This window comes from Isoptericola haloaureus (assembly GCF_036689775.1).
Taxonomy (GTDB): domain Bacteria; phylum Actinomycetota; class Actinomycetes; order Actinomycetales; family Cellulomonadaceae; genus Isoptericola; species Isoptericola haloaureus.
This window is the reverse complement of sequence record NZ_JBAGLP010000110.1, coordinates 284,580-342,250: the sequence shown is the minus strand read 5'-3', so window position 1 is coordinate 342,250 and position 57,671 is coordinate 284,580. Positions and strand designations below refer to the sequence as shown.

The following is a 57,671-nucleotide window of genomic DNA, read 5'->3' as shown; positions in this document are numbered from 1 at the left end:
GGTGCTCGCGCATGAGCTTGTGGGCGGCCTTGGGACCCGAGTCCGGGCCCACCACGGCCACCGGGCGCTCCATGACGGCACCGGCGGTCAGCACGCGGGAGCGGTCGACGTCGGCCACGAACTGGGCGACGTAGTCGTTGGCCGGCTCGTTGAGGATCTCCTCGGAGGTGCCGACCTGCACCACGCGACCGTCGCGCATCATGGCGATGCGGTCACCGAGACGCATCGCCTCGTTGAGGTCGTGGGTGATGAACAGGATGGTCTTGCCGAGCTCGGACTGCAGCTCCAGGAGCTGGTCCTGCATCTCCTTGCGGATCAGCGGGTCGAGAGCGCTGAACGCCTCGTCCATCAGCATGACGTCGGTGCCGGCGGCGAGCGCTCGGGCCAGCCCGACGCGCTGGCGCATACCGCCCGAGAGCTGGTCCGGCATGTAGCCGCCCCAGCCGCCCAGGCCCACCATGCCGAGGGCTTCCTCGGCGCGAGCCTCGCGCTCGGCCTTGTTCACGCCGCGCAGCTGCATGGGGTAGGCGGCGTTCTCCCCGACGGTGCGGTGCGGCAGCAGCGCGAAGTGCTGGAACACCATGGACACCTTGGTCCGGCGCACCTCGCGCAGGGCGTTCGCGGACAGGTGGGTGACGTCCTGCCCGTCGATGGTGATGACGCCGTCGGTCGGCTCGAGCAGACCGTTGACCATGCGGATCAACGTCGACTTACCGGATCCGGACAGACCCATGACGACGAAGATCTCGCCGGGCTGGACGTCGAAGGTGGCATCGATGACCGCAGCCGTCAGCCCCTCCTTGCGGAGCTCGGCGCGGTCGGCGCCGTCCTGCAGCATGCGGACGCCGCGTTGCGGGCGGCGCCCGAAGATCTTTGTCAGGCCACTTGCCTCGATGGCTGGCACAATTCTCCCTGGTCAGGGGGCAGAAACTGGTCGTCGGACTCGGCTCAGGCCTGGCCCGTGCGGGCTGCGACCACCCGCCTCGACAGCCTGTCGGCCGCGAGTCGACACTCACGCACTACTTCTCACCATAGGCGATAGGCACATGTGGTCCACCGACCATCCCCGCGCCGACCGATGATCTTTATCACGATGTGTACCTTTTTGTTATCGACATGTGATCTGGCGGGGCGCAGCGAAGACAATTCGGAAACATGAGTGGTCTTTGACCCGTGAGGATGCTCACGAGAACGAAACATGACGCGTCTCCGCAGGCAGCCGGCCGGGCCTAGGGTGGCGCTGTGCCCCGCGACCGTCTCCACCTCGGCCTCATGCTCGCCCTGACCTTCTCCACCGGGGCCGCCGACGCCGTCGGCTTCCTCGGCCTCGACCGGGTCTTCACCGGCAACATGACCGGCAACGTCGTCATCCTCGGCATGGGACTCGCCGGCGCCGACGACCTGCCGGTGGTCGGCCCGCTGCTGGCGTTCGTCACCTTCCTCGCCGGTGCCGCCGTCGGCGGGCTCGTGCTCCGCGCCGACGACGTCGGGTGGACCGGACGGACCACAGCGTGCTTCGGTGCGGTCGGTCTCGTCCTCGTCGCCCTCACCGTGCTGCTGGGCGTCCACGACACCGACATGCCCCCCGGGGTCCAGCTCACCGTCACCGGCCTGCTGGCCGGCGCGATGGGCCTCCAGGCGGCCGCCGCCCGTCACCTGGCGGTCAAGGAGATCACCACGGTGGTGGTCACCAGCGCGATCACCGGACTGGCCATGGACTCGCGGCTGGTCGGCGGTCACGGTCGGCACGTCGGCCGCCGCGTCGCGGCGATCCTCCTGCTCGGGGCCGGGGCCGGCGTCGGCGCGGCACTGCTGCAGATCCACCTGGCCTGGGGCGTCGCCCTCAGCGCGGCCGTCGCGCTGACCGTGACCGCCGTCGGCCACCTCCGCGGACGGGAGACCGCATGACCTTCACCCCAGCGCCCGCACCGACCACCCGCCCCGACCTGCAGGGCTCGTTCGGCATGGCCGCCTCCACCCACTGGTCGGCCACCGGCAGTGCGCAGTCGGTGCTGGAGCGCGGCGGCAACGCGTTCGACGCCGCCTGCGCCGCGGCGTTCGTGCTGCACGTCGTCGAGCCGCACCTCAACGGCCCGGGCGGCGACCTGGTCGGCCTGTTCGCGACCGCCGACGCACCGGGCCGGCCCCAGGTGCTCAGGGGCCAGGGACCGGCGCCGGCCGCGGCCACGATCGCGCACTACCGCGACACCGAGTGCCTCGACCTGGTGCCCGGTTCCGGTGCCCTGGCCGCCGCCGTGCCGGCCGCCGTCGACGCATGGCTCGTCCTGCTGCGCGACCACGGGACCTGGACCGTGCGCGACGTGCTGACCTACGCCGTCGGGTACGCCCGCGACGGGCACCCGGTGCTGCCGGCCGTCGCCGCGACGATCGGACGCGTGGCCGACCTCTTCACCGAGCACTGGCCGACGTCCGCCGCGCGGTGGATGCCGCACGGCCGGCCGCCACGGCCCGGCGAGACGGTGACCAACCCCGCCTACGCCGCCGTGCTGGACCGGCTCGGCGACGCCGCCGACGCCGCACCCTCGCGCGCCGCCGGGGTGGAGGCCGCTCGCGCCGCCTGGCGAGAGATCGTCGGGCCCGCCGTGGAGGAGTTCGTCGCCACGCCGCACCGGCACTCGGACGGCCGCGACCACGCGGGCGTGCTGACCGCCGCCGACCTGGCCGGCACGGGCGCGGGCTTCGAGGAGCCGGCGACGGTGTCGTTCCGGGGCCGCACGGTCGTCAAGCCCGGTGCGTGGACCCAGGGCCCCGTGCTGCTGCAGTCCCTGCGCCTCCTCGACGGGTTCGAGGACGACCGGCTGGACGTGGCCACCGAGCTCGGCGCCCACACCGTGCTCGAGACGCTCAAGCTCGCGCTCGCCGACCGGGACGTCTGGTACGGCGACACCGACGTGCCGCTCGACCACCTCCTGTCCACGGAGTACGCCGCGCAGCGCCGGGACCTGATCGGGGACAGGGCCTCGCACGAGCTGCGGCCCGGCAGCGTGCCCGGGCGCACCACTCCCCCGCTGCCCCCGCTGCGCACGACCGGGGCCGCGTCGTCGGGCACCGGGGAGCCCACCGTCCAGGTGAACGGCACGACGCGGGGCGACACGTGCCACGTGGACGTCGTCGACCGGTGGGGCAACATGGTCAGCGTGACGCCGTCCGGCGGGTGGCTGCAGTCCTCGCCGGAGATCCCCGCACTGGGGTTCTGCCTCGGCACGCGTCTGCAGATGACCTGGTTGGACGAGACCTCCCCGTCCCGGCTGGCGCCCGGGGTCCGTCCCCGGACCACGCTCTCCCCCACGCTCGTGCTCGACGGCGGCCGGCCCGTCATGGCCTGCGGCACGCCCGGCGGCGACCAGCAGGACCAGTGGCAGCTGCCCTTCCTGCTGCGCACGCTGGTCGGCGGGTACACCCCGCAGCAGGCGATCGACGCGCCGACCCTGCACACGACGTCGATGGTCGACTCCTTCTGGCCGCGCACGTGGACACCCGGCGGCGCCGTCGTGGAGTCGCGGCTCGGCACCGAGGTGATCGACGCCCTGGCCCGGCGCGGCCACGTGCTGACCGAGGCCGGGCCCTGGTCGCTCGGACGCCTGTCGGCGGTGACCCGGGACCCGGCGACCGGTCGGCTCGGGGCCGCGGCCAACCCGCGCGGGGCGCAGGGGTACGCGGCCGGGCGGTAGCCGCGTGCGGCGGACGTGGCCTGCCAAGAGCGCGTAGGATGTCGGGGTTTCGGAGCGTGGACGCAACAGCTGTCCGCGCAGGTCGCACACGGATCGGCACCACGTGAAGTACTCGGCACGACAGGGGCGCGTCACCGCGTCCCACCACATCTCGGAGCTGCACGGCCTGCGCGGCCTCGCCCTGGTCCTCGTGGTCGTCTTTCACCTCTTCGGCAACGGCCGTGTCTCCGGCGGCGTCGACGTGTTCCTGCTGGTCTCCGGTTTTCTGTTGACGCGATCGCTCGTCCGGCGAGCCGACGGTCCGGGGATCTCTCTAGCCGCCCACTACGCGCGCACCGCCTGGCGCCTGGTCCCGCCGGCGGCGCTCGTGCTCGCGGTCACGGCGCTGCTGACCGTCGCCCTGCTGCCCGTCTCGCGGTGGGTCGAGGTCGGTCGGGAGACCGTTGCGTCCGCACTATACGTCGAGAACTGGGCCCTGATCGCCTATCAGCTCGAGTACGGTGCAGCGGGCCCCACGGCCAGTCCGCTGCAGCACTTCTGGTCCCTGTCCGTCCAGGGCCAGTTCTTCGCCCTCTGGCCGGTCGTCGTCGTAGTGCTGGCCTGGCTGGCCCGCCGTGCGGGGCGGACGGTGACGACCGTGGTGCTGCCCGTGCTCGCCGTGGCCACCGCTGCGTCGTTCGCCTACGCCGTCCACCTCACCGCGACCGCCCAGCCGATCGCCTACTTCAGCTCCCTCACCCGCTTCTGGGAGCTCGGCCTCGGTGCGCTCCTCGCCCTCGTCCTGCCCCTCCTCCGGCTGCCGGACGGACTGCGTGCCACGGCCGCGTGGCTCGGCGTCGGACTGGTCGTCAGCACAGGGTTCCTCCTGGACGGCGCACGCCTGTTCCCCGGACCGTGGACCCTGTGGCCGGTCGTGGGCGGACTCCTGGTCCTCGTGGGCGCGGGGACGGCCTCCACGTGGGGTCCGCGACGTGCGCTCGAGGCCCGCCCGCTGCGCTTCGCCGCGGACATCTCCTACCCCCTGTACCTGTGGCACTGGCCGCTGCTGGTGTTCTACCTGCAGGTCCGCGGGGAGGAACGGCTCACGTGGTCGGGCGCGACGCTCGTCCTCGCGGTGTCCGTGGTGCTCGCCTGGGTCACCCGTCTGGTGCTGAACCGTCCGGCGGTCGACCTGTCCGCACGGCGCAGCGCTCGACCGGCGCTCCTGACCGCCGCCACACTCACCGTGCTCGTCGCCGTCGCGAGCGGTGCGGGGGTGGCGACCGTCCAGAGGCACCAGGACGCCGAGCTCCGACTGCTCGCCCAGAGCTCGCCCGACCATCCCGGCGCCGCCGCGCTCGCGGGCACCGCCGGCCGGGGCCAGGGTCCCACCGACGCGGAGTTCCGCCCCACCACCGACGTCGCGGCCCAGGACCTTCCACCGAGCCTCGCGGACGGCGACTGCATCCAACAGTTCGGCGACGGCCCCGGCTACGACGAGCTGCTCGTGTGCGACTCGGTCACGCCGCCACGTCCCGGCCGCCACGTGGTGATCGCGGGCGCCTCTCACTCCTACCAGTGGGAGCCGGCGCTCCAGCTGCTCGCCGAGCAGCACGGTTGGCGTCTGTCGGTGCTCGGCAAGAGCGGGTGCCGCCTCGTCGTCCTCGACGAGGACTCCGACTGCGCCCGCTGGGCCCAGGAGGCGCTGCAATGGATCGAGGACGAGCAGCCGGACGCGGTCGTCGTCGTCGGCACGTTCACGCCCGACGAGGTCGGCGAGACGGAGCAGGTCCTCGACCCCCAGATCTCGGCATGGCAGCGGCTGGCGGCCGCCGAGGTCCCGGTCGTGGCGATCCGGGACAATCCCCGCTTCGACGGCCGGGTCCCCGACTGCGTCCAGGACGAGGGCCAGTTGGCCTGCACGGTGGCGCGGTCGGAGGTTCTCGCGCGACGGTCACCGCTGGAGACCCACGCCGACGTGCCGCCCAACGTCCACCCGGTCGACCTGAGCGGCGTCGTCTGCACGGATGACGAGTGCCCACCGGTGGTCGGAAACGTCCTCGTCTACCGGGACGATGACCACTTCACCGCCACCTACGTCCGCACCCTGACCCCGTACCTTGGTGAGGCGCTCCGCGGAGCGGTCCCGCGGCTGTTCTGAGGCGCAGTCCCGGGCGGACTGCCATCATGAGGTGTGATTCTGACCGTGAGCACCGTCAAGGCCCCCGTACGGGCGCTCGAGGACTTCGTCGAGCGCAACCTCGCGTCCGGCGCGGACCATCTCGTGATCTTCCTCGACGCGCCCGACGCCGACGCCGAGACCTTCCTGGCAGCCCACCCCCACGTGACCCACGTCGTCACGGACGCCAGCTACTGGCGTGGCAGCCGTCCGGGCAACCTCAACGCACGCCAGACGATCAACGCCAACCTCCTGCGCACCGCTCTCGTCCCGCTGCCGTGGGCCGCATGGTTGTTCCACATCGACGCCGACGAGTGCCTCGAGATCGACCGGGACCACCTCGAGCGCCTCGAGGACTCCGTGCAGGCCGTCCGCCTGGACACTTCCGAGGAGGTGAGCAGCGACGACGTGCGCCGGCGCGGGTGGTTCAAACGCCGGCCCACGTCCGACGAACTCGACCTGCTCACCGCGCTGGGCATCATCGCGCGGCCCGCCCTCAGCCAGTACTTCAACGGTCATGTCGAGGGCAAGGTCGGGGTTCGTCCGAGTCTCGACTGCTGGATCGGGATCCACCACGCCAAGCACGACGTCGGTGAGCAGGTGCCCACCGCCGCGGGGACGGACTTCCGGGTGCTGCACCACGAGGGCGTCTCGCGGGAGGAGTTCGTGACCGGTCACCTCGAGACCCGGCCGTCGAGCCCGGCGAAGATCCAGGGTCGACGCAGCACGGTCCTCGGCGCGGTCCGCGCTCTTCGCGCGACGGACCTCGACACCGACCGCCGTCGGGAGCTGCTGGCCGAGATCTACGACCGCTCTGTAGCCGATCCCGTCGATGCCCTGGACGAGCTCGGGCTCCTGGTGCGGCCGGACCCCGCCAGGCATGCGTACGCACCCCGGACGATCGACCGCACGCAGCGGCGTGGACTCACCGAGATGATCGACGCCCTGCGTGAGCAGCCGCTCGGGTCCTTCCACCCGAACTCAGGACTCGCAGCCCCGATCGACGCACTCGACGGTGCCTACGCCTTCCTGCGTTCCGCCGGGGCCGAGACCACCGAGGCGGTCGGAGCCGTCCTCGACCGATCCCGCCGGAGGTCGAATCGGCGGGATCAGTAGTGCCAGGACTCCGGGATCTCGTCACCGAACCGCTGCCGTGTGAACTCGTACACCGGTCGGAGCCGGTCGCGGACCTTCGCGGAGTCCGGCATGTCGAGCTGGCGGCCGACGTGCGACGTGTGGCCGAGGTCCCAGGGCCACTCCTCGGCTGCTCCGATGTGGCGGGCCACCCGGCGCAGGTTGTCCGCCGTGAACAAGGTCTCGTAGAACAGGTAGAGCACGTCGTCGCCGAACGTCTCGTCCAGCAGCTGGACGGTCGTCGCGTAGTCCGACCTCACGAAGGACTTGTTCGTGTCGATGTCGCGATCGAAGCGGTCCGCGATGTCGAGCCGCCGGCGGCGGTACGGCGTCCGACGGTGACTCATCCGGACGGCGGACCAGTAGCGTTCCAGAGGATCACGCATGATGAAGATGACCTTGGGCTGCAACGTCTTGCGCACGACCTCGTACGTCTCGCGCGTGAGGCCCGCGTAGGCGGGCGTGATCTCGCCGACGACGTCGGCACCCAGGCTGTCGAGGTAGGCCCGATAGCGCTCGGGGCCCTGGAACGCGAGCTCGATGATGTCGAGCAGGCCAGGAACGTCTTCCAGCTGCTTCTGCTGGTCGATCTTGCGCCGGAGCTCTCGCACGTAGTCCACGCCGAAAGAACGGTCGAAACGCGTGGGGAACGCTGAATCGAAGTAGTGCAGCTCCTTGCGCGGGGGGAGGCCGACACCTGGGTGGAGCCCCAGCTGGTCGTGCAACCAGGTGGTGCCGGCCTTCTGGGCACCGACGCAGAGGAAGTACTGACGATCCATGGCGTGCATGCTATCAATGGGTGAGGGGCGGCCTACCCACCCTTCGAACAGAGCGACGCCGCCCCCGGCGGTGCAGCCGGGAGCGGCGTCGTGCTGTACGTCAGGAGGTGTGCGGCAGGCCGCCGATCATGCCGGCCGCTACCGTCCGGTTGGTCGACTCGTCCACGAGGATGAACGACCCGGTCTGCGGGTTCTGCTGGTACGGGTCGACGAACAGCGGCTGCGTCACCCGGAGCTGGATGCGGCCGATCTCGTTGAGCTTGATCTCTGTCGCCTCCTCGTCGCGGTGCAGCGTGTTGACGTCCACGCGGTAGTTGATGTCCTTCACCATCGCGCGCGCCCAGCGGGTGGTGTGCTTGATGGCGTACTTCTTGCCCTTGACGAGCGAGGACTCGGAGTCCATCCAGCAGATCTGCGCGTCGATGTTCTGCAGCGCGGCCGGGGTGTTGTTCGGCCGCGCGATCATGTCGCCGCGCGAGATGTCGATCTCGTCCGCGAGCCGCACCGTGACGGCCATCGGGGGGTAGGCCTCCCCGACGGGACCGTCGGCCGTGTCGATGGCCTCGATCGTCGTCTCGAGACCGGCCGGCAGCGCCACGACCTTGTCGCCCGGCTTCATGACGCCGGAGGCGACCGTGCCCGCGTAGCCGCGGTAGTCCCGGGAGTCGTGCGACTGCGGGCGGATCACGTACTGGACCGGGAACCGGACGTCCATGAGGTTGCGGTCCGAGGCCACGTGCAGGCGCTCCAGGTGGCTGAGCAGCGCGGGGCCGTCGTACCACGGGGTGTTCTCCGACCGGTTGACGACGTTGTCGCCCTCCAGCGCGGAGATCGGGATGAACGTCAGGTCCGGGACACGCAGGCGTGAGGCGAACTCCGTGAAGTCGGAGCGGATCTGCTCGAAGACCTCCTCGGAGTAGTCCACGAGGTCCATCTTGTTCACGCAGACCACGATGTGCGGCACACCGAGCAGCGTCGCCAGGAAGGTGTGGCGGCGGGACTGCTCGATGACACCCTTGCGCGCGTCGACGAGGATCAGCGCGACGTCCGCGGTCGAGGCGCCGGTGACCATGTTCCGGGTGTACTGGATGTGCCCCGGGGTGTCGGCGATGATGAACTTGCGCTTCGGCGTCGCGAAGTAGCGGTAGGCGACGTCGATCGTGATGCCCTGCTCGCGCTCGGCGCGCAGGCCGTCGGTCAGCAGCGAGAGATCGGTGTAGTCGTTGCCGCGGTCCTTGGAGACGCTCTCCACCGAGTCGAGCTGGTCCTCGAAGATCGTCTTCGAGTCGAACAGCAGCCGGCCGATGAGGGTCGACTTGCCGTCGTCGACGGAGCCGGCCGTCGCGAAGCGCAGCAGGTCGATGGAGCCGTCGGTCAGAGCCTCGGCGGTGGTGTGCTCGGTCGTGGTCATGGCTTAGAAGTAGCCCTCTCGCTTGCGGTCCTCCATCGCTGCCTCGCTCACCTTGTCGTCGCCGCGGGTGGCGCCGCGCTCGGTGACGCGCACGGCCGCGACCTCCTCGACGATGGCCTCGAGCGTGGTCGCCTTGGACTCGACGGCGGCCGTCAGGTTCGCGTCGCCGACCGTGCGGTAGCGCACGGACCGGATCTCGGAGGTCTCCCCCTCCTTGAGGGGGGTGAACTCGTTGACGGCGAACAGCATGCCGTCGCGATCCACGACCTCGCGCTCCTGGGCCAGGTACAGGTCCGGGATGTCGATCTGCTCGGCCGCGATGTAGGACCAGATGTCCAGCTCGGTCCAGTTGGACAGCGGGAACACCCGGATCGACTCGCCCTGGTGGACCCGGCCGTTGTACAGGCTCCAGATCTCCGGGCGCTGGTTCTTGGGGTCCCACTGGCCGAAGTCGTCGCGGAAGGAGAACACGCGCTCCTTGGCGCGGGCCTTCTCCTCGTCGCGCCGGCCACCACCGAATGCCGCGTCGAAGCCGTGCTTCTCGACGGCCTCCAGCAGCACCGGGGTCTGGATGCGGTTGCGCGAGCCGTTCGGCTCCTCCTGCACGAGGCCGCGGTCGATGGCGTCCTGCACCGAGGCGACGACGAGCTGGATGCCGAGGTTCTCGACCCAGCGGTCACGGCAGTCGAGCACGGTCTGGAAGTTCAGGCCGGTGTCGACGTGCATGATCGGGAACGGGATGCGCGCCGGGGCGAAGGCCTTCGCCGCCATGTGCAGCATCACGATGGAGTCCTTGCCGCCGGAGAAGAGCAGCACGGGACGCTGCATCTCCGCCGCCACCTCCCGGATGACGTGGATGCTCTCCGCTTCGAGGCTGCGGAGCTGGCTCAGGACGTGAGACGTCACGACTGGGCACCTTCCTTGATCGCCACACCGACCTCCTGCAGCGCCGCACGCAGGTGCGCGGCCAGGGCCGGGTGGCAGACGAACAGATCGGGGAGCCAGGGATCCTGGCGGTTGTACTCGAGGGGCGTCGCGTCCAGCCGCGTGCAGACGTGGCCGGCTGCGATCGCGACACCGACGGGTGCCGCCGAGTCCCACTCGTATTGTCCACCACCGTGGACGTAGGCATCGACCGTTCCGTCGACCGTGGAGACCACCTTGACGCCGGCCGACCCCATCGGGACCAGCTCGACGTCGTCGCGGCGGGAGAGCTCGGCGACGAACTCCGGCGGACGCGAGCGGCTGGCGGCGATCCGGAGCGGCCGCTCCCCCGCGAGAACGGCTCGGACGGCGTCGTCGAGATCGGCGGCCGAGGACGGCTCCTCGGTCGTGTGCACGACCCCGCGAGCGGGGAGGGCGACGGCGGCGGCCGCGAGACCGCCGGCGCCGACGGTGGCGTCGCTGTGCCCGCGGACCCACAACGCCACGTGCACGGCGAAGTCGTCACGCCAGCCGGTGGTGCCGTCGACCCGTTCGGCGAACTCGCGTGTCCCGTCGAGCGGGTCGATGATCCAGACGCGGTCGGCGTCCAGTCTGGCGGCACCGTCCTTCGCCTCCTCCGACAGCACGGCGTCGTCCGGTCGGGCGTGCGTCAGCGCCGCCGCCAACCAGGCCTGGGCGGCCGCGTCGCCCGATCTCTTCAGCTCGCGGGGGTCGAACTCCCCCCCGGCGGCGTCGACGTCGGCACGCAGCGCGAGCAGCACCTGCCCGGCACCGTCGGCGAGTGCGGCGGCGAGCTCGCCGTCGGCGAGGGAAGGTGCAGGGTGCGCCGGTGATGGCGTGGTCATCGAGCTCCTCGTGTCTCGGGGCTTGGCACGCGACGAGCCAAGGACTCGGCAGAGGCTACCATTGCGGCCATGCCTGGTACCGCCCCGCTCCGGCGAACGGGACGCGCATGGCCGAGGCCTCCGGCAGCGGACCACGACGTCATGACCTGCACCCGGCGCGCACGCCGTCTCGGTGTGCCGACCCCGTGACGAACGTCGGTCCTCGCGCTCGTCACGGCATTGTCGATCGGGTCGGGCTCAATCGCCCGGCGCCGCACCGCGCCGGTCCGCCGCGCCGCCGATCGGAGCGGCCACCGGGCTGCTGGCCGGAGCGCGGTTCGAGCCCCGGCGCGTGGGAGGCTCGCCCAGCGGGTGCCACGCACCCATCGACGCCCCAGCACCTGGCGCCGACCGCGACGACGAAGGACGACACCGAAGCACCATGAACATCCCGGACACGACCCACGTGCTGAGCCCCGACGAGCTCGACCTGCTTGAGCTGCACCTCGGAGGTGGCACCGACACCTTCGGCATCTCGGGCGGCGCTCCCGAGGGGTCCGTGACGCTGACGGACGCCGAGAACACCCCGCTCGCCGTCCTCGAGGGGGGTCGGGCGACGGCCGTCAAGCCGTTCGCCCGCGCGGCCGGGCCGCACTGGGACCCCGCGCTACGACGTCCCGCCGACACCGTGGCCCACGAGATCCGACGGGAGGTCGGCCCCGAGGCCGACGTCCTCGCCGTCGTGGTGGACGAGCCCGCGACCCACGACGAGCTGACTGCCCTCGAGACCCTCGTCGCCGACCACGCCGCCGTGATCGTGCTGGTGCCGGCCTCCCGTCGCGCTCCGACACCCGGCGATCTCGGTGCTCCCGGCCTCACCCGCGTCGGCGCCGTGGTGCGCGACGCCGTCGCGGAACGCACGTCGGTACCGGTCCTCTGCGTGGTCGTGCCCTGGGCGCACGACGCCGGTCTGCGATGGGACGACGTCGCCGTCCGGCACGGCGCCGACCACGTCGTGCGGCTGGCCGACCACCGGCGGGCGACGACCTCCGAGCGCCTGGCCCGGCTGGGTTCGTTGTGGTCGGACGAGGTCGCCGCGCTGTACCCGCCCCCGGTCGCGCGCGACGTCGTCGACGCCACGCGCGGCGCCCGCCGGCAGGGCACCGTCGTGTTCTTCACCGGGCTGTCCGGATCCGGGAAGTCCACGGTCGCGCAGGCGCTGGCGGCCGAGCTGGACGACGAGGGCCGGCACACCACACTCCTCGACGGCGACGCCGTGCGGCAGCACCTGTCCAAGGGCCTCGGTTTCGACAAGGCGTCCCGCGAGCTCAACGTCGAGCGCATCGGCTACGTCGCGTCTCTCGTCGCCTACCACGGCGGCGTCGCCGTGGCGGCGCCGATCGCACCGTTCGCGTCCGGACGCGCCCGCGTCCGGGAGCTGGCCGAGGCGGCGGGACGGTTCGTCCTCGTCCACGTCTCCACCCCGCTCGAGGTGTGCGAGGCCCGGGACCGCAAGGGTCTCTACGCCAAGGCGCGAGCGGGCGAGATCCCCGACTTCACGGGCATCTCCTCCCCGTACGAGGTGCCGACGGACGCCGACCTCGTGATCGACACCTCTGTGACGTCGGTCGAGGACGCCGTCGCCCGGGTTCGCGTCGAGCTCGACCGGGAGTGACGGCAACAGGGCCGTCACCGGCGACCGGGTCGCCGGACCGCCCGCGCGGGGCCGGGCGCACGGCACGGCGACGGCGCGCCAGGCCGCCGTCGTCAGGGCTGGTTCTTCCGGCGGCCGCGGCCACCGCCACGGCGGCCCCTGCCGTTGCCCCGCCCCTTGCCCTTGTTGACCTGGCGCTGCGCCCGCACGTAGTCGCGGTAGGCCGTGGTGACCTCTTCGGTCGGGCCGTCCATGACCAGCTGCCCCTTGTGCAGCCAGAGCACCCGGGTGCACATCGCCTCGATGGTCGACACCGAGTGGCTGACCAGGAAGACGGTGCCGGCGTCCTCACGGATCTCGTCGATCCTCGCCTTGCTGCGCGCCTTGAACGTCGCGTCACCGGTCGCGAGCGCCTCGTCGATCATCAGGATGTCGGGCGCCGCCGCGGACGAGATCGCGAACCGCAGGCGCGCCGCCATCCCGGAGGAGTACGTCTTCATCGGGAGGTAGACGAAGTCACCGATGTCGGCGAACTCGACGATCTCGTCGAACCGCTCTTCGACCTCGGCCTCGGTCAGACCGAGCGCCAGGCCGCCGATCATGATGTTGCGCTCGCCCGACAGCTGGGGCATCAGAGCCGCGTTCACGCCGAGCAGCGCGGGCTCCCCGGCGACGTGGACGGAACCGGACTTGGGAGGAATGAGTCCGGCGACCGCCCGCAGCAGCGTGCTCTTGCCCGACCCGTTCACACCGACGATGCCGATGGATTCCCCGTGGTGCGCCACGAACGAGACACCGCGGACGGCGTGCACCTCCGTGTACGCACCGACGTGGTCGCCGCCCGCCGTGACGAGCCGCCGGAAGAAGCCCGGCTTCGTGTCCTCGACGTCCGTGGTCTTCGCCCCGCTCGCCCTCGCCTTCTGGCGGCCCCTGCTACCGATCACGCGGTAGACCACGTGCAGGTCGTCGACGACGAGGCACGGGTCGCCGATGTCGGCGACCGGCGGACCGCCGGCGAGGTCCTCCGGGTCGAGCTCGACGTCGAGGTCGACGTCGAAGTGCAGATCCGACTCAGTCACGCCCGTACCGCTCCTCTCCGCGCCAGAACACGATGAACCCGAGGACGAACGTCAGGACGGCCCAGCCCGCACCCAGCGCCCACATCGTCGGGTCGGGGGGGAACGCCTCCTCCTCCGTGAGGATCGAGCGTCCGAGGTACAGGTAGACCGCCACGGGCTGGTACTCGAGAACGGGGCCCAGCACCGACTGCCAGGCGCCCGGCAGGTTGTCGACGTAGTGCGTCACCGGGAAGATGACGCCGGAACCGTACATGACGAACCGCATGACGAAGCTAATGACGTTGTCGAGGTCCGGCGTGATCGCCACCACGCGCGCGACGATGAACGCAATCCCGGTGTTGAAGATCCACATCAGGGCGACCGCGCAGGGCAGCAGCAGCCACTGCCACGTCACCGGGATGACGGGATACTGGGGCAGAAGACCGGACAGCAGCACGATGCCGCACATCGCCACGAGGGCGGGCAGGAGCGTGGCGAGCTGGGACAGGACTGTCGAGATGGGCAGAACCGCCCGGGGGAAATGCAGGGAGCGGATGAGGTTGGTCTTGCCCGCGATGGACTTCGAGCCGCCCGAGACGGACTGCTGGACGAACCGGAAGAGGAACACCCCGATGACGATGAACGCGACCGCGTTCTCCACGCCACGGCTCGTGTCGAGCAGCAGCCCGAAGATGATGACGTAGACCGTGGCGTTCAGGATCGGGTTGAGGAGCGCCCAGACCTGACCGAGGTAGTTGTTCTGGTTGTTCGCGTAGGCCTTCGAGGTCGCCAGCACGTGGATGAACGCCCTGCGACGGATTAGGTCGCGGACGTACCTGGTCAGCTTGGGTCGCACGCCCATGGCGGTCAGGTCGTACTCCGCCGCCAGCGCACGACGTTGACTGGAGGTGAGCGGTGGGACGACCGGCGCGGGAGGACGGACAACCTGCTCCGGATGTGCGTCCACCTGTTCAGTCTCCCCGGTCACGTTGTCCGTGGTCACGATCTGGTGGAACCTCGTTCGTCGTTCTGTCGTCGGCGTGCGCCGACTCGATGACCGATCCTACGTGAGAAACTTCGGCCCGTGGCGCACACCTCCCGCTCAGCCGGATCCCGTCCCGGGACCGACGAGACCGCCGGCGGTCTCGTCGAGTCCCCGCTGCAGCTGCTGTGCGCCGTCGAGGCTTTCGCTGCCGGACTCGTCGGGCCGCGGTTGCGCCTGCGGGTGCGGTCCGACGTCCCGTCCCTCGGCACGGCGCTGGCTCAGCTCGACCGCCTGGGACTGCCCGACGGGATCGAGCCCGAGCTGGTCCCGGGGCGCGCCGGCCTCACCGCGCGTGAACCCCTCCAGCTCACCGGCGACGCCAACTCGGGGATCGTGCAGGCGTGGACGCTGACCCACGGTTTCCGACGGCTGGTCGTCGTGGACGACGGCCTCGACACCCTGGAGCTGGCCCGGGTCCTCACCACGCCGGGGCAGGCCGTGGTCAGGCTGCGCGGGTCGGACGGGCGGGTGCGCCGGCTCCTCGGACGTGCCGTGGGCCACCGGCTCCGCCGGGCGGCGCGTGCCGGACGCGTGACGATCTTCACGGCGATGCCGTTGCCCGCCGACCACCGCAGGGCGCTGGCCGACCTCGGTGTCGACCTGCGCACGAACATCTTCAGCTGGCTGCGGTCCCTCCCCGCGCCCGAGGCACCGCCCGAGCCCGTCGTGCTCGTGGGCTCGGCACTCGTGGCTGACGGGCTGGTGCACCCGGGCCTCTACGTCGACTGGGTGCGGGAGCTGGCGGCCCTCGGACCGGTGCGCTACCTCCCGCACCGCCGTCAGCGGGGCGACGTGCTGGCCGTCCTGGCGGACGTCCCCGGGGTCGTCGTCGACGCGCCCGGCGCACCGGTCGAGCTCCGTCTGCGCGGCCTTGTCGCCGGACAGTGCGTCACGATGCTGCCCTCCACCACCGCTGTCCTGCTGACTCGCATCCTATCGCCGCGCGGCGTCCGGGTCCGGCCGCGCGGCGTGCCGGCGAACTGGTGGACCCCGGCGGCCGGACCACAGCTGCGGACCCATCTGGACCAGGTCGTCGACCTCGCGGAGAGGGTGCGACGGGCCGACGGCTGACGACCCGCCCGGTGGCGACGGGGGCGACGACGGCGGCGCCACCCGTGAGAAACTCACCGCGTGCCCGCCGAACCCCCGACCGACCGTCCGTTGCACGTCCTCGCGGTCGCCGACAGCGACTCCTACCTCAAGTGGGCCTGCGCGACGCTCCGGACGATGGACGATGCCAGCGACGTCCGGACGTCGGCCGTGATCGTCCGCAACCCCCTCGCCCCGACCCCGGAGCAGGTCGACGCCGCCGTCGCCGGCACCGACGTGCCGCCGCCCCGCGTCGTCGGGCCAGGCCGGCTACGTCGGCTCGCAGACACCTGGCGACCCGACGTCGTCCTCGTCGCGGCGACCGGGCCGGTGGCGGAGATGGTGGCCCGGGCCGTCGCGGGGGGCGGCGCGCGACGACGCGAAGGCGGTCGTCCCGCCCTGGTGACCGGCCTGCCCGGCGTCGCGCTGCCGGCGACAGCCACGGGCACGGGATGGCGTCGTTGGTGCGACGCCTTCGTGGTCCACGGCCGTCGGGAGGTCGAGGCCTACCGCAGCGCCTTCGAAGCGCACGGCACGGCCCCGGCGGTCGTGCTCTCCCGGCTGCCCTTCCTCGGGGGGGCCGCGCCGGGGGCCGACCGGGAGATCCACCGGGTCGTCTTCGCACCGCAGGCACTCGTCCCGGCGGACCGGGAGGACCGGGTCCGGCTCCTGAGGGGGCTGGCGGCTCTTACCGACCAGGGGTTCGAGACCGTGGTCAAGCTGCGCGCCCGCGCCGGTGAGCGTCAGACCCACAACGAGCGCTACCCGCTGGACGCGCTGTGGGACGCCGTGCACGACGATCTCGGGCGGCCCCACGACGCGATCCGCTTCGTCGACGGGCCCATGGCCCGCTGGCTGACCCCTGGCACCGCGTTGGCGACCGTCAGCTCGACGGCTGCACTCGAGGCCATGGCCCGGGGCCTGCCGACCGTTCTCGTCGACGACTTCGGGGTGTCCGACCGGCTCCTCAACGAGCCCTTCGTCGGCAGCGGGTGCCTGGTTTCGCTGGCGGACCTGCCCGTGCTGCTTCGAACGGGGGGCCCGACCCCGGACCCGGGGTGGACGGAGGACAACTACCTGCACGCCGAGGCCTCGGCGCTGCCGACGACGGTCCGGAACCTCGCTCGACGGCGTCGCGCCGGGCAGCTCCGGCCCGTCGGCCGCGTCCGGCCCCTGTCGTGGCCGCGGCACGCGTGGACCACGGTCCGCTCGACGCTACCGACGACGCTCTCCCGACGGCTGGTCCGCCGAGTCCGCTGAACCCTGGGGGAGCCCGCTTCACGCCCGGTGGTCGGCTGCTGCCCTCCTCGTCACGCCCCGCAGGAAGCCGGCGCCCCAGCACAGGTGCATCGTGGCGAGGACGGCGGGCAGCCGGACCCCGGCGCGCCAGGACAGCCGTGGCCGACGCGTGGCCGCGTGGGCGGCTGCCGACACCTCGCCCAGGACGTAGCCGGTGACCACGCCCGCACCGACCAGGGTCCACACCGGCGCCCCGATCGCCAGCCCCACGAGGAGCGACACGACCGCGGCACCGAGGGCGAGGACGACCAACGGAGGCGCGAGGTAGCGCGGGCTCGCCGTCGCCGGGTGTCGTCGCACGATCTCACGCCGCCACATCCCGGTGCGCCAGAACTGCTTCGCGACCGCACGCAGCGTCCTCCGGGGCCGGTACTCCACCTCGAGAGCCGGGTCGAACCACAGCAGCGAGCCCGCGCGCCGCATCCGGAGGCACATCTCCCAGTCCTCGCCCCGGATCATGCCTTCGTCGAACCCTCCGACCGCGAGGACCGCGTCCCGCCGGAAGGCCCCGAGGTAGACGGTCTCGGAGGGGCCGGCGGAACCACCGACGTGGAAGGACGCGCCGCCGATCCCTGCCGGGTGACTCATCGCGCGGGCCACGGCCATCTGTGTCGGTGCGTCGCCCACGGGACGCATGATCCCTCCGGCCCCGTCGGCACCGGCGTCGAGCATCACGCGCACAGCGCGCCGGACGTAGGTGGGCTCGAAGACCGTGTGCCCGTCGATGCGGACCACGACCTCGACGTCCGGCGAGGTGGTGGCCATCGCTCGGTTGAGCCCCTCGGAACGCGAACCCGTCGGGTTGTCGACGACGACGACCCGCGGGTCCGTGGCGGCCAGGCGGTCCGCGATCGGCCGCGTGCGATCGTGCGACGGTCCGACGGCGACCACCAGGTGGAGCTGGCCGGGGTAGTCCTGCGCGAGGATCGAACGGACGGCGGACTCGAGGTAGAGCTCTTCGTCCCGGACGGTGGCGACCACCGCCACGGCCGGTACTCCGGCCTCGGTCACGCCCTGCACCCCGCTGTCCGGTCTGGTCGCGCGGTCGCCCATCAGCCGTCGATGCGGCGCAACCGCGACATCGGCGAGAACTCGCCGGGCATGACGCGCTTGCGGCCGTCGCCGAGCGCCTCCTCCAGGATGCGGATGTCGCGCACCAGGTTCTCCAGGCCCTTCGGCTCGAGCGAGGAGGCGTGGTCGGACCCCCACATCGCACGGTCGAGCGTGATGTGGCGCTCGACCGCGACAGCGCCCAGCGCCACGGCGGCGAGAGAGATCTGCAGACCCGTCTCGTGACCGGAGTAGCCGACCGGGACGCCGTAGCGCTCGCGCAAGGTCGTGATCGTCCGCAGGTTCGCCTCCTCCGCGGGGAGCGGGTACGTCGAGGTCGCGTGCAGGATCACCAGGCCGTCGGTACCGAGGATCTCGACCGCAGCGTCGATCTGCTCGAGCGTCGACATCCCGGTGGAGAGGATGACCGGCTTGCCGGTCTCCCGAAGCGCACGCAGGAGGTCGGTGTCGGTGACCGACGCGGACGCCACCTTGTAGGTCGGCGCGTCGAACCGCTCGAGGAACTCGACGGAGGGGACGTCCCACGGCGAGGCGAACCAGTGCAGGCCCCGGGACTTGGCGTACGCGTCGATCTCCGCGTACTCGTCCTGCTCGAACTCGACCTTGTACTTGTACTCGAGGTAGGTCATCTCGCCCCAGGGGGTCTGGCGGATCTTGTCCCGCTGGTCCTTGGGGGTGCTGATCTCCGGGGTGCGCTTCTGGAACTTCACGGCCTGCGCACCGGCATCCGCGGCGACGTCGATGAGCTGCTTGGCGATCTCGACGTCGCCGTTGTGGTTGATGCCGATCTCGCCGATCACGTAGACCGGCTTGTCCGGACCGACCTCGTGCTCGCCGATCATCACCGGTGCGGGCTGGGCGGTCGCGCTCATGTGTCTGGTCCTTCCGAAGGGATCGGGCTGCGGAGGCGTCCCGGAGGTGGTCACGCCTGGTCGGCGACCTGCTCGGAGGTCTCCGGTCCCGCCGCCCGTGGGCTGTGCTGCCCAGCGAGTATACGGTCACAGATCTCCCGGACCGCGCCGTGCCCACCGGCCCTGTCCAGGACGAGGCGCGCCGCGGCCAGCACCTCCGGTCGCGCGTCGGCGACGGCCACGGGGAGCCCGACGACGGACATCGCCCCGAGATCGTTCACGTCGTTGCCCACGTAGGCGACACGGGCGGGGTCGACCCCCTCGGACTCCAGCCAGTCCCGCAGGGCGATCTCCTTGTCGCCGATCCCCTGCAGCACCTCGACCCCGAGCTTGCGGCCGCGCGCCGAGACGACGGGGTTGACCTCCGTGGACAGGATGACGACCCGCGTCCCTGCGCGCCGGAGCAACGACACCCCCATGCCGTCGTCGCGCCCCACGCGGACGGACTCCTGACCGTCCTGGGTGACGATGACGTGGTCGTCCGTGTGCACCCCGTCGAAGTCGGTGACGAGCACGTCGACGTCCGTCAGGGCGCCCGACACGACGGACTCGTCCCGCATCGACGCCAGCACACGGGCGAGCCGGAGGTCGTGGGGCTCGTCGATCTCGATCGCCCATCGCGGATCCACCGCCTGGATCCCGACCACCCCGAAGAAGCGCACCTCTCGCTCGAGGAACCCCTCGGTCCGCATCACGTAGAAGGCCCCGGTCTCGCGGAAGTGCGGAGCACGATCCTGCCGGCGGGGGCGGTGCCCCGTGTCGTGGCCCACCGGTGACGCGAGCCCGTCGTCCAGCCGCCACTGGAAGTCGTGGCTCGCGGACGCGGCGACGACGACGTCCTCCTGTCCCGACCGGACCCTGCGCACGGCGGCGTCCAGGTCCGCGGGGTCGACGAACGGCGACGTCGCCTGCATCAGGACCGTCACGGAGGGCAGGCCGTCGGCCGCGTCCTCCGCGCCGAGGACGGAGAGCGCGTGCAGCACAGCGGACTCGGACGACGCCGCGCCACCGGCGAGGTCGGCGGGCCGGTCGACCACCGTCGCGCCGTGCCGCCGGGCCTCCCGGGCGATCTCCGGGTGGTCCGTGGACACCAGCACCTGCCGGACCGAGGGGGTGGCGAGCGCGGCGCGCACGGCCCGGGCGACCAACGACGCCCCACCGACGTCCTGGAGGTTCTTCAGGGGGACGCCGACGGACCCGCCTCGGGCGGGGATGACGACGACAGCGGGCGCTGCAGCAGACATGGGAACTGGCTCATCTCGGGCGATCGGCACGGACGCCCACCAGGCTAGACTCTCCAGCACGCGGCAGATGCCCCTGGCCGGGGACGCGCCTCCCCCCGCGGCTCGTGGACGTGCCCCGAAGGGGCCGGTGCCTGTGCCATACTCGCCCTGTGCATCAGATCTCCAGCGACCCGAACGCGACCCCGAACGCGACGTCCGAGACGGCATCGAAGCGCCGGATCGTCTTCGTCGCCGGTTCCGGCCGGAGCGGAACCAGCACCCTGTCCGGCATCCTCAAGGAGCTCGGCATGCGGGTGCCGGTGCCGGAGGTCACCCCGGACGAGACCAACCCGAAGGGTTTCGGCGAGTCCCAGTGGGTCGTCGACCTCCACAACCGTCTGCTGCGCCAGGCGAACGTGCAGGTCTCGGACGCCCGTCCGCAGGCATGGTTCGAGGCCGGCCGTCTGGCGACGAACGACAACCTCCGCCACGAGATCTCGACGTGGCTCGACCGTCAGTTCGGCGACGCCGACGAGCTCGTCGTGAAGGACCCGCGGCTGTCGTGGTTCCTCGGGCTGTGGCGCGTCGCAGCGATGCGCAGCGGCACCGAGGCGACGTTCGCGACGATGCTGCGTCCGCCGACCGAGGTCATCGGGTCGAAGGCCAAGTACTACGGCCGTCGTGGAACCGTCGACGGGATCGCCGCGTGGGTCAACATGATGCTCCACACCGAGCGGGCCACCCGCGGGTCGAAGCGGGTGTTCGTCCGCTACCACGACCTCCTCGACGACTGGACTGTCCCCGTCAACGGTCTCGGTGAGATCTTCGACATCCAAGCGGTCAAGACGGCGACGCCGTCTTCCATCCTGCGGGTGCACGAGTTCGTCGACCCGAACCTGCGTCGTGTCCAGATCACCTGGGACAGTCTGTCCGTGCCGCGCCAGCTCCAGGCCCTGGCGCAGGACACCTGGGAGCAGCTCAACAAGCTGGCGGACCCCGACGGCGACAACGAGAAGACCCACGCGGAGTTGGACGTGCTGCTCGACGAGTACACGGCCTTCTACGAGGACTCGGAGGCGATCGCAGCCTCCACCGCGCTCGCCAGCCTGAACCAGGGTCGACGCGAGGGCCGGCGCGGTGCCCGCAAGCGTGGCGGTGTCCCCCGCTACCGACGGGTCGCCAACCGGATCCCGCACAGCCTCCGGGCCAAGATCCCGGCCTCTGCCCGCCGCCGCGTCGGCGGCGTGGTCCGGAAGGTCGCCGGAGGCAGCCGGTGACCGACGAGCGGCTCGCGCCGAGCATCCCCACCCTCGAGGGCCACTCCGACTACGACGTCCGCTGGGCCTGGGAGTCCGGCCCTCTCGAGGAGGGCATGACGGCCGTCCTCCGCGTCAAGGACGAGGCGCAGTCCCTGCCCTTCGTGCTGCCCCCGCTGTTCGAGGCGACCCAGCGTGTCGTCGTCGTGGACAACCAGTCGACGGACGGCACGCCCGAGGTGGCCCGTACGACGGCCGAGCGCTGCGGGGCCGCGGACAGGCTGTTCGTCACCGAGTACCCGTTCGCGGTCAGCCGGGCCGGCAGCGAGCACCTCGCCACGCCGCCACGCTCGGTCCACAGCCTCACCCACTTCTACAACTGGTCGTTCTCGCACGTGACGACCCGGTACTCGATGAAGTGGGACGGGGACATGGTCCTCACCCGCGAGGGCGCCGCGACGATCGCGGACCTCTCCTGGCAGCTCCGGTCCGTCGAGGCCGTCGTCGCCATGCCGCGGCACAGCCTCTACGTCGAGGACGACCGCGTCGCCTATCTCGACCTGGGCCTGGTCAACGCCGAGCCGTGGATCTACCCGATGGGGTCGAAGTACCAGTTCACCAAGGCCTTCGAGTGGGAGTGGCGCGCCGTCTCGCGCGACGCCCACCGCATCCGTCTGCCCGAGGGTCTCTGCGTCGAGCTCAAGCATCTCGACTCCGACGAGTTCGCCCACTGGACAGCGCCCGAGGACTTCGCGAACAGCAGCAGGACCGCGCGCAAGCGGCACGAGTGGAACCTCTTCCACGCACTCCGCGAGGGACGGTGGCAGGAGCTGGACGTGGTCGAACGGATCGAGGCGCCCGAGGGCACCCACGTCATCGACTACGTCTGCGACACCTGGCTCCCGCGCGCTCCGCGACCGCTGCAACGCCGCGGCGGGTCGGCCCCCTGACCCCGGTCCGATGTCCCCAGGAGTTCCCCGCAGATCATCGACGGAGGGTTGACCCCGCGTGACCACCGACAGCCCGGCACCCCCCGACGACGAGGTCGGCCCGACGACGCCCGGTGACTGGCCGTCCTTCGCACATCTCGAGCAGAGGACCATCGTCCTTCCCGGTCGGAACGTGGTGTTCGCGCCGATCCCGAAGAGTGGGTCGACGTCGATCCTGTGGCTGCTCGCAGAGCTGGCCGGCTACCGGACCGAGCGCTTCGAGCGCTCGATCAGCCGCGAGGTCTCGGCCGTCATGACCATCCACGACATGAGCCGGTGGGCCGACAAGTACGTCTGGGCATCGTACTCCGAGCAGGAACGGTCCGAGATGGCCGTCTCGGAGGAGTGGCTGCGGTTCACCACCGTGCGCCATCCCGCGGAGCGCCTCTGGTCCGCGTGGCAGTCCAAGGTGCTGTTACGCGAACCGGGTTTCGTGGAGAGGTTCGGCGAGGCGGAGTGGTTCCCGGAGAGCCCGTCCCGGCCCATGGACGTCGTCGCCGACTTCCGCGCCTTCGTGCGCGCCCTGGCCGACCCGGCCGATCGCCCCGTGGACGTCCACTGGGCGCCGCAGACCACGATCCTCGCCGACGGCCCTGCGGTGAACTTCGTGGGGAGGGCCGAGCGCCCTGGCCTGACGACACGTCGCCTGCGTGAGCACGTCGGCGGTCGGAAGTGGTCGGCACTGCGACACGAGAACAGGAGCCTGCTCCCGTTCTCGCCGTCCCTGTACGACGAGGAGACGGCGGAGATCGTCGCGACGCTCTTCGCCGAGGACTTCGAGACCTTCGGCTACCGGCCGGTCGAGGCGGGCCGGGGTGATCTCGGCGGCTGGGTCGGCAACGCCCGGCCGTACCTCGCGGCGATCTCCGAGATCGCCGACCGCCACGAACGGATCGCGGTCCTGCACCGCAGCGCTCACCGTCGGCGCCGATCGTCCGAGGGCGACTCACCCACCGAGAGCGACTCACCCACCGAGAGCGACTCACCCACCGAGAGCGACTCACCCACCGAGGGCGACTCACCCACCGAGAGCGACTCCGCGGCCGAGGGTTCGCCGCTCCGCGGGCCGGAGCCCACCGACGTCACGTCGCCGACCGAGCCCGCGCCGGACGCAGGCGACGGCACGCCCGACACCGTGACGGACCCCGCGGACGGCAGCACCACAGCGGCGGACCCGCGCTGAGGAGCACGATGTCACGGACACCCCGCGTGTCGGTCGTCATTCCGGGCAAGGACGTCGCCGGCACCGTCACCGACACCCTGACGAGCCTCACGCGGCAGTTCGACGACCCCGGAGACCTCGAGGTCGTCGTCGTCGACGACGGCTCCACCGACACGACCAGCGACGTCGTGGAGTCGTTCTCACCACGCTTCCCGGACCTGTCGCTGGTCGTCAACCCTGCGCCCGTCGGACTGGCCAGCGCCCGGAACCAAGGCCTCGCCGCGGCTCGCGGCCGCTACGTCGCCTACCTCGACGCCGACGACTGGCTCGCTCCGGGCCACCTTCCGCACCTGGCCGACGCCATGGACACGCTGCGCGTCGACTTCGTGCGGACCGACCACACGACGGTCGAGGGGCGCCGACGCTCCCTGGTCCGCGCGCCCCAGTCCATCCGCGGCGTCCCGCTGCTGCCCCGCAGCTCGGTGCTCCCGGCGACCGAACGGACCCAGGTCGACTACCCCTACGCCTGGGCGGGGCTCTTCGACCGGGCGCTGGCGGAGGACGGCCTGCTGACGTTCCCCGACGGTCTGTTCACGGCGGAGGACCGGCCGTGGATCTGGCGGCTGTACCTGCACGCGCGCTCGTACGCGACCGTCGACTCCCCCGGCATCCTCTACCGTCGGGGCCTGCCGGGTTCCCTGACGCAGACCTACGACGCGCGTCAGCTCGACGTCGTCCCCGCCCTGCACCAGGCCTTCGACGTCGTCGAAGCCGACGAGGAGGCCGAGGTCCTGCTGACCAAGCTGGCCCGCACGACGATCGCCCTGACCGCGCACCACCTCCGCCGCAGCCTGCGGATGGCACCCGCCAGCCGCCGTCGGCTGCGCCACGGTGCCCGGTCGCTGCTCGCGCGGATCCCCGCGGACGTGCTCGCCTTCGAGACGGCCCGGATCCATCCGGGCCGGGCCTGGGCCCTGCACGGGCTGCTCCCCCACCCCGACCCTCGCGCGCGCTACCGGCCGCCCCCCTCGGTGCTGGCGGCGGCACGTGTCCCGACCCGCCCGACCTCCGCGCCGATCAGGTCGGAGGTGGCCTCGTGACGACGATCGTGGTCGCCTCCACCCTGTATGGGGCCATGACCGCGGCCGCAGCGCTGGAGGACGAGCAGGCCCCGCGGTCACGGGACACGGTCCTGGTCGTGGTCAACAACGCCGCCGCGCCGGAGCTCACGCCCGCGCTGGACGAGATCGACGCCGCAGCACCGGTGCTGGCGCGGTTCGACCGGGTGTTCAGGCTCGGACCTCTGCTCGCGCCGGCGCACCCGTCCACGTGGGACCCGTCCGACGACGACCTCCCCGTGCTGCGACGTCTGCTCCAGCGCGCCTGGGGCCTGGACGACACCCCGCCCCGCCTGCTCCTCGAGTCGGTCGGCACGCTGCCGTCCCGCACGCTGGCGCGCGTCTTCCACGACGCCGCGGTCGTGGTCTACTCCGATGGCCTCATGAGCTACGGGGCGACGCGCACGGCGGTCCCGCTCGAGATCGCCCAACGCATCGAAGCCGTCCGCTACCTCGATCTCGTCCCCGGTCTCGCGCCGTTGCTGCTGTCCGAGCACGGAGTGCCGTCGCACCCGATCGACGTGGCCACGTTCCGGTCCGTGATCGACGAGGTCGCCGACCGGACGGATCCGCCGGCGACGTCGGGCAACGGTCGTTCCGCCGTCCTCGTGGGCCAGTACCTCGCCACGCTGGGCATCCTGTCGCGGGACGAGGAGACCGCGCTGCACGTGTCCATGGTGCGGGCGGCTGCGGACCGCGGTGCCACGCGCGTCCGCTTCAAGCCGCACCCGTCGGCGCTTCCCTCCGACCTCGGGCCGGTGCGAGCCGCAGCACGGGAGGCCGGGGTCACGATGGAAGTCATCGACGACGCGTCGCCGGTCGAGGCGATCCTGCGCCACGACCCGCCGACCCTCGTCGTCGGCTGCTACTCGACCTCGTTGGTCGCCACGGAACGTCTGCTGGGCGTGGAGGCGGTCACGGTCGGGACCGCGACGGTGCTGTCCCGCCTGCGGCCGTACGCCGACAGCAACCGCATCCCGCTGACGATCGTCGACGGGGCGCACGCCGATCCGTCCTACGACGCCGACCGCCTCCGTGCACTCGTCGCCTCCGTGGTGTACGCCATGCACCCCGAGCGGCTCCCCTGGCTGCGGAGCACGGCCGAGGAGTTCCTGGAAACAGCGGACGGCGACACGCTCGACAGGTACTTCGCCGGGGCATCGCTCGACGCCCTGGGCCTGCCGGGCGAGACGCCACGTCGGCTGCGCTCCGCGCTCCGTCGGTCCGCGTCTCGAGTACTCCGCAGCCCGATGACCGGTCTGCTCGTGCGGCTGGCCGACCGCTCGCCTCGCCAACTGATCGAGGGCCGCCTCCGCGGACGAGGTCTGCGGCGCTTCTGACGACGTCGCCGTCCTGTGGTGTTCGGCATCCGACGTGCATACTGGTCATGTGAGTTGGACCACCGTCGCACTGCGGGCAGCCGCCCGATCCGGGCTGGCGCTGCTCCTCGCCTCGACCGCGGTGCTCGCGACCGGTATCGCGCCGGCAGGAGCCGCATCGGATCCTCCCGACCACTTCGTCCTGCGGGGGACCGGCTTCGGCCATGGTGTCGGCATGCCGCAGTACGGGGCCTACGAGATGGCGCGTCAGGGAAATCACACCTCCCGCATCCTCAAGCACTACTACAGCGGGACGAGATCCTGGTACCGCAGCACGCCCAAGAATGTGTCGGTCCAGGTCTACGGCCCCGACCCCTACGGATACGGTGCCTACGGCGACAGCAGCGCCCGCACGCAGGTCACCGTCTCCGGTGGGGGCTGGCGGTTGCGGTCGGGTTCCGGGGAGACGCTCGCCAAGGGCTGGGGCACGACGACGCTGACCGTCGTCCCGCGCGGGGGAGCCATCGCCGTCCAGGTCGACGGGCGGGAGTACCGGGGAACGCCGCTGCGCCTGCAGTGGACCGGCACGCGGTACTACAAGTTCCGGTCCGACCGGCGTGCGGTGGTCGAGATCGACGGCGCCCAGGGCACGTACCGCCACGGCCGTTTGACGCTGTCGTCACGGTCCGGCATCAGCAACATCGTCAACGATCTCCTGCTCAACTCGGAGTACCTCAACGGGATCGCGGAGATGCCCTCCGCCTGGGGAGCCGACGGCGGCGCGAAAGCCCTCCGCGCGCAGGTCATCACGGCTCGCTCCTACTCCGGGATCAAGGCGTCGTCCCCGCGGCAGTTCGCCTGCCGCTGCGATCTCGTCGACGACGTCCGCGACCAGAACTTCACCGGTTGGCTCCACGAGAACGCCGGACCCGACGGCCGGTACGGGGACCTCTGGGTTCGCGAGGTGGCCGCGACGACCCGTTCGGCGACCGAGGGCCGCGTCCTGACCTACGACGGTGAGCCCGTGGTGGCCCACTACTTCTCCTCGAGCGGTGGTCGGACCGCGAACTCCGAAGACGTCTGGACCACGGCGCTCCCCTACGAGCGTTCGGTCGACGACCCGTACAGCCGGGCCGCACCCGGCAACTCCTTCAAGGACTGGAAGCGCACGCTGACCCAGGAGGGCGCGCGGAAGCTCTTCGGCCTGACCGACGTGGTCACGCTCCGCACCGAGGCGCGCTGGCCGAGCGGTCAGATCCGGGCGCTCCGCGCCACGGCGAGCGACGGGACGTCACACGCGATCTGGGGCAAGGCCGACCGCATCCGTCATCGTGTCGGAGCACACACCACGACCGGCAGCATGCCCTCGTCCTGGGTGCGCTGGATCCGTCCCGTCGCCTGAGCGGCCACGGTCAGTCCGGCGTGGAGCGCAGCACGCGGGACTCGGACGGCAGCAGCACAGGGATCCCGTCACGCACGGGGTAGGCGAGCGGGCGGTCCGGGTCGGTCGAGCGCAGCTCTGGGGCCCCGTCGGGTCCCACAGCATCCAGCAGCTCGGCACCGGTGACCGGGCAGCGCAGCACGCTGCGCACCCACGGGTCCATCGGGGGGGTCGGGTCGCTCACAGGTCCTCCTCGTGCACGAGGGACAGCACGTCGTCGCGCAGCTTGGTCATGATGTCGTGGTCGGCGGCCTCGACGTTGAGGCGCAGCAGGGGTTCGGTGTTGGACGCGCGCAGGTTGAACCACCACTTGGGGTGCTGGTCGTCCCAGTGCGTGACGGTCAGGCCGTCGAGGGTGTCCACGACCGCCTCGGGGTAGGCGCGTTCGTAGGTGGTGCGCACGCGCTCCACGGTCGCGCCGGGGTCGGTGACGGTCGAGTTGATCTCGCCCGAGGCGCTGTACGGCGTGTACATGTCGGACAGCGCGCTGGCAGGGTGGGGCTGGCCGCCGAGCGCGGCCAGCACGTGCAGCGCCGCGAGCATGCCGGTGTCGGCGAACCAGAAGTCGCGGAAGTAGTAGTGCGCCGAGTGCTCCCCGCCGAAGACGGCCTCGTGCTCGGCCATGGTCTGCTTGATGAAGGAGTGGCCCACGCGGGTGTGCACCACGGTTGCGGACTCACCGAGCAGGTCGGTCACCGCCCGGGAGGTGATGAGGTTCGCGATGACCGTCGCGGACCGGCCGGCGGCCCGCTCGCGGGCGATCTCGCGCATCCCCACCAGCGCGGTGATCGCCGACGGGGACACCGCCGCGCCGGTCTCGTCGACCACGAAGCAGCGGTCGGCGTCGCCGTCGAAGGCGAGCCCCAGGCCGGCGCCGTGGGAGACCACCGCGCGCTGCAGGTCGCGCAGGTTCTCCGGCTCCAGGGGGTTGGCCTCGTGGTGCGGGAAGGTGCCGTCCAGCTCGAAGTACAGCGGCACGACCTCGACGGGCACGGCCGGCAGTCCCGCCGCCTCGCCCAGCACCGCCGGGACCGTCAGCCCGGCCATGCCGTTGCCGGCGTCCACCACGACCTTCAGCGGCCGGATCCCCGACAGGTCCACCAGGGAGCGCAGGAACCCCGCGTAGTCGCCCAGCACGTTCTGCTCGACCACGTGGCCCGGCGTGGCGGCCACGTCCGGCTCGGAACCGTCCAGGAGCTCCTGGGCCCGGTCGCGCACCTGCGCCAGGCCCGTGTCCTGGCCCACCGGCCGCGCCCCGGCCCGGCACAGCTTCAGCCCGTTGTACTCCGCCGGGTTGTGCGAGGCGGTGAACATCACCCCCGGCGCCTGCAGGCTGCCCGAGGCGAAGTACAACCCGTCGGTCGAGCACAGCCCGACGTCGACCACGTCCACGCCCCGGCTCGTCAGACCCGCCGCGAGCTCCCGCGCCAGCGCCGGACCCGAGTCCCGCATGTCCCGGCCGACCACCACCCGCGACGCCCCCTCGGGCAGCGCCACGACCTCCGCGAACGCCACGCCCAGCGCCCACGCCACCCGTGGGGACAGCTCTGCCGGGACGACTCCCCTCACGTCGTAGGCCTTGACGATGGCGGACAGGTCACGAGAAGTCACCCAGCCAGCCTACGGTGCCGAACCATCCGATGGACGGAACACGCGGGATATTCTCGTCCGGTGCTCTCCACCGCCGTGTTCCACGACCCGCTGCCGCTGACCAACGCCGTTCAGCGCTACGACTGGGGTGCGCGAGACGCAATACCGCACCTGCTCGGCATCGAGCCGGACGGCGGGCCCTATGCCGAGCTCTGGCTTGGCGCGCACGCCAGCAATCCTTCGGTCACGACTGCTCACGACGTGGAGATCCCGCTCGACGCGCTGCTGCGGGAGGTACCCGTCCAGATGCTCGGGCACCGCGTCGCCGAACAGTTCGGCCCCCACCTGCCGTTTCTGCTCAAGGTCCTGGCCGCGGACCGCGCGCTGTCCCTGCAGGTCCACCCGTCGGCGAGACAGGCCCGCGAGGGTTTCGCCCGGGAGTCGAAGACGGGCCTCGCGGCAGACTCCCCGCAACGCTCGTTCCGAGACGACCAGCACAAGCCCGAGATGCTCGTGGCGCTCACCCAGTTCGAGGGCCTCGCGGGGTTCCGTTCGCCCCGCACGATCCTCGAGATTCTGGACGGCCTCAAGGGTGACCTGGTCGAGGCGGTGCGCAGCACACTGCAGCGCGACCGGTCCCACGAGGGCATGCGGAGCGCGTTCGACGTCCTCGTGTCGGCGCGAGGAGACAGCGGGTGTGCGGCCGACATCGCGACGACGCTCGACGCCGTGCGCGAGCGTCTGGCCGATGGATCACCGTACGCCCGCGCGGACCAGGCGGTCGTCGACCTCTCCGACCAGCATCCCGGCGACCCCGGGGCGATCGCCTCCCTGATGCTCAACCGTGTCTCGCTCGAGCCGGGCGACGCCCTGTTCGTCCCGTCCGGTGAGGTGCACGCGTACCTCTCCGGTCTCGGCATCGAGATCATGGCCAGCTCGGACAACGTGCTGCGCGCGGGCCTGACCACCAAGCGTGTCGACGAGAACAACCTCGCCGCCATCGCTTCGTTCGCGCCGCGCCGACCTGCGACGCCGGAGATCACCACGGCAGGCAGCCGGGGCCAGGTGTCGACGTACCGGGTGCCTGTCACCGAGTTCGCCCTGACCATGGCCGACGTCGACCCGTCCGAGCCCGTCGCGCTGGCACCGACCGGTCCGCGTGTCGTGCTCTGCCTCGACGGTCACGTCGAACTGGCGGCCGACCGGTCGGACGTCGGTCCTGTCACCCTGTCCCGGGGCGGGTCCGTCTTCGTGCCCCACGACGCCGGCAGCCTCGCGGTCGCCGGGTCGGGGCACGTCGTCTGCGCGTGGGTGCCCTGACCGGGCCTCAGACGCCCGCGGCGGGCCCGCCGTCGGACTCGGCGCGCAGCACGCGGAGGTGCCCGCGGCGCGCCGTCTCGGTGACGCTGGCGGGTTCGGCCGGTGCCGGACGCTGCGTCACCCGCCCCGCGCGCCCCGCCTCGCGGACCGCCTCGGCGAGCGCCGACAGGTCGTCCTTGGACGGGGGCGGCGTCTCGAACTCCGGCTGCAGCCGCACGACCTCCCAGCCACGCGGCGCCGTGAGGCGCTCCGCGTGCTGGGCGCACAGGTCGTAGCTGTGCGGTTCGGCGCGCTGCGCCAGCGGCCCCAGCACCGCGGTCGAGTCCGCGTACACGTAGGTGAGGGTTGCCACCGCCGCCTGCGTGCATGCCGTCCGCGAGCACTGCCTGACCGATCTCACGCAGGGAGAATACGCGCCGCGCGGGGACCTGGGCTCCAGGCGCGCCGGGACTGGATACCCTCGGATCGTGAACGACGCCGCACCGCACCACGGCCTCCGTCGCCGCGACCGTCGTGGGCGGGGCCTGCGCGGCCCTCTCGTGCCCCCGGGCCTGCCGGGACACCGCACGCGCGCCGAGCGGTTCGACGACACCGTGCTGGCGGCGGTCGAGTCGATCGAGCGTCGGTGGCCGGCGGTGGGCCGGGCGGAGTTCGGCGTCGAGGACGTGCCCCCGTCGGACCCCGCGCCGTGGGAGTCGAGGGGCGTCCCGCTGGGGCGGCTCTTCCCGGCCGAGGCCGGTCAGCCGGCCCGCGTCGTCGTCTACCGCCGACCGGTGGAGACCCGCGCCGTCGACCCGGAGGACCTCGCCGACCTGGTCCACGAGGTCGTGGTGGAGCAGGTCGCGCACCTGCTGGCCCGCACACCGGAGGAGATCGACCCGCGGTTCGGCGACCGCTGAGCCTCCGGGCCGTCAGGGCGCGTCGACGCGGCGGACCTCCTCGACGCCGTCCGTCTCGGCGGCCGACGTGGGGTCCAGGGTGGCCACGAGCGTCCCGTCCGTACCGGTCCCGTCGGAGGCCGTGAGCCGGACCGACCAGAGCACCCGCGCCGCGGCGCCGCCCGCGCCGTCCGTGGCCGGGTCGACGAACACCGCCGTCGCAGCGCCGACGTCGGCGGCCGGGACCTCGACGGTCCCCCCGACCGGGACGTCGACCTGCTGCTCCCCCGCGACGCCACCGTCCGTGTCGACGCCCCGCAGCCGCACCGCCACGGTCCCGTCGAGGTCCGCGTCCTCCGAGCGGTCCGCCGGCACGGCGGCCAGCACGACCGTGGCCTCCTCGGCCACCGCCGGCAGGGCCACCTGGCCGGCACCGGCCGGCTCGTCCGCCAGGACCTGGCCGGCGTTCCAGGCGAGGTCGTACGGGGTGCCGTCCACCACGGAGTCCTCGGGCTGCTCCCCCGGCAGCGCGAAGCGGGCCGCGCCGACCACGGGCACGTCGGCGTCGACGACGACCGTGTAGGTGCCGGGGTCGAGACCGCCCAGGGGCACCGTGGTCACGGCGCCCGCACCCAGGTCGACGACGTCCGCGCCGCGCAGCGTCACCCGGCCCTGCGGACCGTAGACGCTGACCCGGGCCGTCCCGGACCGGTCGTCGGGTGCGAGCAGCCACAGCTCCGCGGCCTGGTCCTCGAGGGGCGCCTCACCGCGGCCGACGACACCGCTGAACGCCACGGTCCGCGACGGCGGCGCCCCCGGTTCGAGCAGGTCCGTGCCCGCCGGGACGAGCCCGTCGATCCCCTGGGTCTGCCAGGAGGCGGTGACGCGGGCGCCGGCGGCGCTGACGCGCACCGCGAGACGACGCTGCTCCGGCGCCAAGGAGTCGAGACGCAGCACCTCCTGCTCACCGGGCGCCACGGTGAACGCGCCCCGTCCGCCGATGGACACCGGGCCGTTCGGCCCGTGCACCGCGAGGCCGACCGTCGCCGGGGACTCGCTGGGGTTCTGGACCGTCAGCACGGCGGTACGCCCGACCTGGCTGCCGCCGCCGACCAGCCAGTGCTCGGTGGCCGGGGCGCGGCACGACGCGGCCGCCAGCCCTCGCAGGTCGCCGGCGGCCGTGCTGGACGCGAGGGCACCGGCGAGGCGCAGCGCCGACCCGGCGCGGGGGTCGGCGAGCAGGACCCGGGTCCCGGAGACCTCCCGGGTCAGCACGTCGAGGTCCGGCCCCGTCGTCAGGCCGGTGCCCCGGCTGCCGTCCAGCCGCGCGAGCACGGGGTCGCCGGCCGCTCCGCCCACGACCGCGGCCGCGGCGGTGCGCGTCTCGACGGGTGCCGCACCGAACTGGTCGTCACCGACGTCCGAGCCCTCGGGCAGACGGGCCGGTCGCGGGCAGACGTAGGTCGAGGTCGGCGGGTCGACCTCGACCTGGCGCGTGGTCGCGGCGACCGCCGTCGACTCGGGGGCGGTGAACCGTTGCGCCCACTGCTCCCCGACGGCCGCCGTGGCGACGAGCGCCGCGGCGACGGCGGTGCCGGACGTCACGAGGGCGATCCGGCGCACGGTCCGGCGGGCCCTCATCGGTGCCTCCGTCGCGACAGCGGCAGCGCCAGCAGCACGTAGACGACGAGCACGAGCCCCGTCAACGCGAACCACGGCGGGCGCGACGGCGCGGCGTACTCGACGTGCACGTCGCCGGCCTGGGCCCCGAGCCGGAACGCCTGCCGTCCGTCCAGGGCGGTGGCGGGGAGCCGACGGCCGTCGAGCGTCGCGCGCCAGCCCGCTCCCTCGCTCTCGGCCAGCACCAGCAGCCGGTCCTGCTCGCCGGTGCCGACGGTGTCGTCCACGGTGCGGCCGTCGCCGGAGAGGGTGCGCACCGCCGCACCCGTCTGCCCGTCGTCGGGTGCCCGGCGCAGGACCGTCGCCCAGGCGGGCGCCGGCCCGTCGGGGTCGACCCGCCACAGCAGCACCGAGCTCTCGGTGACCCGGGTCAGGCCGGGGACCAGGTCGAGGGTGGTGACGAGCTCGGTGTCACCGTCGGCCGGCATCTGGACGGCGCCGACCCCGAGAGCGGTGAGCCGGGTGGTCAGGTCGGGGCTGCGCCCGGCCGCCACCTGGGCGGTGAGCTCGTCGAGGGCGGCGACGTCGGCCCGCGCGCCGCCGGGCGCGAGGCCTGCCTCGCGCGCGCGGACCACGGTGGAGGAGTCGAGCACGCTCGACCCGTCGCGACGCAGCAGCGTGTACTCGACCACGCCGTCGACCCGGTCGAGCTGGAGCACGCGGGCGGCCTGGGGTGCGGACTGGAGCTGACGGCCGACGGCGGGCACCACCGCGGTGTCGTCGACCCGCAGGTCACCGACGGCGTGGCCGCGCCCGTCGGCGTACCACCAGGCACCGAGTCCGAGCACCGGCACGAGCAGAGCGACGGCGGCCAGCGCCCCGGCCGCCACGCGCAGCACGCGTCGGGTGCCGGGCGCCGGGACCGCGGCCAGTGCCGCGACCCCGAGCCCGAGGAGCAGCACCGACAGGCCCGGCGCGGGCCAGCCGTGGACGGGTCCACCGGCGCTGTCGGCCGCCACCACCGTGCCCTCGGCCACGAGCGCCAGGACCAGACCGAGGGCGGCCAGGCCGACGCCGAGCCGCGCGGCGAGGGGGCGCCGGCCCAGGACGAGACCGGCGACCGCGAGGACCGTCAGCGCGGCCCCGAGGATCCACGGACCGGCGTCGAGCACGGGGCCCGTCGGCAGGTCCAGGCCGGCCAGCCACGGCTGCGGCGTGGTCGCGTGGCCGAGCAGCAGGGTGATGCCGTCGACGTCCGCTCCCCCGACGGGAGCCCCGGGGGTGGCCAGCAGGGGTCGCCACCCTCCCGCGGTCCAGGTCGCGGCGGCGTGCCACCAGTACGGCAGCGCGACGACGACGGCGGGGCCGAGCACGACCAGCACCCGACGCCAGTGCCGAGGGACGACGGCGAGCCCGACCGCCCCGGCCAGGAGGGCGACGGCCGCGAGCGCGGGGGCGGCGGCGACCACGAGTGCCAGCAGCAGGCCCGCGGTCGCGGCCGCACCCAGGGAGCCGCGGGAGCCACGGGGACCGACCGTGGGCCCGACGTCGTCGCGCGCCTGGTGGCCGACGGCCCGCAGCGCGGCGAGCAGCAGCCAGGGCAGGGCGAGGTGGGCCACGACGGCGCCCAGCCGGCCCGTGGTCAGGGACTCCAGGAACCCGGGCCAGGCCGTCCACACCAGGGCCGCGGCCAGGCGGGCCCAGACCGACCGGGACACGGCGCCGGCGCCGAACCAGGCACCGACCGCGGCCAGCGGCAGGGCGGCCAGGACGAGTGCGTTCACCGCCGTCTGCGCCGCGCCCCCGGCCAGCGCGGTCAGGACCGTCAGCACGCCGAGCCACGGGTCCGCGGGCGCGCCGGTGCCGAGCCCGTCGTGGACCCATCCGGAGGCGGCCGCGTCGGCCACCTCGGCGAACGAGGCGGGGGCGGGCAGGAGCGCGCCCCCGACCACGCGCCCGCCGTCGGCGAGAACTCCCTGCCAGGGGCCGAAGGTCACCAGGGCGAGCAGGACGGTGGCCGTCAGCACGACGGCGAGGCCGGCGCGGCGCCGGCGGGCCAGAGCGTGCAGCTCGGCGCGCTCGAGATCGGTCAGGGACCGGCGTGAGCGGTGGGTCTCGGCCCGCGTGAGCCGGGCGTCGCGACGTCGGGCGGCGACGTCGCGCCAGCCCGCCTGCAGGGGGCGCAGGACGCGCCGCGGCATCGCGCGGGTGCGCGCGGCCCGCCGTCGGCCGCGGACGAGCGGCACCACCCGCAGCACCGTGACCACGGGGGCGACGAGCTCGTCGCGCGCCTCGGCCGGACGCGTCAGCGCCAACCGGTAGGCCGCGGCGACGGGCGCCCACACGATCAGGGCGACCAGCGCCAGCGGCAGCAGGGGCAGCGGGACGGTGACGAGCCGGGCGTAGAGCTGGCTGCGCCGGCGGGCGTAGGCGGAGGCGTCCCGGCTGCCGCGGGTGCGGTGGCTCCGGGGCCCGCGCAGTCCGCGCAGGGAGGCCTGCGCGTGGTGGACGACGGCGTCGGGCACGACGACGACGCGATGTCCGGCCAGCCGGGCGCGCCGGCACAGGTCGAGGCTGTCGCCGAACCGGCCCAGCTCGGGGTCGGTGCCGTCGAGCTCGCTCCACACGGACCGCCGCACCAGCGCGCCGGCCAGCCCGACGGCCAGCACGTCCTCGCGGGCGTCGTGCTGGCCCTGGTCGATCTCCGAGTCGTCGATGCCCGTCATCCGCCGCCCGAGCGGCGAGACGGTGTACCCGACCTCGACGAGCAGCCCGGGACGGTCGGGGTCGGGGGTGAGGGGGTTCCCGTCCTCGTCGAGGGGCCAGCGGCGCTGCTTGCAGCCCGCGACCGCCACCGCCGCGGAGTGCTCCACGGCCCGCAGCAGCGCGGCGAGCGCGTCCGGCGCCGGTGCGGAGTCGTCGTGCAGGATCCACAGCCAGGTCGTGTCCTCGAGCCCCAGCGTGGTCAGGGCGTGGTCGACGGCCTCGCCGAGGGTGCGGGACCCGGCGGCGCCGACGAAATGCCGGTCCCCGAGTCGCAGGTCGGGGTGCTGGCCGGTGGAGGGGGCGGCGTCGACGTCGACGACGACCACGTCCTGCGGGGCGCGGACCTGGGCGGCGACGGCGTCGAGGGTGTCCGGCAGGAACGGCGTCCGTCCGCGGGTGACGACCACGGCCGCCACGGTCACGGACTGCCGCGCGGGCACACCCGTGACCGGGTCCGGGGCCACGTCGTGGACGTCAGCCCCGTCCGGCGTCCGGGTCAGGTGCGGTGCAGTCATCCTGAGCGCCATGATGCGGCGCCCGGACGCCCTCGGCGGGGATTTGGCTCAGACGGCGCGCCGCTTGAGCTTTCGCCGTTCCCGCTCGGACAACCCTCCCCAGATCCCGAAACGCTCGTCGTTCTCGAGCGCGTAGTCGAGGCATTCCGACCGGACCTCGCAGGAGGCGCAGACCTTCTTGGCCTCGCGCGTGGACCCGCCCTTCTCCGGGAAGAAGGCTTCCGGGTCGGTCTGGGCGCACAGGGCGCGCTCCTGCCACCCCAACAGGGTCTCGTCCTCGGCGACGATCTCCTGGCCGAAGAGCGGAAGGACCGGAGCGACCCGGTCCGGTTCCTGACGGACGTCAGACGGGAAGGCCCCCTGGTCCCCGTCGAGCAAATTCCACATGGCGTGCCCCTCCATGCCGTTCTCGAGGAAACTGCATACCTGGAATTACACGCGTGTCACGACGGGGCGTCAAGCCGAAATGTGCTAGGCAGCACAATTCCACGACCTGTTCACCCGTGTCTGAGGCAACGTTGAGGTACCTCTGAGGTTGCTGGGCGCCTCGTAGGGTGACGGGGTGAGCACCCCACCCACCACCGTGACCGGCCTCCTCGCCCGACTCGCCGCGCTCGGCGGACGCCCCGCCCTGACGTGGTATGGCGACGACGGCGAACGGATCGAGCTGTCCGGCGCCGTCCTCGACAACTGGGTCGCCAAGACCGTGAACCTCCTCGCCGAGGAGTTCGACGCCGAGCCCGGCAGCACCGTCGTCGTCGACCTGCCCGTCGGGTGGCGCCAGCTCGTCTGGGCGCTGGCCGCCGCACGGTGCGGGGCCGGGGTCGTCCTGCTGGACCCGACGACGGACGCGCCCGGGCACGCGGGGGCGGACGTGGTGGTGACCTCCCGCCCGCTCCGGTGGCCGGACGTCGACGAGATCGTCGCCGTCGCGCTGCCCGCGCTGGCCCGCCGGTTCGACGGCGAGCTGCCCGACGGCGCGATCGACGCGGCGGCGGCGGTGATGACCTACGGCGACGTCATCGGCCTCGACCCGGCCCCCGGTGCCGCGACACCGCTGACCCTCCTGACGGGGGACGGTGATCCGTCGGCGTCGACGGACGCGGACGCGGCGGGTCGTGTCCTGGTCCGGGGCACGGGCACGGTGGCGCAGGTCCTGTCCGCGTGCGTCGCCGTGTGGTCCGCCGGCGGGTCGGTGGTGCTCACCTCCGTCGCGACAGCGGCCGCCCTGGACGCCGACCCGGCGCGCCGCGAGCGGCTCGTGGCCACGGAGCAGATCACGCGGCCCTGACCCGGCCGACACCGGGCAGCGCTCACCTCCGGCCGAGGGCGCGGTAGGTCCAGCCGGCGTTGAGCCACGTGTCGCGGTCCAGGGCGTTGCGCCCGTCGAGGACGTGGGGGGCGGCGACCAGGGTCGCGGCCCATTGCGGGTCGAGGTCCTTGTAGTGCTGCCACTCGGTCAGCACCAGGACGGCGTCGGCTCCGGTCAGCGCGGTCTCCAGGTCGGGCTCGTAACGCAGCGCGGGGGCCTTGCGGCGGGCGTTGTCGATGGCCTGCGGATCGTGGACCACCACGTCCGCGCCGGCCTCGCCGAGGCGTGCCGCCACGTCTAGTGCGGGTGAGTCGCGCACGTCGTCGCTGTTCGGCTTGAACGCCGCCCCCAGCACCGTCACCCGCTTGTCGGTGACCTCACCGTCCAGGACCTGACCGGTCAGCTCGACCATCCGGTGCCGACGCCGGGTGTTGATCTCGTCGACCTCCCCCAGGAACGCCACCGCCTCGCCCGCGCCGAGCTCGTCGGCGCGGGCCATGAACGCCCGGATGTCCTTGGGCAGACACCCACCCCCGAACCCGAGACCGGCGTTGAGGAACTTGCGCCCGATGCGCTCGTCGAACCCGATCGCGTCGGCCAGCCGGGTCACATCACCCCCGGCGACCTCGCACAGCTCGGCCATCGCGTTGATGAACGAGATCTTCGTGGCCAGGAACGAGTTCGCCGCGACCTTGACCAGCTCCGCGGTCGCGTAGTCCGTGACCACCTGCGCGATCCCCTCGGAAAGCGGGGTCGCGTACACCTCGTCCAGCACCCCGGCCGCACGCACCCCGGCCTGCCCCTCCGGGACGCCGTACACGATCCGGTCCGGATGCAGGGTGTCCTTGACGGCGAAGCCCTCGCGCAAGAACTCCGGGTTCCACACCAGCGTCGCGCCCGCGGCCTCGACCTGGGCGGCCAGCCGCGCCGCGGTCCCCACCGGCACCGTGGACTTGCCCACCACCACATCACCCGGGCTCAGGTGCGGCACCAGACCCGCCACCGCCAGCTCCACGTACGTCAGGTCCGCCGCATAGCCGTCCGCACGCTGCGGCGTGCCCACGCACACGAAGTGCACCCGAGCATCCTCCACCGCCGCCGTCTCGGTCGTCACCGACAGCCGGCCCGAAGCCCCCACCTGCGCCAACAGCTCGTCGAACCCCGGCTCGAAGAACGGCGCCCGACCCGAGGCCAACGACTCCACCCGCGCCTCGTCCACGTCCACACCCACGACCTGGTGTCCCAGCGAGGCCATCGAGGCCGCGTGCACCGCGCCCAGATACCCCAGCCCCACCACGGAGATCCGCATGAACGCGAGTCTAGGTCGCGGCTCGCCCGCGGAGCGGGCGTCCCGATGGCCACCCGGTGAACACTCGTCGGCCATCCCACGCAGGTCCGACATTCCCGGTGTGGGACCCATGACCGGGTCGCCGATGCGCGTGCTTCGGGCGACACATACCGTCTCTCTCGTGACACCCGCCACACGTGCAGGCCGGCGGACCGCCGTGACCGTCCTGGTCGGCCTGCTGTCGTTCTCGCTGGTCGCCGTCCCCGGGGCACAGGCCGTCCCCGCGTCCCCGGGCGCGGTCGCCGCCGACTCCTCCGACGACGCCGGAGCACCCGGCGCAGCGCACGACAGGTCGGCGGAACCGGTCGAGGCCACGACCGAGACGACCGGGTTCTCCCCGGCAGCGCCGGCTGCCGGCGGTTCGCCGGCCTCGCCACGAGCGCAGGACGCCCCGCGGGCGCGGGACTCCGCCGGGCCGCCGGACCGGCCGGAGCACGCCGGCGTCCCGCTCGAGGCGACCTCGGACGTCACGGGGTTCGGCGTCGTGGGCGTCACCTGGTCGAGCCCGGTCGCGCACGACGCCCTCGTGGTCGAGGTGCGTACCTCCGACGACGCCGGTGCCGCGCCGGACGACGACGGCGCGTGGAGCGCCTGGGAGCGGGTCGACGTCGAACCGTCGCCGCGCGGGGACCTGGACGGGACCGAACCCGTGGTCGTCGGGGAGGTCGCCCGGGTACAGGCCCGCGTCTCGGGCCCGTCCGCCGGCGCGGTCCGCGACCTGGGGCTCACCGTCATCGACCCCGGCACATCCCCGGCCGACGACGACGTCCCCGTGCCCTCCGAGGAGACCTCGCCCTCGGGACGGGCCGTGGCCGCGGCTCCCGTCCCGGACCGTCCCACGATCGCCTCGCGCGCCGCCTGGGGTGCGGACGAGTCGATCATGACCTGGACGCCGCGCCAGGGCGACGTCGGCGGGGCCGCGATCCACCACACGGCCGGCACGAACTCCTACAGCGAGAGCCAGGTGCCCGGGATCCTCCGCGGCATCTACTCGTACCACGCCCAGACCCGCGGGTGGGGCGACATCGGCTACAACTTCCTCGTCGACAAGTTCGGCCGCATCTGGGAGGGCCGGGCCGGCGGTGTCACCCGGGAGACCGTCGGGGCCCACGCCCGCGGGTACAACAGCGGCTCCACCGGTGTCAGCGTGCTGGGTAACTACGAGACCGCCACCGTCTCGAACGCGGCCGTGAGCGCCGTCGTCCGCCTCGTCGCCTGGAAGCTCGCTCTGCACGGCGTGGCCGCGGACGACTCGATCTCCATCGCCGGCACGCCTCTCGCCGCCGTGTTCGGCCACCGTGACGTCGGCTCGACGGCGTGCCCCGGCCGGACCCTGTACGACCGGTTGGGCGAGATCCGGCGGCGTGCCCGAGCCCTGCAGGATGTGGCCGCCCGGCCGGACCTGAAGGACGGCACATTCGTCGCACGCCCCGACGGCACCGTCGCCATGGTCGAAAGAGGACGAAAGCACGTCGCCTGGTGCGGTGTCGTCCGTGCCTTCGGTGGCCGGTGCGCGGACGCCGTCGCGGTCTCTTGGAGGGAGTGGAACGCACTCGAGCCCGGCAAGAGGTTGCGGAAGACGGTCGAGACCCACGACGGACGAGTCTTCCGGCTCGTCGACGGCAAGAAGAAGGAGACCTTCGACGAGGCGGCGCTCGCTGAGAGCGGGCTGGGGACCAAGCGGACGCGCCTCCACGCGAGCGCCGTCGAGGACGTGCCGTACGGCTGGCCGATCGTCAGGCCAGGCGTCGTGGTCGTCAACCGGGCCACTGGCAATCATCGACTCGTCGTGACGGGCTCTCGCCACGGCTACGTCAACCGATGGCTGCACGAGAACTCCATGGTCGGTCAGCTGGACCACGGTGGGCTAGACCGTGGCAGCGTGCGTCGGATGCCTGGCGCAGCCAGGACGACCGGCGTGGTCCAGCGCCGCAACGGCCGCAGCTTCGTCCTGACGCAGCGTGGACTGCTGCGGATCGACCGGACGGGCGATCTGCACGGCTCGGCCACGACCCAGCACTGGGGCTACGCGCTGATGCAGTCCGTCCCCCGACTCCGGGGCGCCCCGGAGCTGGTGGCCCTCCGCAAGAAGGGCAGCGGCCAGATCTACGTCCTGGAGGACGGGCTGCGCCGCCCCGTCTCCAAGCAGCGACTCACAGAGCTGAACGGCGGGCAAAAACCGCGTGTCCACGTCATCCTCGGCGTGACGCAGCGACAGTTCCCCATCGGTCCGTCGCTGTAACTCTCACAGGACCTCTACGGGAGCGGCCCGTCGGGATCGCAGGGACGACGCCAACGGCATCTATGCTCGCCTATCGTGAAGCATCCGCCACCCCGACACCTCGCGCCGCCTCCCGGCCCGTCGCTGCCGGCGCACGCGCGGGCGCTGCCTCGCACCTCGATGCTGCGGATCGTCGGTCTCGTCACGACGGCGGTCCTCGTGTTCGTCGGTTTCGGCGTCGCGACCGCCGCCGTCAACCTGACCGGCAACATCGACGCCGTCGACGCCGAGGAGGCGCTCGGGACGGACCGTCCCGAGAAGGTCGCACCGGAGGACCCGTCGGCTGGTGAGCCCCTGAACATCCTCATCCTGGGGTCCGACTCCCGCGACGGCAGCAACAGCGAGGCAGTCGACGACGGGACCGAGGGCGCTCGGTCCGACACCACGGTCGTCATGCACCTCGCCGCAGACAGGTCCCGCGTGGAGCTCATGTCGATCCCCCGCGACACGACGTCCGACATCCCGGCCTGCCCCACGTCGAGCGGCCGGGAGACGCCGCCCCTGTACGGCGTGAAGTTCAACGCGGCCTTCGCTCAGGGAGTCTCCTACGGCGGGGACGTCGAGTCCGGGGCGCTCTGCACGATGAAGACCGTCGAGTCCATGACCGACGTCCGGCTCGACGGCTTCGTCGTCGTCGACTTCTCCGGTTTCGAGGGGATGATCGACGCGCTGAACGGCGTCGATCTGTGCATCCCGAACGACATCTACGCCCCCAAGGCGGGCGGCCTACGTCTGGATTCCGGGGTACAGACGCTCGACGGGTCCACGGCCCTGCAGTATGCCCGCGCCCGCACCGGTGAGGGTCTGGGGGACGGATCGGACATCGGGCGGATCGGTCGTCAGCAGGAGCTGATGGCAGCCCTGGCCAGGACGGTGCTGTCGCAGAACCTGCTGACCAACTCCCCGCAGCTGCTCCAGTTCCTCGACGCCGTCACGGGATCGCTCACGATGAGCAGCAATCTCGCGTCGATCCAGGGACTCGCCGGTCTCGCGTACAGCGCCCGCGACGTCCGCCCTGACACGATCGCCTTCATGACTGTCCCCTGGCAGTACGACCCGTCGAACCGCAACAACGTGGTCCTCGTCGACGAGGCGCAGCAGGTCTTCGACAACCTTCGCAACGACGTCCCGTTGAGCGACGTGTTCGACCCCGCGCCGGCGTCGGACGACGACACGTCGACGGGGAACCCAGGCGCCGATGGCGGCAGGACCTCCGACGAGCCCGACGCGTCGACCGACGAGGAGACCGGTCCTGCGGAGTCGGGCTCGGAGGCCGACGAGCCCCCGGACACCAACCCGTCGCCCACCGAGACCCGGGACCCGCGCGAGGAAGCCTTCACCGGGGCCGACGTGACCGCGGTGTGCGGGTGATCGCATGACGGACGAACGACGCATCCCCCCGAGCTTCACCCCGGCCGGAGGCCGCAGCGCCCGCCCGGCCGCGACGAACGACGCCATCTCGGTCGGCGGCTCCGACCGCACACCGCGCCCCACGGGCCGGGTCGGCCGACGGGACGACGCGGTGCCGATGGAGAGCCGCGAGCCCCGCGTCCGCCGGCAGTCCTCCCGGGAGATCCCCGTGACGCCCCCGCGTCGCTCCGCCGCGCCTCAGCGCCAGCCGCGCGCCTATCCGCCCGGCGGTACCGAGCGGTCCGCCCGGCCCGCGTCGCACCCCCCGGCAGGGCGGCAGCAGGCGGCCGCGCCCCAACAGGGGACCGCCCGTGCAGCCGCTCCGCCCCCGCGCCGCACTCCCCCGCCCTCGGGCCCGCCCGCCGGCTCCCGGACCGCCGGGGGCGACGACGGCTTCCGCGTGCGCAAGGGCCGCGTCGCGGTGCTGGTGCTCGCCATGGTGCTCGTGCTGCTGCTCGCCTGGCCGATCGGGCTGGTGGTCTGGGCCAACGGCAAGATCCAGCACACCGAGGCCCTGTCCGACGCCTCCGGGACGCCGGGCACGACCTACCTGCTCGCGGGGTCCGACGCGCGCGGGTCCGGCGGTGTCGCCGACGGCACCGCGGGCGCCCGCACGGACACGATCATGGTGCTGCACGCACCGCGCAGCGGGCCGACCGCCCTGATCTCGATCCCGCGCGACACCTATGCGGAGATCCCCGGGGAGGGCGCCAGCAAGATCAACGCGGCCTACGCCTGGGGCGGGCCGCCGCTGCTGGTGGAGACGGTCGAGGGCCTGACCGGGATGACCGTCGACCACTACGCGGAGGTCGGGTTCGGCAGCCTCGAGGAGATCGTCGACGCGGTCGGCGGCGTCGAGCTCTGCTACGACCGGACGGTCCAGGACGAGAAGAGCGAGCTCGACTGGGAGGCGGGCTGCCACGTGTCCGACGGCCAGACGGCCCTCGCGTTCTCCCGCATGCGGTACTCGGACCCGCAGGGGGACATCGGACGTGCCGAGCGGCAGCGCCAGGTGATCGCCGCCGTCGCCGGGAAGGTGGTCCAGCCCAGCGTGCTGCTCAACCCGATCGACCAGGTCCAGCTCGTGGAGGCCGGCACCGACGCCCTGCTCGTCGACGAGGACACCGGCATGCTCGACCTGGGCCGGCTGGCGCTGGCGTTCCGCGACGCGACGGGGCCCGAGGGCGTGACCGGCACCCCGCCGATCGCCGACCCCGGCTACAACCCCGGCAACGGTGTCGGTTCCACGGTGCTGCTCTCGGACGACGCCGACCAGTTCTGGTCCGACGTCCTCTCCGGCGACCTCGAGCCCGGCAGCACGGTCGGCGGCCTCTGACCCGCAGGGCGCGCAGCGCCCGTGAGCGCGACCGCGCCCCGGGGGCCCGCCACCCGACCGCTCAGCGACCGGAACGCGAAGCGCGCAGCCGCGCGCCCTTCTCCTGAGCCACCTCGCGCAGCCCCTCCTGGAACTCCACCATCCGCTCGCGCAGCGCGAGGGACGCGGCGTCGGTGCCGGCACCGAGGATCTGGGCGGCCAGCAGCCCTGCGTTGCGGGCTCCGCCGATGGAGACGGTCGCGACCGGCACCCCGGCGGGCATCTGCACGATCGACAGCAGCGAGTCCATGCCGTCCAGGTGCTTGAGCGGCACCGGGACCCCGATGACGGGCAGCGGCGTGACGGCGGCGAGCATGCCGGGCAGGTGCGCGGCGCCGCCGGCGCCGGCGACGATGACCCGCACGCCCCGGTCGGCGGCCCGCCGGCCGTAGTCGATCATCTCGGTCGGCATGCGGTGGGCGGACACGACGTCGACCTCGCAGTCCACGCCGAGCTCGGCCAGCGCGTCGGCGGCGGCCTCCATGACGGGCCAGTCGGAGTCCGACCCCATGACGATGCCGACGGCGGGTGCGGTGTCGCTCATCAGTTCTCCTGCTCCTCGGAGGTCTCGCCGCGCAGCAGCGCCGCGGCGGCGCGGGCACGGCGGCGCACCTCGTCCAGGTCGTCGCCGCAGACGTTGACGTGGCCCAGCTTGCGGCCCGGGCGGATGCCCTTGCCGTACAGGTTGACGTGCGCGTCCGGGAACCGCTCGCCGACGGCCGGCAGCGCGTCGGTGAGCCGCTCGAGGGACGAGCCGAGCACGTTGGCCATGACCGTCCAGCCGGCCACCGGCTCGGTCGAGCCGAGCGGGAGGTCCAGGACGGCCCGCAGGTGCTGCTCGAACTGGCTGGTGACGGCACCGTCGATCGTCCAGTGCCCCGAGTTGTGCGGACGCATCGCCAGCTCGTTGACCAGGACGTGCGGGGCGCCGTCGGGCCCTGCCGCCTGGAACATCTCGACGGCGAAGACCCCGGTGACGTCCAGACCTTCGGCGATCCGCACCGCGACGTCGCGTGCCTCGCGGGCGAGGTCGGCCGACAGGTCCGGGGCCGGGGCGACGACCTCGGCGCAGACGCCGTCGCGCTGGATCGACTCGACCACGGGCCACGTGCGCACCTCGCCCGAGGGCCGGCGCGCGACGAGCACGGCGAGCTCGCGGGTGAACGGCACCTTGTCCTCGACGAGCAGCTCGGGGCCGCCGTCGCGGTGCGCGGCGATCCAGTCGTCCGCCGCGTCGGCCGCGCCGACGACCCGGACGCCCTTGCCGTCGTACCCGCCGCGGGCGGTCTTGACGACCGCCTCGCCGTCCGCCGTGTCGGCGAGGAAGGCCGCCAGCGCGGTGCGCGCCGCCGCGGGCTCGCTCGGCAGGGCGGCCCAGCGCGGGCAGGGCACGCCGAGGTCGGTGAGCCGACGCCGCATGACGATCTTGTCCTGCGCGTGCACGAGGGCCTCGGGGCCCGGGCGGACCGGGGTGCCGTGGTCGATGAGGTCGGCGAGCAGCGCGTTCGGGACGTGCTCGTGCTCGAAGGTGAGCACGTCGGCACCGGGCCGGCCGTCGGCCGGGGCGATGAGGTCGCGGATCGCCGCGTCGTCGGACGCCGCGCCCACCGGGGCGTCGACGACGACCTGCGCGGCCGAGGTCGTGGGGTCCTCGACCAGGACGCGCAGGTGCACGCCGAGCTCGGCGGCCGGGGGCGCCATCATGCGCGCCAGCTGGCCGCCGCCGACGACGGCGACGACGGGGGGTGCGGGGTGCGGGGCGGCGGAAGTCACGGACGACGAGGATACCGTCCCGCGCCGGGCGATAGGCTGACGGCCATGTCCCCGTCGGCCCCCGCCCCCGCCTCCGTCGGGCGACCCGTGTGGCCGGTCCGGCTCGTGGCCGCGCTGTGGCGGCGCCGGCTCGAGCTGCTGCGCTTCGGCACCGTCGGAGGCGTGGCGTTCGTCGTCGACTTCACGCTGTTCAACCTCATGACGCACGGGCCGGTGGACGTCCTGGCCCACAAGCCGGTGACGGTCAACATCATCGCCACCGGCGTCGCCACCCTGGTCTCCTGGGTGGGCAACCGGTACTGGACGTTCGCCACGCGCCGCACCCGGCACCGGGTGCGGGAGCTCCTGGAGTACGGGGCCGTGAACGTCGGCGGCATGGCGATCTCCTCGCTCTGCCTGGCCGTCTCCCGCTACCTGCTGGACCTGGACTCGGTGCTCGCCGACAACACCGCCAAGGTGGTCGGCCTGGTCCTGGGGATGGTGTTCCGCTACGTCCTGTACCGCACGGTGGTGTTCCGCGGCGACGGCTGACGTCAGTCCTCGTGGTGGTGCAACCAGCCGCGGCGCCGTCCGCGCGACGAGATCGTGGTCCCCGGCGGCAGCACGACCCGCGGGTCGAGGGTGCGTGGCACGCCGGAGAGGAAGATCCGGAAGACCGGTGGCCGCCGCTGCGCCAGCTCCAGGCGTCCGCCGTCGGCCGCCACGAGGTCACGGGCCAGCGCGAGGCCGAGACCGGTGCTGCCCCCCGTGGAGGCTCCCCGCTCGAAGATCCGCGGGGCGATCTCGTCGTCGACGCCCGGCCCCTGGTCGGTGACCTCGAGGGCGACGGCGTTCTTCGGCCCCGAGGGCTTCGACCGGATGGTGGTCGTCCCGTCGCCGTACTTCAGCGAGTTCTCCAGCAGGGTGGCGATCACCTGGGCCAGGGCTCCCGGCGTGGCGAGCACCCGGTGGTCCTCGGCGACGTCGAGCACGAGCTCGCGGCCCGCCCCCGCGAAGGTGTCGGCCCACTCCTCGTGCTGCTGGCGGACCACGTCCAGCAGGACCACGGCCTCGGTCGTACCGCCCTGCGAGCGGCGCGAGGTGGCCAGCAGGTCGTCGACGACGGTGACGAGCCGTTCCACCTGCTCCAGCGACACCCGTGCCTCGTCCACGACCTCCTCGTCGGTGGAGGTCAGCATGATCTCCTCCAGCCGCATCGACAGCGCCGTCAGCGGGGTGCGCAGCTGGTGGGACGCGTCCTGGGTGAACTGGCGCTCGGCGGCCAGCCGGCCCGCCAGGCGGTCCCCGGACCGGGCCAGCTCGGCGGCGACGAGGTCGATCTCCTCCACGCCGGAGGGGTCCAGGCTGGGCCGGACCTGGCCCGAGCCGAGCTGTTCGGCCGACGCCGCCAGGTACACCAGGGGCGCGGAGAGCCGGTTCGCCTGCCACACGGCCATCGCGACCCCGGCACCGATGGCCACGACCCCGGCCACGACGACGAGGGCGACGATCTGGGCGGCCTGGATGTAGGCGCCCCGGGCGGACACCTCGAAGGAGATCCAGGCGCGCCCGCTCTCGGTCTGCCGCGCCTTGACGACGACCGGGTCGGCCATCTCCTCGCCGTAGGTGAGCTGCTCGCCGCTGGGCAGGCTGACGGTCACGCGGGCCGGCAGGTCGCCCTCGCGTCCCTCGGCGGCGCGCTGCAGCTGGTCGTCGGTGGGCCGTTCACCCCGTTCGACCGCCCGCGACACCGTCAGGGTGAAGGCGTCGAGCCGGTCGGAGATCCGCTGCTCGGCACCGGCGACGACGTAGCGCGCGCCGAAGATGCCCAGCGGGACGCCGAGCAGGATCACCGCGACCGCGACCGCCGAGATCGTCGCCTGCAGGACGCGACGACGCACGGTGCCTCAGGCCTGCTGACCGAGCTCGAAGCGGAAGCCGAGACCTCGCACGGTCGAGATGTAGCGCGGCGCGTTCGCGTCGTCGCCGAGCTTCCGCCGCAGCCAGGACACGTGCATGTCCAGCGTCTTGGTCGAGCCGACCGGGTCCGAGCCCCACACGTCCCGCATGAGCGTGTCGCGCACGACGACGGAGCCCGCGTTGCCCACGAGCACCTTGAGCAGGTCGAACTCCTTGGTGGTCAGGTGCAGCTCGCGGTCGCCCTGGAAGGCACGGTGCGCGGAGACGTCGACGCGCACGTCCTGCGCCCGCATCTCCTCGTCCTCGGTCGCCTCGCCGTGCGTGCGCCGCAGCAGCGCCCGCACCCGTGCGAGCAGCTCGGCCAGCCGGAACGGCTTGGTGACGTAGTCGTCGGCGCCGGCGTCGAGCCCGACCACGAGGTCGACCTCGTCCGCGCGCGCGGTCAGCACCAGGATCGGCGTGGACAGGCCGCGGCCGCGGATCTCCCGGGCGACGTCGAGCCCGTCGACGTCCGGCAGGCCGAGGTCGAGGACCACGATGTCCGCGTCCCCGGCGTGATCGATCGCTCCTTGACCTGTTCCTTGCACGACGACGTCGTAACCCTCACGAGAAAGGGCCCGCGCCAAAGGCTCGGCAATTGCCGGGTCGTCCTCGGCCAGCAGTACGTGGGTCATTCCCTCATGCTAGCGGCAATACCCCTGCGCACGGCACGTCGGACACGACGGTGAGATCGCCCTCGGGTGGCATGTCGCGATCCGTCGCACTTCCGACCCGAGGGGGACGCCCCGACGTCCCGCACCTGCCTAGGGTAGCGAGCATGGGCTGGTCAGGACGGGTGAACCGGTGGTTCGAGCACCATCGGTTCCTCGTCGACGCCGTCGGCGCCGCGGTCCTCGCCCTCGTCGTGCTGCTGACGGCCACCGACCTGTCGGGGAGCGACCGCGGTCCCGCCGTCGTCGCCTGGTCCGTGGCCCTGGTCGTCCCCCTCGCCTGGCGACGCACGCACCCGGTCGCCTCCGTCGTCGCGGTCTACGCGATCGCGCTGGCCCACCTCGTCTCCGGGCTGCCGCTGCTGCTGCCCGGGGACCTCGCGGTGCTCGCCGCGCTGTGGGCGGTCACGGTCTACGGGCCCCGGTGGGCCCACGTCACGGCGATCGTCTCCGCCGTCGCCGGCTGCTTCCTCCTCGGTCCGGTGCTGGTCCTGCAGGGCGCCTGGTTCTCCGGGCTCGCGGACACCCTCGGGATCAGCCTGTTCTGCTCGACCGTCGCGCTGGCCGTGTGGGCGCTGGCGCTGGTCCGCCGCTACCGGCGGGTCACCGTCGAGGCGCTGCGGGACCGCGCCGGACGGCTCGAGGTCGAGCGCGACCAGCAGGCCCGGATCGCCACCGCCGCCGAACGTGCCCGCATCGCCCGCGAGATGCACGACATCGTGGCCCACTCGCTCTCGATCGTGGTCGCCCAGGCCGACGGCGGCCGCTACGCGGCCTCGTCCGACCCGCAGGCCGCCGTGCGCGCCCTCGACGTCGTGTCGGAGACGGGGCGCGCCGCGCTGGCGGACATGCGCCGCCTGCTCGGCGTCCTGCGCGACGACGACGGTCACGTGGTCCGGGCGCCGGCCCTGTCGGGCGCCGGGCCGGCACCGGGCGAGGGCGGGCCCGCGACACGGTCCGGGGCCACCGCACCGCCGTCGTCCCCGGCGCCGCTGGCCCCGCAGCCGGACGACGCCGAGCTCGACGGCCTCGTGGCGCAGTCCCGCGAGGCCGGGATGCGGGTGTCGCTGGTGCGTGTCGGGACGCCGCGCCGGCTCCCGCCGGGAGCCGGGCTCACCCTGCACCGGGTGACTCAGGAGGCCCTGAGCAACGTCCGCAAGCACGCCGGTCCGCAGCCGCGCGTGACGGTGGTGCTGCGCTGGGAGGCGGAGGCGGTGACCGTCGAGGTGTCCGACGACGGCCGGGGGGCGGCGGCCCTGCCCGGCACGGACGGCTACGGGCTGCTGGGCATGCGCGAGCGCGCCGCCGTGTTCGGCGGCTCGGTCACCGCCGGTCCCCGACCGGGCGGAGGGTGGCGGGTACGGTTCACGATGCCGGTCCCCGCCTCGACCGCGGGGACGTCCGACGAACCCGAGGAGCAGGCATGACGGCACCGATCCGGGTCGCCCTCGTCGACGACCAGCAGCTCGTGCGCGCCGGGCTGCGCATGGTCATCGACTCCCAGGACGACCTGACCGTCGTCGTCGAGGCCGCCGACGGCGCGCAGGCGCTGCGGCTGCTGGCCGACCACCGCGTCGACGTGGTGCTCATGGACGTGCGCATGCCCACCATGGACGGGCTCACGGCCACCGCCCGGCTCACGGCGTCCCCGGACGCGCCGACGGTGGTCGTGCTGACGACCTTCGACCTCGACGAGTACGTCCTGGAGGCGATCCGCGCGGGGGCGTCGGGCTTCCTGCTCAAGGACACCCCGCCCGAGGAGCTGCTCGCCGCGGTCCGGACGGTGCAGCGCGGCGACGCCGTCATCGCGCCGTCGTCCACCCGCCGGCTGCTGGAGCACCTCGTCACCGCGCTGCCGGCGTCGTCCGCCCCCGCCCAGCACGCGGCCCTGGCGGCCCTGACCGAGCGCGAGCGCGAGGTGCTGGTCCTCATGGCGCGCGGGCGGTCGAACACCGAGATCGCGGCCGACCTGTTCGTCGCCGAGGCGACCGTCAAGACGCACGTCGGGCGGGTGCTGGCCAAGCTGGGCGCCCGGGACCGCGTCCAGGCGGTGGTGACCGCCTACGAGACCGGGCTGGTGCGGCCCGGCGCCTGAGCGGCGCCGCGCCGGGCCGGCTGCCTCTACCCTGGGTGCCGTGTCCCGCCAGTCCCCCGTCGAGCGCGGCTCCTCCGTGACGGAGGAGCCGTCGACCGAGCAGACCCGGCAGACCCCGCGGGCCGAGCAGACAGAGACGGCAGAGCAGGCCGAGCCGGCCGAGCCGGCCGAGGAGCGCTGGGAACGGCGGTTCGCCTGGCCGGTGATCGTCGCGGCCCTGGCCTCCGTGCCCGCCGTCTGGCTGACCCTGCTCTCCGAGCCCTACGCGACGGTCGGCACCGTCGGCAGCCTGCTCACCGGTGCCGTGCTGCTCGCGGAGACGGTCGTGCTGTTCGCGGTCTCCGGCGACAAGCGGCGGTGGGTGTGGCAGCACCGGTGGCTGGTCGTGGTGACGCTGGCCATCGTGGTCTCGGCGGTGCTGGCCGTCGGCCCGACCCAGCTCCTGCGGCTGGTGCGGGCGGTCGGTGCGCTGCGCCTGCTGCGCGCGCGCCACATCGTCCGGGCCGGCCGGCGGGTCATGGACCACTCCCGGCTGGACAAGAGGTGGGAGCGGGTCCTGACCGGGGTGATCATCGCCGTCGTGGCCGCCTTCGTGGCCGTGGTCCTGGCCGACCCGACGTCGCAGAGCCGCGTCCTGCTGGAGAGCCTCGTCGGCGGTCCGACGTACGTGTGGCTCGTCCTGCTCGCCGGCCTGCTGCTGTCGGCGGCGGTCTTCGTGCTGGTGCGGGCCCGCCTGCGCGACGACGGCTGACCACCCCGCAGAATGGACCGATGGCGACCACTCCCCTGAAGCCCGAGACCGTCGAGCTGCTCCGCCGTCCGAACCCGGCCGTCATGGCCACAGTGACGCCCTCCGGGGCACCCGTGTCGGTGGCCACCTGGTACCTCTGGGACGACGACTCGCAGCGCGTCCTGCTCAACCTCGACGCCGGCCGCGCCCGCCTGCGGCACCTCGAGCACGACCCGCGGGTCTCGCTGACGGTGCTGGACGCGAGCTGGTACCACCACGTGAGCCTGCGCGGCGAGGTCGAGCTCGTCGACGACCCGGACCTGGCCGACATCGACCGCCTCGCCCGGCACTACACCGGCAAGCCGTACGCCGTCCGTGACAACCCCCGGGTGAGCGCCTGGATGACGGTCACCTCGTCCCATCTCTGGCCGCCGCGCTGAGCCGAGGCCCTCCGGTCCCCCGCCGCGTCCGGGGGAACCCGGAGGGCGCACGGGGTCCAGGTCATCCCTGAGGATGACCTGGACGCCCGCCGGGACCAGCCTCCGGGCCGACGACGCCGCGGCCGGCGCTCCGTAGCGTCGGTGCTGTCATCGCGCTCCCCGCCGGGAGCCGCCAGCACCAGACATGCGGAGAGCATCCCGTGGACACCACCGTGTACGTCCCGATCGACGACGGCGCCCCCGGCGCCGTGGCCACCAGCGACCAGACCCCTGCGGTACGCGCCCGGGCCCTGACGAAGACCTACGGCACCGGCCAGGCGCAGGTCCGCGCCCTGGACGGCGTCGACGTGGACTTCGCGGCCGGCCGGTTCACGGCGATCATGGGGCCCTCCGGGTCGGGCAAGTCCACGCTCATGCACCTGCTGGCCGGCCTCGACAGCGCCACGAGCGGGCAGGCGTTCCTCGGCTCCACCGACGTGACCGCCCTGGGCGACAAGGACCTGACGAGGCTGCGCCGCGACCGCGTCGGGTTCGTCTTCCAGCAGTTCAACCTGCTGCCGATGTTCACCGCCGAGCAGAACATCACTCTGCCCGTCGAGCTCGCCGGCGGGAGCGTGGACCGTGCCTGGTTCGACACGCTGGTGACCACGCTCGGGCTGTCCGAGCGCCTCACCCACCGCCCGAGCGAGCTGTCCGGCGGCCAGCAGCAGCGCGTCGCCGTCGCCCGTGCGCTCATCGCCCAGCCGGAGGTCGTCTTCGCCGACGAGCCCACCGGCAACCTGGACTCCCGCGCCGGGGTGGAGGTCCTGAGCTTCCTGCGCCGGTCCGTGCGCGAGCTGGGCCGCACGATCATCATGGTCACCCACGACCCGACGGCCGCCGCGTACGCGGACCGGGTGGTCCTCATCGCCGACGGCCGCATCGCCGGGGAGATCTCCGACCCGACCCCGGAGGCCGTGCTCGCCGGGCTGGACGCGCTGCGCTCCCTCGAGGCCCCGGTGACCGGGACCCCGTCCGACGACGGCACGCGGGCGGGTGCCTGATGCTGCGGATCACGCTGGCGCAGATGCGCCGCAGCGCGGGCCGGCTCGCCGCCGCCGGCATCGCGATCGTCATCGGCACGGCGTTCGTGGCCGCCACGCTGCTGGCCTCGGGCGTCATCACGCGCACGACCTACGACTCCATCGCCGCGCAGTACGGCGACGCCGACCTGGTCGTGGGCGCCACGACGGACGACCCGCTCGACGTCGACGCGCTGGCCGCGACCGACGGCGTCGCGGCCGTGGCGCCCGTGACGTCCACCTACGCCGAGCTGACCGACGGGGCCCGCTCGGTCTACCAGAGCGTCGTCCCCACCGCCGACGAGCGGCTCATGCCCCTCGAGGTGACCGAGGGCGCGATGCCGTCCGCCGCCGACGAGATCGCCCTGCCCGCCGACGTCGCCGACCGGCTCGGCGTCGGCGTCGGTGACACGGTCGACGTCCAGCGCGACGTGACCGGACAGGACGGATCCTGGGAGCAGGTCGCCGAGTCCCCGACCGTCGTCGGGCTGCTGGACGACCCGTACGGGGCGTACGCGCAGACCGGGGGTGCCGCCGTCGTCGACCCCGCGACGTACACGACGTGGCAGACCGAGGCCCGGGGCGAACCGGTCGCCGTGACCGAGGCCGCCGTCGTCGTGGCGGACGGCACGGACGTGGCGGCGACGCAGGCCGCGCTCGCCGAGACCGTCGGCGGCTCCACGAGCACGGACGCCCCCCGGTGGGTGGTCACCACCGACGAGCGGGCGGCCGAGTCCGCCGCCGAGCTCACCGGCGGCCAGGACCTGATGTTCCTCGTGTTCGTGCTGACGTTCGCGGCGATCGCCCTCGTGGTCGCCGGGCTGGTCATCGCCAACACGTTCCAGGTGCTGGTGGCCCAGCGGGCCCGCACCCTGGCCCTGCTGCGCTGCGTGGGGGCGGACAAGGCGCAGGTCGGACGCGGCGTGCTCACCGAGGCCGCGATCCTCGGCCTGGCCGCCTCGGTGGCCGGCGTGCTGCTCGGCACGGTGCTCGGGCAGACGGCCCTGTGGGTGGCCCACGCCCTGGACGTCCCCGTGCCGCTGCCGGACACCGTCACGCTCACCTGGCAGGTCGTGGTGGTCCCGGTGCTGGTCGGCACCCTGGTCACCGTCGGTGCCGCACTGGTCCCCGCCCGGGTCGCGACCCGGGTGGCACCGCTGGCCGCGCTGCGTCCGGCCGACTCCCCTACGATGGCGCGTCGGGCCGGGAAGGTCCGTCTGGTGCTGTCGCTGCTGGCCACCGTCGTCGGCTTCGGGCTGCTCGGCGCGGGCGCCGCGCTGGGCACGGCCTGGCAGGAGCCGACGCTCGGCCTGCTGGCCGGGATCGCCGGCGGTGCGCTGTCGTTCGTCGGCGTGGCCGTCGGGGCCGTCTTCTGGCTGCCGAAGGTCGCCGCGGCGGCCGGGCGGCTGGTCGGGGCCTCGGGTCCGACGGCGCGGCTCGCGGCCGCGAACACGCTGCGCAACCCGCGGCGCACGGCGACCACGAGCACGGCGCTGCTCATCGGCGTGACCCTCGTGGCGATGATGACCACGGGGGCCGCGAGCGCCCGGACGTCGCTGACGGCGGCGCTGGACGAACAGTTCCCGGTGGACGTGGTGGTCACGTCGGCGGAGTACGGCGCCGGCGGAGAGCAGGCGGCGCTGGCGGACGAGCTGCGGGCCGACGTGGCCACCGTGAACGGCGTCGGTGCGACCACCGACGTCTCGGAGATCCTGGTGCAGGCGACGTCCGGCGCCGGGTCGGTCGCGAACTGGCTGCCGCTCACCGCCGTCGACCCGGCAGCCGGCGCGGAGGCGTTGAACTCCCCGGACGTCCTGGCGGGCCTCGAGCCGGGCACGGTGCTCGTCGGTCACGACCAGGCGCAGGACCTGGGGCTGGGCTCCGGGGACTCCGTCGAGCTGACGGACACCGACGGCGCGACGGAGCTCTCGGTGGCGGTCGGTGCTTCCGGCTCCACGAGCTACCTGACGACCGAAGACCTGGCGGCGCTGTCCCCGGACGCGCCGGTGACGGGGATGTACCTGGCGCTGGACGACGACGTGGACGCCGCGTCCGCCGTCGGCGCGATCCAGGACGTCGTGGCGGACTCGGGCGAGTCGGCCCAGGTCACCGGCGTCGCGTCCCAGCGCGCCCTGTTCGACCAGGTGATCGACACGATGCTGGGCATCGTCGTCGGGCTGCTCGCGGTGGCCGTGGTCATCGCCCTGATCGGGGTGGCGAACACGCTGTCGCTGTCGGTCATCGAGCGGCGCCGCGAGTCCGCGACGCTGCGCGCGATCGGGCTGTCGAAGGCCCAGCTGCGCGGCATGCTCGCGATCGAGGGTCTGCTCATCGCCGGTGTCGGCGCGGTGCTCGGCGTCGTGCTGGGCCTGGTCTACGGGTGGGCCGGCGCCGCGGCGGCGCTCGGGATCATGGGGGACGTGGCGCTCGCGGTCCCGTGGCTCGAGGTGGGCCTGGTGCTGCTGGTGGCGCTCCTGGCCGGCCTGGTCGCCTCGGTGGCGCCCGCCCGCACGGCGCTGAAGGCGCCCCCGGTGGAGGCGCTCGCCACCGAGTAGCCCGAGCAGCCCGAGCAGCCCGAGGAGCCCGAGCGCTCCAGCCCGGCCGCGAGATCGACGTTCCCGGGCCGAGATCGACGGACGGTGCGTCGATCTCGCGGTCGTGCACAGGCTGTGGACGACGGCGGCGCGCGGTCGCCCGAGGGCGGGACGCTGGCGACATGCCCGTCAGCCTCACCCTGCACCCCGACGAGGACGTCGAGCTGCCCGACGACGTCCGGCTCGGTGACCTGCGCGCCCCGCTGGCCGACCTCGTGCGCCGCCCGGAGCTGTTGCGTGCCGACCTGCTCGCCGACGACCGCCCCGTGGGTGACGACGCCCGGGTCGGCTCCCGCCCCCTGCTGCCGGGCACGGTGCTGCGCCCCGCACGGTCCGGCGAAGGCGCCCTGGGCAGACCCGCCGGCGGCGGCCCCGCGGACGCCGCGGCGGACGCCGCGGCGGACGTCGCGGCCCTGCGCAGCCCGTGGTGCGTGGCGGCGACGACCGGGCTCGCCGCGGGTGAGCCCCGGCCCCTGGCTCCCGGCGCACCCCTGACCCTCGCGCAGGGCAGGCACCGGGTCCGCGTGACCGCCGGTGCGCGCGGAGGCGTCCGGGTCCGACTGCTGTCGCCCGCGCCACCGAGGGACGGCACCGCACCGGGACGGGCCCGTCCGTGGTGGCCCGGTCTGCCGTGGCCCGGCCGAGGGCGGCCCGCCACGCTGGGGCATCCCGGCGGCCGCCGCCGTCGGCGTCCCGGGTGGTGGTCACGCCGCTGGCCGTCCCACCTCGAGCTCGACCTCGCCGGTGTCCGGTACGCGCTGCACCGGTCCGGCGACGTCGAGGTCTGGCTCGCCCCGGAGGCGGCACCGACGGACACCGCACCGACCGTCGGGCCGGCGATGCTCGCGACGGGACTGGTGCCCGTGCTCGGTTCGGTCGTGCTCGCGGTGACCCTGCGCCAGCCCCTGTACGCGCTGTTCTCGCTGGTCGCGGTCGTCGCGCTGGTGCCGCAGGTCGTCGCGGCCGTGCGTCGTCGCCGGCGGGTCCCGCAAGCGGTCGGCCCGGACGTCCCGGAGATCGTCGGCGCCGCTCCGGGCCGCACCGCCGCACGGATCGCCGCGGCGCACCAGGCCTCCGACGGTGCCTGGCGCCGGGCCGCGCGGGCGCTCGCCGAGCGCGCCACCGCCGGCACCCCGGCACCGCCGCTCGTGCCGGGCACGATGCTGCCCGACGCCGCGCTGTGCCTGCGCGGGCCGGCCGCGTCGGTCCGGTCCGTGGCACGCTCCGTCGTGGTCGACCTGGCGACCACGGGCGCCGCGGTGCGCGCCGTGGGCACGGGCCGCGGCGCCTGGCGCTGGTGCCGGTGGCTCGCCGCGGACCCCGAGCCGGCCGCGGACGGCACGCCGGGCGTGCTGGTCGCCGATGCCCCGACCGCCGACGACCTCGCAACGGCGGACCGGACGGCGCGCCACGGGGGCGTGGTCGTGCTCTGCCTGCCCGACGACGGCCCCGGCGGTCCGGTGCCCGCCCCGGCCTGGTGCCGCACCACCTGGACGATCGGCCCGGACGGCCGTGTCCTGCGCACCGCCCCCGACGGCACCGACTCCCTCGCCCCTGCGACCGGGGTGACCATCGGGTGGGCGGAGCGCACCGCGCGGCGGCTGGCGGGTCTGCGCCACCTGCGCCGCCCCGCGACCGGGCCGTCCGCGCAGGCGGCGACCGCACCGGAGAGCGACGGCACCGACCCCACCGACCCGCGGCTGCCGTCCTCGGTCGCGCTGGCCGACCTCGTGGACCTCGACGACCCCGCCGACCGCTGGGCACGCGCCGACACCTGGCGCGTCCCGCTGGGCCGCGACGCCGCGGGCCGCACCGTCGACCTCGATCTCGACGCCGACGGGCCCCACCTGCTCGTGGCCGGCACCACCGGGGCCGGCAAGTCGGAGCTGCTGCAGTCCCTCGTGCTCGGGCTGGCCGCCACCCGCTCCCCCGCCGACCTCGCCGTCGCGCTCGTCGACTTCAAGGGTGGTGCCTCGTTCGGCCGCTGCGCCGAGCTTCCCCACGTCGTCGGGCAGGTCACCGACCTCGAGGCCGGGCTCGCCGGCCGCGCCCTGGCCGGGCTGCGGGCCGAGCTGCACCGCCGCGAGCGCGTGCTCGCCGACCACGGCGTCGCCGCCTCGCACGATCTCCCGCGCGGAGCCCTGCCCCGGCTGCTGGTGGTCATCGACGAGTTCCGGGCCCTGGCCGACGACCTGCCCGACTTCCTGCCCGGTCTGCTCCGCATCGCCGCCCAGGGCCGCTCGCTCGGGGTCCACCTCGTCCTGGCGACCCAGCGCCCGGCCGGTGCCGTCGGCGCCGACCTGCGCGCCAACGTCTCGGCACGACTCGCGCTGCGGGTCGTCGACCCCGCCGACTCGCGCGACGTCGTCGAGCACC

At 73.3% G+C, this 57,671-nt stretch carries 48 protein-coding genes (2 of these 48 cut by a window edge); 27 read left to right on the top strand and 21 right to left on the bottom strand.

Annotation, left to right across the window (positions count from 1 at the left end):
• Positions 1-904: the 5' portion of a quaternary amine ABC transporter ATP-binding protein gene (locus V5O49_RS05405; protein WP_332901327.1), read on the bottom strand. It extends 356 nt beyond the left edge of the window; only the first 904 of its 1,260 coding nucleotides appear in the window; its start codon is at positions 902-904; its stop codon lies beyond the left edge, outside the window.
• 338 nt (positions 905-1,242) lie between these two features.
• Between V5O49_RS05405 and V5O49_RS05400 the strand changes: the two genes are divergently transcribed.
• The 4 genes from V5O49_RS05400 to V5O49_RS05385 all read left to right on the top strand — a co-directional run bounded on the left by V5O49_RS05400 (position 1,243) and on the right by V5O49_RS05385 (position 6,966).
• A complete protein-coding gene (locus V5O49_RS05400; protein WP_332901326.1) occupies positions 1,243-1,908 on the top strand; it encodes a YoaK family protein in 666 nt (221 codons plus the stop codon).
• Positions 1,905-3,692 (top strand): gamma-glutamyltransferase family protein, encoded by a 1,788-nt coding sequence (locus V5O49_RS05395; RefSeq protein ID WP_332901325.1) that lies wholly within the window; start codon positions 1,905-1,907, stop codon positions 3,690-3,692. The genes V5O49_RS05400 and V5O49_RS05395 overlap by 4 nt, the downstream gene beginning before the upstream one ends.
• Positions 3,693-3,795: 103 nt before the next feature.
• Positions 3,796-5,832, top strand: a complete 2,037-nt coding sequence (locus tag V5O49_RS05390) for an acyltransferase family protein (protein ID WP_332901324.1) — start codon at positions 3,796-3,798, stop codon at positions 5,830-5,832.
• 45 nt (positions 5,833-5,877) lie between these two features.
• Positions 5,878-6,966 (top strand): glycosyltransferase family 2 protein, encoded by a 1,089-nt coding sequence (locus V5O49_RS05385; RefSeq protein ID WP_332901323.1) that lies wholly within the window; start codon positions 5,878-5,880, stop codon positions 6,964-6,966.
• Here V5O49_RS05385 and V5O49_RS05380 read toward each other — a convergent pair.
• The 4 genes from V5O49_RS05380 to V5O49_RS05365 all read right to left on the bottom strand — a co-directional run bounded on the left by V5O49_RS05380 (position 6,960) and on the right by V5O49_RS05365 (position 10,964).
• Entirely contained in the window at positions 6,960-7,763 is an 804-nt protein-coding gene (locus V5O49_RS05380) for a sulfotransferase (protein WP_332901322.1), read from the bottom strand. The genes V5O49_RS05385 and V5O49_RS05380 overlap by 7 nt on opposite strands.
• A 100-nt stretch (positions 7,764-7,863) precedes the next feature.
• A complete protein-coding gene (cysN, locus tag V5O49_RS05375; RefSeq protein WP_332901321.1) occupies positions 7,864-9,174 on the bottom strand; it encodes a sulfate adenylyltransferase subunit CysN in 1,311 nt (436 codons plus the stop codon).
• 3 nt (positions 9,175-9,177) lie between these two features.
• Entirely contained in the window at positions 9,178-10,080 is a 903-nt protein-coding gene (gene cysD / locus V5O49_RS05370) for a sulfate adenylyltransferase subunit CysD (protein ID WP_332901320.1), read from the bottom strand.
• The gene (locus V5O49_RS05365) at positions 10,077-10,964 is read right to left on the bottom strand and encodes an inositol monophosphatase family protein (RefSeq protein ID WP_332901319.1); all 888 of its coding nucleotides are present in this window, start codon (positions 10,962-10,964) and stop codon (positions 10,077-10,079) included. Before V5O49_RS05365 ends, cysD begins: the two co-directional genes overlap by 4 nt.
• Positions 10,965-11,385: 421 nt before the next feature.
• On the opposite strand from V5O49_RS05365, the gene cysC reads away from it, so the two are divergent.
• Positions 11,386-12,618 (top strand): adenylyl-sulfate kinase, encoded by a 1,233-nt coding sequence (cysC, locus tag V5O49_RS05360; protein WP_332901318.1) that lies wholly within the window; start codon positions 11,386-11,388, stop codon positions 12,616-12,618.
• A 92-nt stretch (positions 12,619-12,710) separates the two neighbouring features.
• Here cysC and V5O49_RS05355 read toward each other — a convergent pair whose 3' ends face one another.
• Both V5O49_RS05355 and V5O49_RS05350 read right to left on the bottom strand, forming a co-directional pair.
• Positions 12,711-13,676 (bottom strand): ABC transporter ATP-binding protein, encoded by a 966-nt coding sequence (locus V5O49_RS05355; RefSeq protein WP_332901317.1) that lies wholly within the window; start codon positions 13,674-13,676, stop codon positions 12,711-12,713.
• Positions 13,669-14,622, bottom strand: coding sequence for an ABC transporter permease (locus V5O49_RS05350; RefSeq protein WP_332901316.1), 954 nt, complete (start codon positions 14,620-14,622; stop codon positions 13,669-13,671). The genes V5O49_RS05355 and V5O49_RS05350 overlap by 8 nt, the downstream gene beginning before the upstream one ends.
• Before the next feature lie 117 nt (positions 14,623-14,739).
• Between V5O49_RS05350 and V5O49_RS05345 the strand changes: the two genes are divergently transcribed.
• Positions 14,740-15,771, top strand: coding sequence for a hypothetical protein (locus tag V5O49_RS05345; protein ID WP_332901315.1), 1,032 nt, complete (start codon positions 14,740-14,742; stop codon positions 15,769-15,771).
• Positions 15,772-15,831: 60 nt separating this feature from the next.
• Positions 15,832-17,049, top strand: a complete 1,218-nt coding sequence (locus tag V5O49_RS05340; RefSeq protein WP_332901314.1) for a DUF6716 putative glycosyltransferase — start codon at positions 15,832-15,834, stop codon at positions 17,047-17,049.
• Positions 17,050-17,067: 18 nt separating this feature from the next.
• Here V5O49_RS05340 and V5O49_RS05335 read toward each other — a convergent pair whose 3' ends face one another.
• The 3 genes from V5O49_RS05335 to V5O49_RS05325 are packed head-to-tail and all read right to left on the bottom strand — an operon-like array spanning position 17,068 to position 20,314.
• The gene (locus V5O49_RS05335; RefSeq protein WP_332901313.1) at positions 17,068-18,099 is read right to left on the bottom strand and encodes a glycosyltransferase family 2 protein; all 1,032 of its coding nucleotides are present in this window, start codon (positions 18,097-18,099) and stop codon (positions 17,068-17,070) included.
• A gap of 41 nt (positions 18,100-18,140) precedes the next feature.
• Positions 18,141-19,031 carry an N-acetylneuraminate synthase family protein gene (locus V5O49_RS05330; protein WP_332901312.1) on the bottom strand — a complete coding sequence of 297 codons (891 nt, stop codon included), beginning with the start codon at positions 19,029-19,031 and terminating at the stop codon, positions 18,141-18,143.
• A 50-nt stretch (positions 19,032-19,081) separates the two neighbouring features.
• A complete protein-coding gene (locus V5O49_RS05325) occupies positions 19,082-20,314 on the bottom strand; it encodes an acylneuraminate cytidylyltransferase (RefSeq protein ID WP_332901311.1) in 1,233 nt (410 codons plus the stop codon).
• 149 nt (positions 20,315-20,463) lie between these two features.
• Here V5O49_RS05325 and V5O49_RS05320 point away from each other — a divergent pair, with 149 nt between their 5' ends.
• From V5O49_RS05320 to V5O49_RS05295, 6 genes are read left to right on the top strand one after another with little or no spacing between them, the layout of a single operon-like run.
• A complete protein-coding gene (locus V5O49_RS05320) occupies positions 20,464-21,570 on the top strand; it encodes a sulfotransferase family protein (protein ID WP_332901310.1) in 1,107 nt (368 codons plus the stop codon).
• Entirely contained in the window at positions 21,567-22,499 is a 933-nt protein-coding gene (locus tag V5O49_RS05315; protein WP_332901309.1) for a hypothetical protein, read from the top strand. Before V5O49_RS05320 ends, V5O49_RS05315 begins: the two co-directional genes overlap by 4 nt.
• Positions 22,500-22,557: 58 nt before the next feature.
• The gene (locus V5O49_RS05310; RefSeq protein ID WP_332901308.1) at positions 22,558-23,721 is read left to right on the top strand and encodes a sulfotransferase family 2 domain-containing protein; all 1,164 of its coding nucleotides are present in this window, start codon (positions 22,558-22,560) and stop codon (positions 23,719-23,721) included.
• 8 nt (positions 23,722-23,729) lie between these two features.
• Positions 23,730-24,800, top strand: a complete 1,071-nt coding sequence (locus V5O49_RS05305) for a glycosyltransferase family 2 protein (protein ID WP_332901307.1) — start codon at positions 23,730-23,732, stop codon at positions 24,798-24,800.
• The gene (locus V5O49_RS05300; RefSeq protein ID WP_332901306.1) at positions 24,797-26,158 is read left to right on the top strand and encodes a polysialyltransferase family glycosyltransferase; all 1,362 of its coding nucleotides are present in this window, start codon (positions 24,797-24,799) and stop codon (positions 26,156-26,158) included. Before V5O49_RS05305 ends, V5O49_RS05300 begins: the two co-directional genes overlap by 4 nt.
• A gap of 49 nt (positions 26,159-26,207) precedes the next feature.
• Complete coding sequence (locus tag V5O49_RS05295; protein ID WP_332901305.1) at positions 26,208-27,539, top strand: SpoIID/LytB domain-containing protein; 1,332 nt, start codon at positions 26,208-26,210, stop codon at positions 27,537-27,539.
• Between the two features lie 10 nt (positions 27,540-27,549).
• Here the strand turns inward: V5O49_RS05295 and V5O49_RS05290 are convergent, their stop codons facing one another.
• Positions 27,550-27,741 (bottom strand): Trm112 family protein, encoded by a 192-nt coding sequence (locus V5O49_RS05290; RefSeq protein WP_332901341.1) that lies wholly within the window; start codon positions 27,739-27,741, stop codon positions 27,550-27,552.
• 17 nt (positions 27,742-27,758) lie between these two features.
• Positions 27,759-29,189 carry a phosphomannomutase/phosphoglucomutase gene (locus V5O49_RS05285; protein WP_332901304.1) on the bottom strand — a complete coding sequence of 477 codons (1,431 nt, stop codon included), beginning with the start codon at positions 29,187-29,189 and terminating at the stop codon, positions 27,759-27,761.
• Positions 29,190-29,249: 60 nt separating this feature from the next.
• On the opposite strand from V5O49_RS05285, the gene manA reads away from it, so the two are divergent.
• Positions 29,250-30,488 carry a mannose-6-phosphate isomerase, class I gene (manA, locus tag V5O49_RS05280; protein ID WP_332901303.1) on the top strand — a complete coding sequence of 413 codons (1,239 nt, stop codon included), beginning with the start codon at positions 29,250-29,252 and terminating at the stop codon, positions 30,486-30,488.
• Between the two features lie 7 nt (positions 30,489-30,495).
• Here manA and V5O49_RS05275 read toward each other — a convergent pair whose 3' ends face one another.
• Positions 30,496-30,888 carry a DUF3499 domain-containing protein gene (locus tag V5O49_RS05275; RefSeq protein WP_332901302.1) on the bottom strand — a complete coding sequence of 131 codons (393 nt, stop codon included), beginning with the start codon at positions 30,886-30,888 and terminating at the stop codon, positions 30,496-30,498.
• 67 nt (positions 30,889-30,955) lie between these two features.
• Here V5O49_RS05275 and V5O49_RS05270 point away from each other — a divergent pair, with 67 nt between their 5' ends.
• Entirely contained in the window at positions 30,956-31,387 is a 432-nt protein-coding gene (locus tag V5O49_RS05270) for a metallopeptidase family protein (RefSeq protein ID WP_278235161.1), read from the top strand.
• 12 nt (positions 31,388-31,399) lie between these two features.
• Here the strand turns inward: V5O49_RS05270 and V5O49_RS05265 are convergent, their stop codons facing one another.
• From V5O49_RS05265 to V5O49_RS05255, 3 genes are read right to left on the bottom strand one after another with little or no spacing between them, the layout of a single operon-like run.
• Positions 31,400-33,007 carry a DUF5719 family protein gene (locus tag V5O49_RS05265; protein WP_332901301.1) on the bottom strand — a complete coding sequence of 536 codons (1,608 nt, stop codon included), beginning with the start codon at positions 33,005-33,007 and terminating at the stop codon, positions 31,400-31,402.
• Positions 33,004-36,267, bottom strand: coding sequence for a glycosyltransferase (locus V5O49_RS05260; protein ID WP_332901300.1), 3,264 nt, complete (start codon positions 36,265-36,267; stop codon positions 33,004-33,006). The genes V5O49_RS05265 and V5O49_RS05260 overlap by 4 nt, the downstream gene beginning before the upstream one ends.
• 48 nt (positions 36,268-36,315) lie before the next feature.
• Complete coding sequence (locus V5O49_RS05255) at positions 36,316-36,654, bottom strand: WhiB family transcriptional regulator (RefSeq protein WP_278237528.1); 339 nt, start codon at positions 36,652-36,654, stop codon at positions 36,316-36,318.
• 175 nt (positions 36,655-36,829) lie between these two features.
• Between V5O49_RS05255 and V5O49_RS05250 the strand changes: the two genes are divergently transcribed.
• Positions 36,830-37,558, top strand: a complete 729-nt coding sequence (locus V5O49_RS05250; RefSeq protein ID WP_332901299.1) for a TIGR03089 family protein — start codon at positions 36,830-36,832, stop codon at positions 37,556-37,558.
• Positions 37,559-37,580: 22 nt separating this feature from the next.
• Here the strand turns inward: V5O49_RS05250 and V5O49_RS05245 are convergent, their stop codons facing one another.
• On the bottom strand, positions 37,581-38,888 hold the full coding sequence (locus V5O49_RS05245) for a UDP-glucose dehydrogenase family protein (protein ID WP_332901298.1): 1,308 nt from the start codon (positions 38,886-38,888) through the stop codon (positions 37,581-37,583).
• A 160-nt stretch (positions 38,889-39,048) separates the two neighbouring features.
• Between V5O49_RS05245 and V5O49_RS05240 the strand changes: the two genes are divergently transcribed.
• The 3 genes from V5O49_RS05240 (at position 39,049) to V5O49_RS05230 (ending at position 43,954) form a co-directional block, all read left to right on the top strand.
• A complete protein-coding gene (locus V5O49_RS05240; protein WP_332901297.1) occupies positions 39,049-41,169 on the top strand; it encodes an N-acetylmuramoyl-L-alanine amidase in 2,121 nt (706 codons plus the stop codon).
• 75 nt (positions 41,170-41,244) lie between these two features.
• On the top strand, positions 41,245-42,579 hold the full coding sequence (locus V5O49_RS05235) for an LCP family protein (protein ID WP_332901296.1): 1,335 nt from the start codon (positions 41,245-41,247) through the stop codon (positions 42,577-42,579).
• A 4-nt stretch (positions 42,580-42,583) separates the two neighbouring features.
• Positions 42,584-43,954 (top strand): LCP family protein, encoded by a 1,371-nt coding sequence (locus V5O49_RS05230; protein ID WP_332901295.1) that lies wholly within the window; start codon positions 42,584-42,586, stop codon positions 43,952-43,954.
• A gap of 61 nt (positions 43,955-44,015) precedes the next feature.
• On the opposite strand, the gene purE is transcribed toward V5O49_RS05230, so the two are convergent.
• Positions 44,016-44,537, bottom strand: a complete 522-nt coding sequence (purE, locus tag V5O49_RS05225; RefSeq protein WP_332901294.1) for a 5-(carboxyamino)imidazole ribonucleotide mutase — start codon at positions 44,535-44,537, stop codon at positions 44,016-44,018.
• The gene (locus V5O49_RS05220; protein WP_332901293.1) at positions 44,537-45,766 is read right to left on the bottom strand and encodes a 5-(carboxyamino)imidazole ribonucleotide synthase; all 1,230 of its coding nucleotides are present in this window, start codon (positions 45,764-45,766) and stop codon (positions 44,537-44,539) included. Before V5O49_RS05220 ends, purE begins: the two co-directional genes overlap by 1 nt.
• Positions 45,767-45,811: 45 nt before the next feature.
• Here V5O49_RS05220 and V5O49_RS05215 point away from each other — a divergent pair, with 45 nt between their 5' ends.
• Entirely contained in the window at positions 45,812-46,297 is a 486-nt protein-coding gene (locus V5O49_RS05215) for a GtrA family protein (RefSeq protein WP_278235171.1), read from the top strand.
• A 2-nt stretch (positions 46,298-46,299) separates the two neighbouring features.
• On the opposite strand, the gene V5O49_RS05210 is transcribed toward V5O49_RS05215, so the two are convergent.
• On the bottom strand, positions 46,300-47,646 hold the full coding sequence (locus tag V5O49_RS05210) for an ATP-binding protein (RefSeq protein ID WP_278235172.1): 1,347 nt from the start codon (positions 47,644-47,646) through the stop codon (positions 46,300-46,302).
• 6 nt (positions 47,647-47,652) lie between these two features.
• Positions 47,653-48,339 carry a response regulator transcription factor gene (locus V5O49_RS05205; RefSeq protein ID WP_278235173.1) on the bottom strand — a complete coding sequence of 229 codons (687 nt, stop codon included), beginning with the start codon at positions 48,337-48,339 and terminating at the stop codon, positions 47,653-47,655.
• A gap of 143 nt (positions 48,340-48,482) precedes the next feature.
• Between V5O49_RS05205 and V5O49_RS05200 the strand changes: the two genes are divergently transcribed.
• From V5O49_RS05200 to V5O49_RS05170, 7 genes are all read left to right on the top strand, one after another.
• A complete protein-coding gene (locus tag V5O49_RS05200) occupies positions 48,483-49,802 on the top strand; it encodes a sensor histidine kinase (protein WP_332901292.1) in 1,320 nt (439 codons plus the stop codon).
• Positions 49,799-50,470, top strand: coding sequence for a response regulator transcription factor (locus tag V5O49_RS05195; protein WP_332901291.1), 672 nt, complete (start codon positions 49,799-49,801; stop codon positions 50,468-50,470). The genes V5O49_RS05200 and V5O49_RS05195 overlap by 4 nt, the downstream gene beginning before the upstream one ends.
• A 40-nt stretch (positions 50,471-50,510) precedes the next feature.
• Positions 50,511-51,221 carry a hypothetical protein gene (locus tag V5O49_RS05190; RefSeq protein WP_332901290.1) on the top strand — a complete coding sequence of 237 codons (711 nt, stop codon included), beginning with the start codon at positions 50,511-50,513 and terminating at the stop codon, positions 51,219-51,221.
• A gap of 20 nt (positions 51,222-51,241) precedes the next feature.
• Complete coding sequence (locus tag V5O49_RS05185) at positions 51,242-51,640, top strand: PPOX class F420-dependent oxidoreductase (RefSeq protein ID WP_332901289.1); 399 nt, start codon at positions 51,242-51,244, stop codon at positions 51,638-51,640.
• A 200-nt stretch (positions 51,641-51,840) separates the two neighbouring features.
• The gene (locus tag V5O49_RS05180; protein ID WP_405001140.1) at positions 51,841-52,683 is read left to right on the top strand and encodes an ABC transporter ATP-binding protein; all 843 of its coding nucleotides are present in this window, start codon (positions 51,841-51,843) and stop codon (positions 52,681-52,683) included.
• Positions 52,683-55,256, top strand: coding sequence for an ABC transporter permease (locus V5O49_RS05175; RefSeq protein ID WP_332901288.1), 2,574 nt, complete (start codon positions 52,683-52,685; stop codon positions 55,254-55,256). The genes V5O49_RS05180 and V5O49_RS05175 overlap by 1 nt, the downstream gene beginning before the upstream one ends.
• A 161-nt stretch (positions 55,257-55,417) precedes the next feature.
• Positions 55,418-57,671, top strand: the 5' portion of a protein-coding gene (locus V5O49_RS05170; protein ID WP_332901287.1) for an FtsK/SpoIIIE domain-containing protein. Its footprint extends 2,207 nt past the window's final position; the window shows 2,254 of its 4,461 coding nt (coding positions 1-2,254); its start codon is at positions 55,418-55,420; the stop codon falls past the right edge of the window.

What these genes read in the sequence shown, in the direction of transcription:
- V5O49_RS05255 (WP_278237528.1), bottom strand. Translation starts at nt 36,654, where the DNA reads ATGTGGAATTTGCTCGACGGGGACCAGGGGGCCTTCCCGTCTGACGTC.
- V5O49_RS05200 (WP_332901292.1), top strand. Translation starts at nt 48,483, where the DNA reads ATGGGCTGGTCAGGACGGGTGAACCGGTGGTTCGAGCACCATCGGTTC.
- V5O49_RS05260 (WP_332901300.1), bottom strand. Translation starts at nt 36,267, where the DNA reads ATGACTGCACCGCACCTGACCCGGACGCCGGACGGGGCTGACGTCCAC.
- V5O49_RS05395 (WP_332901325.1), top strand. Translation starts at nt 1,905, where the DNA reads ATGACCTTCACCCCAGCGCCCGCACCGACCACCCGCCCCGACCTGCAG.
- V5O49_RS05185 (WP_332901289.1), top strand. Translation starts at nt 51,242, where the DNA reads ATGGCGACCACTCCCCTGAAGCCCGAGACCGTCGAGCTGCTCCGCCGT.
- V5O49_RS05230 (WP_332901295.1), top strand. Translation starts at nt 42,584, where the DNA reads ATGACGGACGAACGACGCATCCCCCCGAGCTTCACCCCGGCCGGAGGC.
- V5O49_RS05245 (WP_332901298.1), bottom strand. Translation starts at nt 38,888, where the DNA reads ATGCGGATCTCCGTGGTGGGGCTGGGGTATCTGGGCGCGGTGCACGCG.
- V5O49_RS05330 (WP_332901312.1), bottom strand. Translation starts at nt 19,031, where the DNA reads ATGAGCGCGACCGCCCAGCCCGCACCGGTGATGATCGGCGAGCACGAG.
- V5O49_RS05205 (WP_278235173.1), bottom strand. Translation starts at nt 48,339, where the DNA reads ATGACCCACGTACTGCTGGCCGAGGACGACCCGGCAATTGCCGAGCCT.
- V5O49_RS05175 (WP_332901288.1), top strand. Translation starts at nt 52,683, where the DNA reads ATGCTGCGGATCACGCTGGCGCAGATGCGCCGCAGCGCGGGCCGGCTC.
- V5O49_RS05380 (WP_332901322.1), bottom strand. Translation starts at nt 7,763, where the DNA reads ATGGATCGTCAGTACTTCCTCTGCGTCGGTGCCCAGAAGGCCGGCACC.
- V5O49_RS05215 (WP_278235171.1), top strand. Translation starts at nt 45,812, where the DNA reads ATGTCCCCGTCGGCCCCCGCCCCCGCCTCCGTCGGGCGACCCGTGTGG.
- cysC (WP_332901318.1), top strand. Translation starts at nt 11,386, where the DNA reads ATGAACATCCCGGACACGACCCACGTGCTGAGCCCCGACGAGCTCGAC.
- V5O49_RS05195 (WP_332901291.1), top strand. Translation starts at nt 49,799, where the DNA reads ATGACGGCACCGATCCGGGTCGCCCTCGTCGACGACCAGCAGCTCGTG.
- purE (WP_332901294.1), bottom strand. Translation starts at nt 44,537, where the DNA reads ATGAGCGACACCGCACCCGCCGTCGGCATCGTCATGGGGTCGGACTCC.
- V5O49_RS05365 (WP_332901319.1), bottom strand. Translation starts at nt 10,964, where the DNA reads ATGACCACGCCATCACCGGCGCACCCTGCACCTTCCCTCGCCGACGGC.
- V5O49_RS05325 (WP_332901311.1), bottom strand. Translation starts at nt 20,314, where the DNA reads ATGTCTGCTGCAGCGCCCGCTGTCGTCGTCATCCCCGCCCGAGGCGGG.
- V5O49_RS05265 (WP_332901301.1), bottom strand. Translation starts at nt 33,007, where the DNA reads ATGAGGGCCCGCCGGACCGTGCGCCGGATCGCCCTCGTGACGTCCGGC.
- V5O49_RS05305 (WP_332901307.1), top strand. Translation starts at nt 23,730, where the DNA reads ATGTCACGGACACCCCGCGTGTCGGTCGTCATTCCGGGCAAGGACGTC.
- cysN (WP_332901321.1), bottom strand. Translation starts at nt 9,174, where the DNA reads ATGACCACGACCGAGCACACCACCGCCGAGGCTCTGACCGACGGCTCC.
- V5O49_RS05290 (WP_332901341.1), bottom strand. Translation starts at nt 27,741, where the DNA reads ATGGACCCGTGGGTGCGCAGCGTGCTGCGCTGCCCGGTCACCGGTGCC.